At 33.3% G+C, this 48,673-nt stretch carries 46 protein-coding genes; 19 read left to right on the forward strand and 27 right to left on the reverse strand.

Annotation, left to right across the window (positions count from 1 at the left end):
* The 4 genes from VLC96_RS08105 to VLC96_RS08120 all read right to left on the reverse strand — a co-directional run.
* Window positions 1-1,454: ribonucleoside-diphosphate reductase subunit alpha (locus tag VLC96_RS08105; RefSeq protein ID WP_325261988.1), on the reverse strand; the 1,454-nt coding region annotated here is incomplete at its 3' end.
* 279 nt (window positions 1,455-1,733) lie between these two features.
* The gene (locus tag VLC96_RS08110; RefSeq protein ID WP_325261990.1) at window positions 1,734-2,711 is read right to left on the reverse strand and encodes a ribonucleotide-diphosphate reductase subunit beta; all 978 of its coding nucleotides are present in this window, start codon (window positions 2,709-2,711) and stop codon (window positions 1,734-1,736) included.
* 259 nt (window positions 2,712-2,970) lie between these two features.
* A complete protein-coding gene (locus tag VLC96_RS08115; RefSeq protein ID WP_325261992.1) occupies window positions 2,971-3,543 on the reverse strand; it encodes a DUF3109 family protein in 573 nt (190 codons plus the stop codon).
* Window positions 3,544-3,636: 93 nt separating this feature from the next.
* Window positions 3,637-4,449, reverse strand: coding sequence for a DUF4412 domain-containing protein (locus VLC96_RS08120; protein ID WP_325261993.1), 813 nt, complete (start codon window positions 4,447-4,449; stop codon window positions 3,637-3,639).
* 204 nt (window positions 4,450-4,653) lie between these two features.
* On the opposite strand from VLC96_RS08120, the gene VLC96_RS08125 reads away from it, so the two are divergent.
* The 3 genes from VLC96_RS08125 (at window position 4,654) to VLC96_RS08135 (ending at window position 6,163) form a co-directional block, all read left to right on the forward strand.
* Entirely contained in the window at window positions 4,654-5,229 is a 576-nt protein-coding gene (locus tag VLC96_RS08125) for a MarC family protein (RefSeq protein WP_414655566.1), read from the forward strand.
* Between the two features lie 122 nt (window positions 5,230-5,351).
* Window positions 5,352-5,555 carry a hypothetical protein gene (locus VLC96_RS08130; protein WP_325261995.1) on the forward strand — a complete coding sequence of 68 codons (204 nt, stop codon included), beginning with the start codon at window positions 5,352-5,354 and terminating at the stop codon, window positions 5,553-5,555.
* Window positions 5,556-5,557: 2 nt separating this feature from the next.
* Window positions 5,558-6,163, forward strand: coding sequence for an FAD-dependent oxidoreductase (locus VLC96_RS08135; protein WP_325261996.1), 606 nt, complete (start codon window positions 5,558-5,560; stop codon window positions 6,161-6,163).
* A gap of 1 nt (window position 6,164) precedes the next feature.
* Here the strand turns inward: VLC96_RS08135 and VLC96_RS08140 are convergent, their stop codons facing one another.
* The 4 genes from VLC96_RS08140 to VLC96_RS08155 are packed head-to-tail and all read right to left on the reverse strand — an operon-like array spanning window position 6,165 to window position 9,183.
* Window positions 6,165-6,476, reverse strand: a complete 312-nt coding sequence (locus VLC96_RS08140) for a hypothetical protein (RefSeq protein WP_325261998.1) — start codon at window positions 6,474-6,476, stop codon at window positions 6,165-6,167.
* A gap of 42 nt (window positions 6,477-6,518) precedes the next feature.
* Entirely contained in the window at window positions 6,519-8,102 is a 1,584-nt protein-coding gene (locus VLC96_RS08145) for a S41 family peptidase (protein ID WP_325261999.1), read from the reverse strand.
* A gap of 48 nt (window positions 8,103-8,150) precedes the next feature.
* On the reverse strand, window positions 8,151-8,582 hold the full coding sequence (locus VLC96_RS08150) for a deoxycytidylate deaminase (protein WP_325262000.1): 432 nt from the start codon (window positions 8,580-8,582) through the stop codon (window positions 8,151-8,153).
* Between the two features lie 10 nt (window positions 8,583-8,592).
* Entirely contained in the window at window positions 8,593-9,183 is a 591-nt protein-coding gene (locus tag VLC96_RS08155; RefSeq protein WP_325262002.1) for a HupE/UreJ family protein, read from the reverse strand.
* 185 nt (window positions 9,184-9,368) lie between these two features.
* Here VLC96_RS08155 and VLC96_RS08160 point away from each other — a divergent pair, with 185 nt between their 5' ends.
* Complete coding sequence (locus tag VLC96_RS08160; protein ID WP_325262003.1) at window positions 9,369-9,800, forward strand: TerB family tellurite resistance protein; 432 nt, start codon at window positions 9,369-9,371, stop codon at window positions 9,798-9,800.
* Between the two features lie 63 nt (window positions 9,801-9,863).
* Here VLC96_RS08160 and fbp read toward each other — a convergent pair whose 3' ends face one another.
* Entirely contained in the window at window positions 9,864-10,883 is a 1,020-nt protein-coding gene (gene fbp / locus VLC96_RS08165; RefSeq protein ID WP_325262004.1) for a class 1 fructose-bisphosphatase, read from the reverse strand.
* Between the two features lie 171 nt (window positions 10,884-11,054).
* On the opposite strand from fbp, the gene VLC96_RS08170 reads away from it, so the two are divergent.
* From VLC96_RS08170 to VLC96_RS08190, 5 genes are all read left to right on the forward strand, one after another.
* Window positions 11,055-11,537 (forward strand): GNAT family N-acetyltransferase, encoded by a 483-nt coding sequence (locus VLC96_RS08170; protein ID WP_325262005.1) that lies wholly within the window; start codon window positions 11,055-11,057, stop codon window positions 11,535-11,537.
* A gap of 87 nt (window positions 11,538-11,624) precedes the next feature.
* A complete protein-coding gene (locus VLC96_RS08175; protein ID WP_325262006.1) occupies window positions 11,625-12,881 on the forward strand; it encodes an aspartate kinase in 1,257 nt (418 codons plus the stop codon).
* Between the two features lie 195 nt (window positions 12,882-13,076).
* A complete protein-coding gene (locus VLC96_RS08180) occupies window positions 13,077-16,511 on the forward strand; it encodes a DUF8818 domain-containing protein (protein WP_325262007.1) in 3,435 nt (1,144 codons plus the stop codon).
* A 65-nt stretch (window positions 16,512-16,576) separates the two neighbouring features.
* Window positions 16,577-17,101 (forward strand): hypothetical protein, encoded by a 525-nt coding sequence (locus VLC96_RS08185; RefSeq protein ID WP_325262008.1) that lies wholly within the window; start codon window positions 16,577-16,579, stop codon window positions 17,099-17,101.
* A 188-nt stretch (window positions 17,102-17,289) separates the two neighbouring features.
* Window positions 17,290-18,351, forward strand: coding sequence for a glycosyltransferase family protein (locus VLC96_RS08190; protein WP_325262010.1), 1,062 nt, complete (start codon window positions 17,290-17,292; stop codon window positions 18,349-18,351).
* A 128-nt stretch (window positions 18,352-18,479) separates the two neighbouring features.
* Here the strand turns inward: VLC96_RS08190 and phoU are convergent, their stop codons facing one another.
* From phoU to VLC96_RS08230, 8 genes are all read right to left on the reverse strand, one after another.
* A complete protein-coding gene (gene phoU, locus VLC96_RS08195; RefSeq protein ID WP_325262012.1) occupies window positions 18,480-19,154 on the reverse strand; it encodes a phosphate signaling complex protein PhoU in 675 nt (224 codons plus the stop codon).
* Between the two features lie 87 nt (window positions 19,155-19,241).
* The gene (gene pstB / locus VLC96_RS08200) at window positions 19,242-20,000 is read right to left on the reverse strand and encodes a phosphate ABC transporter ATP-binding protein PstB (RefSeq protein ID WP_325262014.1); all 759 of its coding nucleotides are present in this window, start codon (window positions 19,998-20,000) and stop codon (window positions 19,242-19,244) included.
* Between the two features lie 133 nt (window positions 20,001-20,133).
* Window positions 20,134-21,078: a phosphate ABC transporter permease PstA gene (gene pstA, locus VLC96_RS08205; protein ID WP_325262016.1), complete on the reverse strand. Its 945-nt coding sequence runs from the start codon at window positions 21,076-21,078 to the stop codon at window positions 20,134-20,136.
* A gap of 1 nt (window position 21,079) precedes the next feature.
* Entirely contained in the window at window positions 21,080-22,279 is a 1,200-nt protein-coding gene (gene pstC / locus VLC96_RS08210; RefSeq protein ID WP_325262018.1) for a phosphate ABC transporter permease subunit PstC, read from the reverse strand.
* Window positions 22,280-22,356: 77 nt separating this feature from the next.
* Window positions 22,357-23,190 carry a PstS family phosphate ABC transporter substrate-binding protein gene (locus tag VLC96_RS08215; RefSeq protein WP_325262019.1) on the reverse strand — a complete coding sequence of 278 codons (834 nt, stop codon included), beginning with the start codon at window positions 23,188-23,190 and terminating at the stop codon, window positions 22,357-22,359.
* 205 nt (window positions 23,191-23,395) lie between these two features.
* The gene (locus VLC96_RS08220; protein ID WP_325262020.1) at window positions 23,396-24,724 is read right to left on the reverse strand and encodes a porin; all 1,329 of its coding nucleotides are present in this window, start codon (window positions 24,722-24,724) and stop codon (window positions 23,396-23,398) included.
* A 219-nt stretch (window positions 24,725-24,943) separates the two neighbouring features.
* Window positions 24,944-26,023: a sensor histidine kinase gene (locus VLC96_RS08225; protein ID WP_325262021.1), complete on the reverse strand. Its 1,080-nt coding sequence runs from the start codon at window positions 26,021-26,023 to the stop codon at window positions 24,944-24,946.
* A 145-nt stretch (window positions 26,024-26,168) separates the two neighbouring features.
* On the reverse strand, window positions 26,169-26,852 hold the full coding sequence (locus VLC96_RS08230) for a response regulator transcription factor (RefSeq protein ID WP_325262022.1): 684 nt from the start codon (window positions 26,850-26,852) through the stop codon (window positions 26,169-26,171).
* Between the two features lie 238 nt (window positions 26,853-27,090).
* Here VLC96_RS08230 and VLC96_RS08235 point away from each other — a divergent pair, with 238 nt between their 5' ends.
* The 4 genes from VLC96_RS08235 to VLC96_RS08250 all read left to right on the forward strand — a co-directional run bounded on the left by VLC96_RS08235 (window position 27,091) and on the right by VLC96_RS08250 (window position 32,948).
* Complete coding sequence (locus VLC96_RS08235) at window positions 27,091-29,898, forward strand: TonB-dependent receptor (RefSeq protein WP_325262023.1); 2,808 nt, start codon at window positions 27,091-27,093, stop codon at window positions 29,896-29,898.
* 212 nt (window positions 29,899-30,110) lie between these two features.
* On the forward strand, window positions 30,111-31,319 hold the full coding sequence (locus tag VLC96_RS08240; protein ID WP_325262024.1) for a beta-helix domain-containing protein: 1,209 nt from the start codon (window positions 30,111-30,113) through the stop codon (window positions 31,317-31,319).
* A 103-nt stretch (window positions 31,320-31,422) separates the two neighbouring features.
* A complete protein-coding gene (locus tag VLC96_RS08245; RefSeq protein WP_325262026.1) occupies window positions 31,423-31,758 on the forward strand; it encodes a T9SS type A sorting domain-containing protein in 336 nt (111 codons plus the stop codon).
* Between the two features lie 209 nt (window positions 31,759-31,967).
* Window positions 31,968-32,948, forward strand: coding sequence for a LuxE/PaaK family acyltransferase (locus VLC96_RS08250; protein ID WP_325262028.1), 981 nt, complete (start codon window positions 31,968-31,970; stop codon window positions 32,946-32,948).
* 28 nt (window positions 32,949-32,976) lie between these two features.
* On the opposite strand, the gene tyrS is transcribed toward VLC96_RS08250, so the two are convergent.
* A complete protein-coding gene (gene tyrS, locus VLC96_RS08255; protein WP_325262030.1) occupies window positions 32,977-34,275 on the reverse strand; it encodes a tyrosine--tRNA ligase in 1,299 nt (432 codons plus the stop codon).
* 188 nt (window positions 34,276-34,463) lie between these two features.
* Between tyrS and VLC96_RS08260 the strand changes: the two genes are divergently transcribed.
* A complete protein-coding gene (locus tag VLC96_RS08260; protein ID WP_325262032.1) occupies window positions 34,464-35,453 on the forward strand; it encodes an NAD-dependent epimerase/dehydratase family protein in 990 nt (329 codons plus the stop codon).
* A 7-nt stretch (window positions 35,454-35,460) separates the two neighbouring features.
* On the opposite strand, the gene VLC96_RS08265 is transcribed toward VLC96_RS08260, so the two are convergent.
* Genes VLC96_RS08265 through VLC96_RS08275 form a run of 3 tightly spaced genes read right to left on the reverse strand, consistent with a single transcriptional unit; the run spans window position 35,461 to window position 38,105 of the window.
* Window positions 35,461-36,015, reverse strand: a complete 555-nt coding sequence (locus VLC96_RS08265; RefSeq protein WP_325262034.1) for a DUF4296 domain-containing protein — start codon at window positions 36,013-36,015, stop codon at window positions 35,461-35,463.
* A gap of 6 nt (window positions 36,016-36,021) precedes the next feature.
* The gene (locus tag VLC96_RS08270; protein WP_325262035.1) at window positions 36,022-37,368 is read right to left on the reverse strand and encodes a dihydroorotase; all 1,347 of its coding nucleotides are present in this window, start codon (window positions 37,366-37,368) and stop codon (window positions 36,022-36,024) included.
* An 11-nt stretch (window positions 37,369-37,379) separates the two neighbouring features.
* A complete protein-coding gene (locus VLC96_RS08275; protein WP_325262036.1) occupies window positions 37,380-38,105 on the reverse strand; it encodes a polyprenol monophosphomannose synthase in 726 nt (241 codons plus the stop codon).
* 101 nt (window positions 38,106-38,206) lie between these two features.
* Here VLC96_RS08275 and VLC96_RS08280 point away from each other — a divergent pair, with 101 nt between their 5' ends.
* Complete coding sequence (locus VLC96_RS08280) at window positions 38,207-38,878, forward strand: DUF4271 domain-containing protein (RefSeq protein ID WP_325262037.1); 672 nt, start codon at window positions 38,207-38,209, stop codon at window positions 38,876-38,878.
* Window positions 38,879-38,892: 14 nt separating this feature from the next.
* The gene (locus tag VLC96_RS08285) at window positions 38,893-39,642 is read left to right on the forward strand and encodes a uroporphyrinogen-III synthase (protein ID WP_325262038.1); all 750 of its coding nucleotides are present in this window, start codon (window positions 38,893-38,895) and stop codon (window positions 39,640-39,642) included.
* Window positions 39,643-39,896: 254 nt separating this feature from the next.
* On the opposite strand, the gene VLC96_RS08290 is transcribed toward VLC96_RS08285, so the two are convergent.
* The 6 genes from VLC96_RS08290 to leuS form a co-directional block, all read right to left on the reverse strand.
* On the reverse strand, window positions 39,897-40,577 hold the full coding sequence (locus tag VLC96_RS08290) for a zinc metallopeptidase (protein WP_325262039.1): 681 nt from the start codon (window positions 40,575-40,577) through the stop codon (window positions 39,897-39,899).
* Between the two features lie 84 nt (window positions 40,578-40,661).
* Window positions 40,662-40,847 carry a hypothetical protein gene (locus VLC96_RS08295; protein ID WP_325262041.1) on the reverse strand — a complete coding sequence of 62 codons (186 nt, stop codon included), beginning with the start codon at window positions 40,845-40,847 and terminating at the stop codon, window positions 40,662-40,664.
* A 124-nt stretch (window positions 40,848-40,971) separates the two neighbouring features.
* Complete coding sequence (locus tag VLC96_RS08300) at window positions 40,972-41,571, reverse strand: hypothetical protein (RefSeq protein WP_325262043.1); 600 nt, start codon at window positions 41,569-41,571, stop codon at window positions 40,972-40,974.
* The gene (locus tag VLC96_RS08305; protein WP_325262045.1) at window positions 41,561-42,031 is read right to left on the reverse strand and encodes an RNA polymerase sigma factor; all 471 of its coding nucleotides are present in this window, start codon (window positions 42,029-42,031) and stop codon (window positions 41,561-41,563) included. The genes VLC96_RS08300 and VLC96_RS08305 overlap by 11 nt, the downstream gene beginning before the upstream one ends.
* Before the next feature lie 2 nt (window positions 42,032-42,033).
* The gene (locus VLC96_RS08310; protein ID WP_325262046.1) at window positions 42,034-42,882 is read right to left on the reverse strand and encodes an alpha/beta fold hydrolase; all 849 of its coding nucleotides are present in this window, start codon (window positions 42,880-42,882) and stop codon (window positions 42,034-42,036) included.
* A gap of 353 nt (window positions 42,883-43,235) precedes the next feature.
* Complete coding sequence (gene leuS, locus VLC96_RS08315; RefSeq protein WP_325262047.1) at window positions 43,236-46,097, reverse strand: leucine--tRNA ligase; 2,862 nt, start codon at window positions 46,095-46,097, stop codon at window positions 43,236-43,238.
* A gap of 350 nt (window positions 46,098-46,447) precedes the next feature.
* Here leuS and VLC96_RS08320 point away from each other — a divergent pair, with 350 nt between their 5' ends.
* The 3 genes from VLC96_RS08320 to modA all read left to right on the forward strand — a co-directional run.
* On the forward strand, window positions 46,448-46,792 hold the full coding sequence (locus tag VLC96_RS08320) for a winged helix-turn-helix domain-containing protein (protein WP_325262049.1): 345 nt from the start codon (window positions 46,448-46,450) through the stop codon (window positions 46,790-46,792).
* A 35-nt stretch (window positions 46,793-46,827) separates the two neighbouring features.
* On the forward strand, window positions 46,828-48,219 hold the full coding sequence (locus tag VLC96_RS08325) for an alginate export family protein (RefSeq protein ID WP_325262050.1): 1,392 nt from the start codon (window positions 46,828-46,830) through the stop codon (window positions 48,217-48,219).
* 79 nt (window positions 48,220-48,298) lie between these two features.
* Window positions 48,299-48,673: molybdate ABC transporter substrate-binding protein (modA, locus tag VLC96_RS08330; RefSeq protein WP_325262051.1), on the forward strand; the 375-nt coding region annotated here is incomplete at its 3' end.

Consider the following 48,673-nt stretch of genomic DNA (forward strand, 5'->3'; position numbering starts at 1 on the left):
GGATAATAATTTCTGTCGATTACTCTGTTTAGATTACGAGTTACACGTTTGGTTACATCGTATAATAATTGGTGATTGAACGTGCCATTCTCTATAAACATTGGTAAAGAAATAGAAGCCAAGTTACAAACCGCAACCTCATCAGCTGAAGTATATTCTAATATCTCAGTACATAAGTTAGAAGAACGAATGGTACCTAGATTTTTTTGATTTGATTTTCTGTTAGCTGCATCTTTATACAACATGTATGGCGTTCCAGTCTCGATTTGAGATTCTAGAATTTTTTCCCATAATTCACGGGCTTTGATCGTTTTTCTACCTTTTCCTCTAAATTCATAATCGGTGTATAAAGCCTCAAATTCTTCTCCATACACATCATACAAACCTGGACATTCGTTTGGACACATTAAAGTCCAAGTAGAATCTTCCTGAACACGTTTCATGAACAAATCCGAAGTCCACATTGCAAAGAATAAATCTCTGGCACGCATTTCTTCTTTACCAGTATTCTTTTTCAAATCCAAGAATTCGAAGATATCAGCATGCCAAGTTTCGATGTAAATTGCGAAACTTCCTTTTCTTTTTCCTCCACCTTGGTCAACATAACGAGCTGTATCGTTGAACACTCTTAACATTGGAACAATTCCGTTTGAAGTACCATTTGTACCACGAATATAAGAACCTGTTGCACGAATGTTGTGGATAGAAAGTCCTACTCCACCTGCTGATTGCGAAATTTTTGCAGTTTGTTTTAAAGTATCATAAATTCCATCAATACTATCATCCTGCATTGCCAAAAGAAAGCAAGAAGACATCTGAGGTTTTGGTGTTCCAGCGTTGAACAAAGTTGGCGTTGCATGCGTAAAATATTTTTTAGACATTAAATCGTATGTTTCCATAACCGATTTCAAATCGTCTAAGTGAATTCCAACTGCAACACGCATCAACATATGCTGTGGACGCTCTACGATTTTGCCATTTATTTTTAATAAATACGAACGCTCTAATGTTTTAAAACCAAAGTAATCGTAGTTAAAATCTCTGTTGTAAATGATATGGGAATCCAAAAACTCAGCATTATCCATAATCACTTTATGAACCTCAGGAGCCAATAAAGGAGCCTCAAGATTGGTTCTTGGATTGATATAATGATACATTTCATTCATCGTTTCCGAGAATGATTTTTTGGTGTTCGAATGTAAATTTGATATCGCAATACGAGCTGCCAACTGAGCATAATCCGGGTGAGCAATTGTCATAGATGCAGCTGTTTCAGCAGCAAGATTATCCAGTTCAGAGGTCGAAACACCATCATATAGACCTTCAATAACCCGCATAGCTACTTTAACTGGATCTACCAATTCGTTCAAGCCATAACACAACTTTTTAATTCTCTCTGTAATCTTGTCAAACATTACAGGCTCTTTGTGGCCATCTCTTTTTACTACGTACATACTTTTATCAAATTTATTAAATGAATGAAATGTGACTTATGAATAGCAGGAATCCATATGTCATTTTTTACTCAGGGTCAATCCATAACTCACTTCGGTGTTTTGTTTCATTTCATAAATGAAATGAAACAAAACGCCGTCATTAGTCCCGAAAACGGGGTTGAATTAACTTAGTTTTTAGATTTGGGGAATAAAAACTACTTAATTATAATTGTTCTTCTATTTATTTTTGAATTCTGTCAAATACTTAAATGCATTTGAAAATATCAGAATTATATTTTAAAAATCAGCGTCGAAACTAATTTTTTGGGAGTCACCTTCGGAAACTTTAACTCCTGATTTTTGATATTCGGCAACTTTTTTCTCAAAGAAATTAGTTTTACCTTGAAGTGAAATCATATCCATAAAATCAAATGGATTAGCAACATTGTATTCTCTTTCACAACCCAATTCTACCAATAACCTGTCGGCTACGAATTCAAGATATTGAGTCATTAAAGTAGCATTCATTCCGATCAAACTTACAGGAAGCGATTCGGTAATAAATTCTCTTTCGATATCCAAAGCATTAACAATAATACTTCTAATTCTTTCTTTCGGAACTTTATTAACCAAATGATGATTGTGTAAGTGTACAGCAAAATCACAGTGAACACCTTCATCGCGGGAAATCAACTCATTTGAGAATGTTAAACCTGGCATTAATCCACGTTTTTTCAACCAATAAATAGAACAGAACGCACCTGAAAAGAAAATTCCTTCTACAGCTGCAAAAGCAATTAGCCTTTCTGCAAAAGAATCTGATTCGATCCATTTGATAGCCCAATCTGCTTTTTTTCTGATTGCTGGAAAAACATCTAATGCATTAAATAATTCCGATTTTTCGTTTTCGTCTTTTACATAAGTATCAATCAGAAGGGAGTAGGTTTCGCTATGAATATTTTCCATCATAATTTGGAAACCGTAGAAAAACTTCGCTTCAGGATATTGAACTTCGTTTACAAAATTTTCGGCCAAATTTTCATTAACAATTCCATCCGAAGCTGCAAAAAAAGCCAAGATGTGTTTTATAAAATAACGTTCGTCATCATTTAACTTATTATTCCAATCATTTAAGTCCTGAGACAAATCAATTTCTTCAGCAGTCCAAAAACTAGCTTCCATCGTTTTGTATTGTTCCCAAATATCATGATGTTTGATTGGAAAAATAACGAAACGATTTTTGTTTTCCTGTAAAATTGGTTCTATTTTAGACATGGGATTATGATGTTTTTTTTGATTTATTTTAATAAAAATTGTTGCGAAAAAACGAATTACAAAGATTGTGAAATAATGCGGTTATTAAAAGTCAAACTTATTCACAAAAGGTCTTAGTTTTTAACAAAGAAAGAAAAAGACTATCTTTTAATTTAATTATAAACAACTGATTATCAGTTTATTAAAAACTACAAAATAGCGTAAACCCTTATAAAACCAAGAAAATCGAAAAGAAAAAGGAAGAATTTTAAAACTAAGTTTACAAACCTTTTTTTAGGTCATCGGCTACTTTTTCGAGCTCCATATACCAGTCTTCACCAAAGCGACGAATGAGCGCTTCTTTGACAAATTTATAGACAGGAACTTCGAGTTCTTTTCCTAAAGAGCAAGCTGCATCGCAAATGTCCCATTTGTCATAATTAACAGCTGCAAACTCGGTGAAATCTTTTACTCGAATTGGATACAAATGACAAGAAACAGGTTTTTTCCAGTCAATTATTCCCTGATTGTAGGCTTGTTCGATTCCACAAAGAGCAGTCTTCCCATCGAATATTACGTAGGCACAATCTTTATTGTCTATTAAAGGAGTTTCAAGATCTCCATCGGTGCCTTTTACCCAAGTTCCTTGCGCTTCGATAGCTTCAATTCCTTGTTTTCTTAAAAAAGGTTTTACTTTTGGATATATCTCTTCCAGTATTTTTGTTTCATCGATACTCAATGGAGCACCTGCATCGCCATCGACGCAACAAGCCCCATTGCATGCTGATAAATTACAAACAAATTCCTTTTGGAGTATATCCTCCGATACGATGGTTTTTCCTAGTTGAAACATTTTGCAAAGGTAACCAAAGATTCAAGAAATAAAAACGAGCTATTGAACTTAAACTATCAATTAAGACAAATTAACACATTGCAACAATTTTACTTACATAAACTTGTAATCCGATTTATTGAATACATAAGCACTTTTTTCCAAGCTAATGCATTTCATAGTAGTTATTTTGCCTTTGTTTTTTAGATCCTTCATTGTCATATCCATCATTAATGCTTTTTCTCCGGGTTTAAAATAATTAGCGATAACATCCGGCAATTTATTGTTTTTTTGACTTCTATATAGTTCCCCAAAACTTACTTTAGCTTCATTCGTAAAATAAAAAACAATGTCGTATTCAGCATTTGTCGCCTGTACACCTTTGCAGTTGTAACCCAAAAATGTTTTATTCGGCAATGTTTTAAAAGTAAACTTTGACTGTTCTCCATTCTTTTTAGCCATTTCAGCATAATCAGGTAATTTGGAAGCCGAAGCCATTTTCTCTTTACCATTTCCAAAACAGGTCACCGTAATTTTGTTTTTGACATCCATAATCATCAACATATTTTGTCCTTGCCCCTGCGCCATATTGAATCCGAAATATGACACATCTGGCTCCAATAAATAATCAGCATTCATAGCTTTTCCTTCATCAGATTTAATTTCCATAACGTATTTCCAACTAAATGTGTATGAATTTGGTACAGCCGACGCATCCACTTTATTCATACCATAACTTGCCATCGTAACGTCAACAGGCTTCTTTTGTTCGTCGGGATCGCCGATTTGGTTTCCAACTTTTTTTAAGCTTTTATCTAAGGCTTTTTTTTCAGCAGCATTTTGAATTTGTTTCCAAATTTGAGCTTGTGTACTATCGAATGAAAACAATAGAACCAAGAATACTGTAACAAGATATTTTTTTTCCATGGTATAAAGTTTTAAAATTAAAATCAAAATTAATAATTGATTTTCAATTAGTTACATAATTTAACTTTAGATTTAAGGAAGATGGGAGATGCGAATTATGATGAATGGACTGAAAGATAGTGTGTGCTTTAACTATTGAAAAAAAATGTACTTTTGAAAGCACAAATGACACAGTAATTATTCATTAAAAATAAATAAAATATGATGGATTTTAATTTAAAGGAAGTAATAACTGTGGGAATGGTTCTTTTTGCTGTAATTGATATCGTAGGATCTATTCCGATTATAGTAGGATTGAGAGCCAAACATGGACATATCGAATCAGAAAAAGCGTCATTGGTAGCAGGATTAATTATGATTCTTTTTTTATTTATAGGAGAAGAATTTTTAAGTTTAATTGGAATCGATGTCCATTCATTTGCAGTCGCCGGCTCATTTGTCTTGTTTTTTTTGGCTTTAGAAATGATTTTAGGAATTCATCTTTATCGCGATGAAGAAGCAAGTTCGGCTTCTATAGTACCGTTGGCTTTTCCACTGATTGCTGGTGCAGGAACGATGACCACTTTATTATCGCTTCGTTCACAATATCATACCATCAATATTGTTATTGCCATTATTTTAAACATTATCCTGGTTTATATTGTTTTGAAGTCATCAGGGAAAATCGAAAAAATGCTAGGTAAAAACGGACTTGGTGTGATTCGTAAGACTTTTGGAGTAGTACTGTTAGCAATTGCTGTTAAATTATTTGCCGCTAATGTTAAAGGTTTGTTTCTCTAAAAAAAAAAATTATAAATTTACCCCCTTAATATTTTACTATTGTAATAATTAGTTCATGTTTAACCATGTTTTAAAACAAATGTATGATTAAAAAATTACCAGTAAAAACAAAAAACTAACCTATGAAAATTTTTACTAACATCTTAGTACTTTTAGCAGTTGCACTTCTTATTTTTAATATTACGTTAATCGATTTTCACAACCCATTCAAAGGAGATAGCGTTATAGCGATTGTTGGAGTAGTTGCTTCATTTTGCGCTGTCTTAATTTTATTAATTTTTAGAATATCTAAAAAAATTGTTGAAAAAATAAACGATAACGCGTAGTTGTGTTTGACGTATTAATTATAGGCGGAGGAGTTTCAGGGATTTCCTGTGCAATGGTATTGGGCTCTGCCAAAAACAAAGCGTTTGTTACTAATAAGAAAATTGGAATCTTTACGCATCAAAAGACTTCTTCATTACAAGAAGCTCTTTTCAACAATGCTTATGGAATTCCTCCAGGAAAATTAGGTTCGGATTTATTAGTCGAAAGTATTGAGAATTTATCCAACACTTATCCTCATATCACTCAAATCCCTAACGAAAAAGTTTTAAAAATCGAAGGACAATATCCAGAATTCACTATTGTCACCAACAAAAATTCATACAAAACTCAAAACATTGTAATTGGAATTGGCTCTGCCAATACTTTTGCAATCGAAGGTTTGATGCAGTATGTAGAGCCCCACAAAAAAGCTTTACCCGAAAAAAAAAGAATCCAACTTAAAAACATAGACCATAAAGTAACCGATGGTATTTATGTAATAGGAACACTGGCTGGATGGAGAAGTCAATTGGCGATTGCTGCCGGAAGTGGCGCTGCTGTTGCTACAGATTTACTGACCTTGTGGAATGACGGCATTCAAACTCATTCTCACGATAGTATAAGATAGATTATTTTATCGAAATAATTTCTTTTACTTTCATGTGGTTTTCGGTGTCTGTTTTCCAAATTTCTCCTCTTAACGAAACTTCTTCACCTTCTTTGAGCAGTTTATAATTTTGGGGACCGCCGACATTTACGATACTAATCAAAGCAAAATAAATTTCATTTTTATTAGTGTTAACTTTTGCAGTATATCCGTCTTTTCCAAACTCAATAGCTACTACTTTCCCAGAAATTGCATTTTTGTCTTTCATAATGGCACAAGAAACTGCAAAAGCCAAAAGCATAACTGCTAACAAAAATTGAACTGTATTTTTCATATTCGCTTTTCTAAATTACAACGCCACATTCAAATCCATTTCTTATTGTTGTTTTTCTTGTTTGAAAACTGCTTTTATCATAGCATCGTCTTTCAAGATCATTTCGTAATAATACTTATCGCCATACAATTGTCGACCAAATTCGGCATTTATATATCTCTTTACCAAAGTTTTATAATTACTTAAATCAATATCTAATCCATTTTGAGAAAGATACTTCTGAAAAACATTAAAATACAAATCTGTAGCATTGATTTTAGTTTGAAATTCTCCAAAGGTCAATTTTGCAAAAGCATTTCTATTTTTGTCTAATTGTTCAAAAACAAAGTGTCCTACAATTCCAGATTGCAGCAAATACGACACGTTTTGAGTCCCATGTTCCGCTTCTAAGGGCACGAATACATCAGGAACAATTCCGCCACCTCCGTAAACGATTCTTCCTTTTTTGGTCTTGTATTTCAAAGAATCTACCACTTTGATGCTATCCTTTTTATACAATTCACCATGCGAAAAACGCGCATCTGATTCTTTAAAATAGTCCTCATTTCCATGAGAATAAGATTTTTGAATTGATCTTCCGGTTGGTGTATAATATCTGGCAATCGTCAATCGAACAGCTGAACCGTCTTTGAAATCCATTTCACGTTGAACTAATCCTTTGCCAAAAGAACGTCTTCCGATAATGGTACCACGATCGTTATCTTGGATCGCCCCAGCCAAAATCTCGCTAGCCGAAGCACTATTTTCATTAATTAGGATAAATACTCTTCCGCTTTCAAAACTCCCTTTTGCAGTAGCATAGGTTTTTTCTGTTGGCTCTTTAGAACTTTTAGTAAAAACAATCAATGTTTTGTCTTTCAAAAATTCATCGGCAATAGCGATGGCTTCTTCCATATATCCGCCTCCATTATCACGAACATCAACCACTAGTGATTTTACGCCTTGTTTTTTTAAACTAGCTAAAGCCGTTTGAAATTCAGCATAAGTGGTTCCAGCAAAACGATTGATTTTAATATATCCAGTAGTTGCATTTAATAATAAAGCTACATCAACACTTTTCAGCGGAATAACATCACGTTTTACAGAAATCTTGATTTTTTTGTGTTCCGATTTTCGATAAACCGTTAAATCTATTCGAGAACCAACTTCACCTTTTAATGTGGCGAACAAACTATCATTGGGCAATTTTCGCCCAAATAATTTAGTTTTATTTGCAAACAAAATACGGTCACCTGCCTTAATTCCAGCTTTGGCCGAAGGTCCATTTTTTAAAGGAGTTATAACCGCTAACGAGTCCTTGAACATGTAAAAATTAATTCCGATTCCAACAAAATCGCCTTTCATCGTCTCGGCAATTTCGGCCTGCTGACTCGGTGGAATATATATCGAATGAGGATCTAATTTTGCCAAGATATTATTGACTGTTAAACTCACAATAGAATCTGTATTGACATCATCTACATATTCATTTTCGATGAAATCAATTAATTTGTTGAGTTTTTCTTTAGTATTTTGTTTTGCAATAAAAGATTTGGAAGATGGCGCACCAGAGAAACTACCAATAAAAATCCCGAGGGCAAAAATCCCTCCAATAAGTATAGGTAAATATTTATTATCAAATTTCATCTGTAGACACTATTGATTTTAATCGCTAATCTTTATTGTATTTTTTAATTAGTCTTCTAAAACGGGAATATGTTCCACTTCTATACCAGCTTTTATCAAAAATTGAATTCCAGAATCGTCACGATAGCCGTTGTGATACACTACCCTTTTTATTCCAGATTGATGAATTAGTTTACTACATTCTTTACAAGGTGAAAGTGTGATATATAATGTCGCTCCTTCACAAGACTGGGTTGATTTGGCTACTTTTAATATGGCATTAGCCTCGGCATGTAAGACATCCCAACGCGTTAAACCATTTTCGTCTTCACAACAATTTTCAAAACCAGAAGGTGTTCCGTTGTAACCATCAGAAATAATCATTCGATCTTTTACAATAATGGCGCCTACTTGTTTTCTTTTGCAATACGATAACAAACCCCATTCTGTTGCTATTCTAAGATACGCTTTATCGTATTTATTCAATTTAATTTTTTCCATAAAATCTTAATCATTTCCAGATTTCGTTTTCTAAAATCATTGGTAAAACTACTCCAATTATAAATGCTGACATTACCAAAGTCCAATCCCGTTTTGAAAAACGGAAAAAAGTCTGAACAATATATGATAAAATCAAAACTACAATTACAACCGCAATTTGAGCCGCTTCAATTCCTATTGCGAATTCGGTGATTGGCAATAATTTGGAAACATTGCTTCCTCCTAATATCGTTTTAAAATAATTTGAAAAACCTAACCCGTGTATTATTCCAAAGAACAATGTTATTACCGAAACCAAGTTTACACCACCATTTTTACTGGCTTTGCCTGCTGTAAATAAGTTATAAAAAGCAGTTATTAAAATCGTGATTGGAATAAGTAATTCGACCACATTTACTTTAACAGAAATAATTCCGAATACTGACAAAAAAAGTGCTGTTGTATGTCCTAAAGTAAAGATAGTAACTAAAAGTAAAATTCGTTTCCAATCATTAAACGAAAATGGGACAGACAACGCAATTAAAAACAAAACATGATCGTAAGCATGTATATCTAACACATGTTTTAAGCCGATTTGGAAGTAAATTAAAAATTCTGACATTGATAAATTATATTAGATTGATAAGGGCACGTAAACTTACGATTAATTTTGAAAATGGAATATTTGATTAAAAAATCATTAATCAAAAAAAGAAATTTGAAGTCAAATACAAGAAAAAAAAGACTAAAAATAAAATTAATATTAAAAATTAATTAACTTTATATCAAACCTAAAACATTGATATTATGCCTTTTTCAGATTTATTTAATAGCGAAAGCATTCAAAGAGCCAGAGGTCATTTTTCAGCTATTGTACGTGTAGCGCACGCCGGTGGAAACATAACTGAAGAAGAACAAAATTTTTTGGATAAACTGGCACTTACACTTCAAATCTCTAAAGAAGAATACGAAGAGATTTTAAGAGACCCCAACAAACATCCTATCAATGCACCGTACTTATATACAGAAAGACTTGAAGCACTCTATAAGCTCGCCAGACTTGTACATCGTGACCATCAATTGGGAGATTTACAAGAACACCTACTTGTTAAATTTGCATTGGCCTTAGGTTTTACGCCTGGAAATGTAAATTATATAGTTGACAAAGCACTAAAATTAGTGGATTTACAAGTCGACGAGGAAACCTTTTTGGACGAAATGAAAAACATGCATAAATAAAAACAGCTCCCATTTCGAGAGCTGTTTTTGTGAGTGGTTTATTCTTTGGTTTTGTTTGTTGGTTTAATACTTACTTAATTTTGCTTTAAGCATAAATTCTTCGGCTTTTTTTACCATGTTTAAGCTACCGCAAAAGAAAGGAACTCTTTCGTGCAATTCTGTTGGTTGGATTTCCAATATTCGATCAAAACCATCTGATGCTTTTCCTCCCGCTTGCTCTACAATAAAAGCCATCGGATTGCATTCGTACAACAAACGCAGCTTCCCTTTTTTGGCCTTTGAACTTGTTGGATAAATGTAAATTCCACCTTTGATCATATTTCTATGAATATCCGAAACCAAACTTCCGATATATCTGGAAGTGTACGGACGATCTTCTTCTTCAAGCTGACAATATTTGATATAATCTTTTACACCTTGTGGGAAATGAACATAATTCCCTTCGTTGATCGAGTAAATATTTCCATCTTCAGAAAATTTCATGTTTGGATGTGAAAGATAAAAAGTACCAATCGCTGGATTTAGCGTAAATCCGTTTACTCCGTGACCTGTAGTATAAACAAGCATAGTAGATGTTCCGTAGATCACATAACCCGCTGCAACCTGATTAACTCCTGGTTGTAAAAAGTCTTCTAATGTTACTGGAGTTCCGATCGGAGTAATTCTTCTATACACCGAGAAAATAGTCCCTACTGAAACATTTACATCAATATTTGAAGATCCATCTAATGGATCCATCAAAATCACATATTTATTATTATGGCTGCTGTCACTTCCTTCAACGGTAATAAAATCATCATTTTCTTCCGAAGCGATTCCGCAAACAATTTCACGATTGATTAATGTTTGGATAAAAGTCTCATTAGCATATACATCTAATTTTTGTTGGTCTTCTCCCTGAATGTTTTGCTCTCCGGCGGCTCCAACAATATCTACTAATCCTGCTTTGTTTACTTTGTAGCTGACTACTTTGGCAGCCAATCTGATTGAATTGATAATTCTGGATAATTCACCCGATGAATACTGAAAATCAGCTTGTTTTTCAATGATGAATTCTCCTAAAGTTTTGTTTCTTTCTTCCATTTACGAAATCGTTGTAGTTAGTTTGAAGTCACAAATATCGCCTTTTTTGTGATAATGAAAAGAATTTACTAAAGATATTTTACCACTATTGTATATTTGTTCACTATTCCATAATTACTGGTTCATAATTGACCTTTTTTTTAATGGAATTGTAGTTTAATTTACAAATTGATGAAAATACGCAAAGGACAAAAAGAAGACATGGCAGGTGTTTTGGAATTAATTCAAGAACTTGCTGCATTTGAAAAAGAACCCGATGCTGTCTTAATTACAGAGGAAGATCTTATTCGGGACGGGTTTGGCGACAACCCATTATTTTATGTTTTTGTTGCCGAAAAAGAAAATGAAATCGTTGGTATAGCTTTATACTACTACCGTTATTCAACTTGGAAAGGAAAGACAATCCACTTGGAAGATTTAGTGGTAAAAGAAAGTATGCGAGGTACAGGACTAGGTTACGCATTATATTCTGAAGTTATTAAACAGGCTCAAAAAGATAAAGTAAGGAGAATCGAATGGTCTGTTCTTGACTGGAACACAACGGCAATTGATTTTTATGAAAATTCCGGTGCCAAAGTTTTTGACGAATGGCGTGTGGCTCAAATGGACGAAGAAGGAATCAACTATTTTATAGCAAATAAATTAAAAAATTAAAATCCAAAATATAAAATCTGGCCTACAATTTGATTAGTAGGATGGTAAATAAAAATATTTGGAATTAAAAAATTCGAATTAAAAATTATGAGAGTATTCAAATTTGGAGGTGCTTCTGTGAAAGATGCAGCCGGAATCAAAAACGTTTATGACGTTTTACAACAAGTGGGTTATGAAGATGTGTTGGTGATTGTTTCGGCAATGGGAAAAACAACTAATGCTCTTGAAGATGTTATCAAAAATTATTTTGACAAATCACCACAATTAAATTCATCGGTACAAGAAGTAAAAAAATACCACAATCAAATCTTATTGGATTTATTTGAAGATGAAAAAAATGAAGTTTTTACAGCTGTAAATAATCAATTTGCTGATTTAGAATATTTCTTAGCACATAACAAATCGCCAAATTACAACTTTGTTTACGATCAAATCGTAAGCTACGGAGAATTGATTTCGACTACAATTTTGAGTCAATTTATGGCTTTCAAAGGAATCCAAACACAATGGTTGGACGTTAGAAACTTTGTAAAAACAGATTCTACTTACCGCGACGCCGAAGTTGATTGGGATTTGACTCAAAAAAATATTGCTAATAATGTAAAACGCAAAATCCTTAACATCACCCAAGGATTTTTAGGTTCTGACGAAAATAACTTTACTACAACTTTAGGTCGTGAAGGTTCTGATTATACTGCTGCAATTTTTGCGTATTGCCTTAATGCCGAAAGTGTAACGATCTGGAAAGATGTTCCAGGTGTAATGAATGCTGATCCTAGATATTTTGAAAACGCAAGTTTATTGAATCAAATCTCGTATCGTGAAGCTATAGAATTGGCATTTTACGGAGCCTCTGTAATTCACCCAAAAACATTGCAACCATTACAGAAAAAAGAAATTCCATTGTATGTAAAATCTTTTATCAACCCATTGTTAAAAGGGACTGCAGTTTCCAAAGGAGTTGATCTTGAACCATATTTACCATGTTTCATCGTAAAAAGAAACCAATTATTGGTTTCCTTATCTTCAATAGATTTTTCTTTCATCATGGAAGAAAACATCAGCGAAATCTTTGGTTTGTTTCATCAATTCAAACTGAAAGTAAACTTAATCCAGAATTCAGCGATTAGTTTCTCAGTTTGTGTAGAAGATAAATTTGGCAACTTTAATGATCTAAATGCCATTCTTTCTAAAAAATTCAAAGTTGATTTTACCGAAGATGTAACTTTATACACCATCAGACATTTTAGCGAACAAGCTGCTCAAACGGTAGAAGACAATAAAACAGTTTTGTTGAAACAAGTGAGTAGAGAAACGATGCAAATTGTGACTAAAGAGAATTAATTTTTTAATTAGAAAATTAGATAATAAGAAAATGGAAGCTGAGAAATTGGCTTCCATTTTTTTTATGATTAATATCCAAAAGTGAGTTTCCTAAAAGATTCTTATTGACCTGAAGGAAATTATATTTCGTAAATCGTATTTCGTAAATCATAAATTAATAAACACTATTTTTGGCATTTTGGAGTTGTATTGGTTATGCTGAAAAAAGTATTATTTTGGATTGTCGTTTTGTATTTTTCTGGGCTTCAGGCACAAGAGACAGAATCGGCTTTTAGTGCCAAAAAAATAGCTTTTACGACAGATACAATTCATTTGGAATCAGTGAGTATCAATCCGAGTTTTTTCAAAATTTTAGATGCTAAAAACCAAGTCATTGATAGCACTTTATACGAAGTAAATTTCCCTAAAGGCATTATTTTATTCAAAAATCAAAATCTTATTTCAACCGATTCTTTAACGGTTCAATATCAAAAATTACCTGATTTTTTAACCAAAGAATATACCATTTACGACAGTAGCAAGATTATTGATAATGATGCTACCAACCAAAATTTATATCGAATCGATAACCCAACAATTCCCAAAAACATACCCTTTGACGGACTTGTTGCTGTGGGAAGTCTTTCGCGCAGTGTTACTGTTGGGAACAATCAGGACGCTGTAGTGAATTCAAAACTTGACTTTAAAATCACAGGAAAAATATCCGATAAACTCAGCATCCGCGCATCGATTCAAGACACTAATATTCCGGTTCAGGAGGGCAGTTATTCACAGCGACTTAACCAATATGACAACATATTCATGGAACTTTTTACCGATAGCTGGAATATTCGCGCCGGCGATGTATTTATTGGTAACGACTACACTCATTTTCTAACTTTCAATAAAAAAATACAGGGATTATTGGCAACTGTCAATTTTGGAAACGAAGATCACAAAACTACCGTTTTTGCTTCGGGCGGACTTGTCACAGGAAATTATGCCAGCAGTAATTTCAAAGGTCAGGAAGGAAATCAAGGTCCATATAAATTGGTTGGAAAAAATGGAGAACTATATGTTTTGGTAATTATCGGTTCTGAGAGGGTCTATGTCAATGGTGTTTTGTTAAAAAGAGGTCAGGAGAACGACTACATCATTGATTATAATTCGGGAGAAATCATTTTTACTCCTCAATTTCCGATCAATTCAGAAATGAGGATTGTCGTCGAATATCAATATTCCGAGAACAATTATTCCCGATTTATAACGTATGACGGAGGTACTTTTACAGAAAAAAAATGGAGCATTGGCGCGGCATTATATTCAGAAAATGATCTAAAAAACCAACCCGTACAGCAAAATCTTTCAACAGAACAAGCCCAAATTTTGGCAGAAGCTGGAGACAATACCAATTTTATGGTAGCACCGTCGGCAGTTGTTGCAGACTACGATGAGAAAAAGATTCAGTATAAAAAAACTATAGTAGACGCGATTACCTTTTATGAATATTCCACAGATTCAAATGACGAATTGTACAATGTTCAGTTTACTTTGGTCGGCCAAAATAGAGGGAATTATATTTTGACGAATCCCACAAGTGTCGACAGAATATTTGAATATGTTGCACCAATCAACGGAATTCCGCAGGGTAGTTACGAACCAATCGTTCAATTGATGGCACCGATAAAATCGCAAGTAGCTACTTTTTTTGGAAAATACAATCCTTCCGAGAAAACCGCTGTAGGTTTTGAATTGGCCGTGAGCAATAGTGACCAAAATTTATTTTCTTCGATTGACGATAATAACAACCGAGGATTATCCGGCGAAATCAACGCAAAGCAACGATTGTATTCCAACAAATGGAATATCGATGCATTCGCCAATTTTCAGGCAGTACAAGCCAACTTTAAACCTGTAGAACGAATTAATAACATAGAATTTTACCGCGATTGGAATGTTAATTCTTTAAATGCAACTGGTGATCAGAGTTTATTGGGAACGGGTTTTAATTTTAGTTTAGCACCAAAAAAAGATTCATCAACTGTAGCCAATGTTACTTATACTTTTGAAAAACTAAATCTTTCTAATACGTATTCGGGTGTAAAAAACAATCTCAACGCCAATTTTGAACGCAAAAACTGGAGCTTTAGAAATAATGGCAGTTATTTAAAAAGTGACGATTTAGAAAATAAAACCACTTTTTTGAGAAACCTTTCGCAAATACGTTACAACCATAAAACAAATTGGGTTGGAAGCACCATTCATTTTGAAGATAATCAGGAAAAAAACAAAATTACTCAGCAATTTTCTCTACTGAGCCAACGCTTTTCGGAATTCGGAATATTTGCTGGTCATGGCGATAGCACCAAAGTATATGTTCAATTGGGTTATGCAAGAAGAATAAATGACAGTGTTCAAAACGGATTGTTGCAAAGAGTCAACACCTCGAATAGTTATAATTTTCAATCCAAATTATTACAGACAGAAACCCGGGATATTTCGATATTTGTCAATTACAGACAATTGAATTATACCGATCCAAACTTGAAAGACACACCATCTCTCAACTCAAGAATCACCTATAATGATCAATTTTTTAACAAATTAGTTCAAAGCAATACCCGCTACGAAACCAATTCGGGAACAATGCCATTTCAGGATTATACTTATGTTGAAGTTCCTGCTGGACAAGGAAAGTACACCTGGAATGATTACAATGGAAATGGAATAAAAGATTTAGAAGAATTTGAAATTGCCCCTTTTTCAGATTTGGCGACTTATACCCGAATATTTTTACCAAATCAATTTTATATCAAAACCAATCAAAACCGATTCTCGCAATCCTTTATTATCAACCCAATCATTTGGCAAAACAATCAATCATTTAAAAAGCTACTCTCCTATTTTTACATGCAAACTTCGTTTATTATGGATCGAAAGGTCAAAAATGATGGTGGCAATTTGGAACTAAATCCTTTTCAATCGCCTAATGAAGATGTTTTAGGGCTTATCAAAACTTTTAGTAATAGTTTGTTTTATAATCGAGGAAAAAGGAATCATTCGGTCACTTATACTTTTACGAAGAACCAAACACAGAACTTATTATCAATAGGTACCTCCAAAAACAATAATAGTTTTCATCAACTGGAATACCAACACTTATTTCAGAAAAGCTGGCTTTTTGATTTACTGGCAAAAACCATTCAAAACACCACAGAATCACAGACATTTGCCGAAAAAAATTATATTATTGAAGGGTATCAGTTGTTCCCGAAAATTAGTTATCTGTTTTCCAAGAATGTGACTTTGGACCTGTTTTATGAATATTTGAACAAAGAAAACCAAATTGGAAGTTTGGATGTTTTAAAACAAAACCGTTTTGGAACCGCTTTTATTTACACTGGTACATCCAAATTCAATGTTAATAGTGAAATTTCATTATACCATAATGATTTCGTTGGTGATGAATATTCCTCAGCAGGTTACCAAATGCTTGAAGGACTGCAAAAAGGACAAAATATTACCTGGAGAACTTTGTTTCAAGTAAACCTTACAAAGTTTTTGGATTTGAATTTTATTTATCAAGGTCGAAAAAGCGAAACCAGCGATGCTATTCATACTGGAAGCGTAGAATTAAGAGCTTATTTTTAGCAATTTAGCATTATAATTTTAAAAAAAAATCAGTAAATTTAAAACTAATTTAAAATTTAACAGCTATGAAAAAATTATTGTTCTTAAGTTTCTTCTTTATTGTTTCGAATACTTTTTACGCCCAAACCACCAAAAGTAAAGAAGAATCAACTGTTGAAAAAACAACGAAAAATACCAAAAAAACAGCTGATAAAGCAGCCAAAGAATCAAAAACAACCGTAGACAAAGCTGCTAAAGAAACTAAAAAAGATGTAAATAAAGCAGCCAAAGATTCCAAAGCTACAGTAGACAAAGCTGCTAAGGAAACTAAAAAAGGTGCCAATAACGTAGCCAAAGAATCCAAAGCTACAGTAGACAAAGCTGCTAAAGAAACTAAAAAAGGTGCCGATAACGTAGCGAAAGATTCCAAAAAAGCCGTAGCCAAAGCTGATAAAGCGGTTGAAAAAAGCGCAGACAAAGCCAAAAAAGAAGCTGTGAAAACTGCAGATAAAGTAACTGGAACCTATAACGGAAAAAAATTATATACCGGTCCTCAAGGTGGTCAATACTACATTAATTCAAACGGAAATAAAACTTATATAAAAAAATAAAATTGATTTCAATACATTAAAGGCTCATCGATATTGGTGAGCTTTTTTTATTTACATACTTTTGAAAAATGAAAAACTTCGAAAAGTCCTTATTTTTCTAATTAAATAATCTTTTAGTAATACATTGCAAACATTCAAAAATACCCCTTCAAGTATCTTTAGCCTTACAAATATATAGTAAGAAGCACATGAATTTGAACTCTGAAAACAAGACCATTTTAGTAGCTCCATTAAATTGGGGACTTGGTCATGCTACCCGCTGCATTCCAATTATTAAAGCATTACAGGAAAATAATTTCACGCCCATAATTGCTTCTGATGGGATTGCTCTTGAATTACTCCGCAAAGAATTCCCTTATTTAAAAACCCTTGAATTACCTTCCTATCATATCGAATATGCTAAAAATGGCAAGAACTTTAAATGGAAACTAATTAAAAACTTGCCCCGAATGATCGAAGCCATAAAAGAAGAAAAAAAAATGGTGAAAAAATGGGTCAAAAAATACGATATCGGCGGAATCATTTCTGATAATCGATTGGGTGTTTTTCATAAAAAAATACCATCTGTTTTCATCACCCATCAATTGAATGTGATGACTGGAAACACAACCTGGCTTACCAGTAAAATACATCAGCATATTATAAAAAAATACACTGCCTGCTGGATTCCTGATGTAAACTCAAAACTAAATCTCAGTGGAAAATTAGGACACATAGAAAAAATTTCGATGCCCGTTAGCTATTTAGGCCCTCTGAGCCGGATGCGCAAAATGGCGTTGCCTATAAAGTACAACCTGATGATTATTTTATCTGGTCCAGAACCTCAACGTGGATTACTTGAAAAGCATCTTTCAGAAGAAATAAAACGCTATGACGGCAAAGTTATTTTTATAAAAGGAGTCATCGAGACGGTGCAAAAAAAGGAACAGATAGGAAATGTAACTTATTATAATTTCATGAAAACCCGCCAACTGGAACATACTTTTAACGAAAGCGAAAAAGTGCTTTGCAGATCTGGCTATACCACAATTATGGATTTGGTCAAATTGAATAAAAAAGCTTTTTTTATCCCAACTCCCGGACAATACGAACAGATTTATCTCGCCGAAAAACTACAGGAAGAAGGTCTTGTGCCATTTACACATCAGAATAAATTTAAAATTGAAGATATTTCGAAAATTGAGCAATATAACGGACTACCTCTATTAGACAACGCAGTGAATTGGGAAGAATTGTTTAAGATTTTTTAAAAATAATTTCTATAAAAAAAATTTCCAAAATTGTCATCCTGATGAAGGAAGGGTCTCCAATAAGGCTTTAGTCCTTATTCCAAATTAGCTAAATGTTTTTGGGGAAATATAGAATTTGACTTCTATTCTCATGGCAAAATATCATCCAACTTATCGTGTTTGATAATTTTGGCATTGACCATGAAATAAACATATTCCGCAATATTGGTACAATGTTCAGATATGCGTTCCAAATGTTTTAAGACAATTACCAAATTTGTACCGGAAACTACCGCTTTGGAGTTGACTTTCATCTCATTGATAATATCATGAATAGCATCTTCACATTTGTTTCGAATGTCTTTATTCAAAATCAGTATTTCCCCAATTGTACTTCCTTCGCGAGTTACAAAACAATTGTTAGTTTTTACTGTGATCAATTCAACCAATTTAGAAATATCAGCGATATTAAACTTTAGAATCAAATCGTGCTTTTCTTTAATATTTTTAGCTTTTTTTACAATGCTGATTGATAAATCGCCTATTCTCTCAATCTCATTGCTAATTTGCATTGCCGACATAATAAAACGCAAATCGGAAGCAACAGGCTGTTCTAATGCAAAAATACGTTGACAAATTTCATCAATTTTGACATCTAATTTATCAATCTTATTTTCGGTTTTTTTAATGATTTTAGGCTCTAAGGCTTCTGGCTCCTGCAAAAGTATTTTTACAGCCTCAATAACCTGGCCTTCAGCCAATGACCCAATTTTTTCAATAACTCCTTTTAATTTATCTAATTCTATTTCGAAATGTGTTCTCATATTTAAAGTTTAAAGTTTAAAGTTTAAAAATTTAAAGTCGAATCAACAAAAAGCAATTCAACGATAAACATCTATACGATTAAACAATTATCCAAATCTTCCTGTAATATAATCCTCAGTTTGTTTTTGCGAAGGATTAGTAAAAATGGCATTTGTTTTTCCCATTTCTATTAAACTTCCCATATAAAAGAAAGCAGTATGATCACTTGTTCTTGCTGCTTGTTGCATATTGTGAGTAACAATAATGATAGTATATTGCTCTTTTAATTGATGTATTAACTCTTCAATTTTGGAAGTAGAAATTGGATCTAAAGCACTCGCAGGTTCATCCATCAAAATAATATCTGGGTTCACCGCCAAAGTTCTGCCAATACACAAACGCTGTTGCTGCCCTCCCGAAAGTCCAAGAGCAGAATCATCCAAACGGTCTTTAAGTTCATCCCAAATAGCCGCTTGACGCAACGACTTTTCTACAATTTCATCTAATCGTGATTTATCGTTGATACCATTAATTCTGGGACCATACGCGATATTTTCATAAATGGATTTTGGAAAAGGATTCGATTTTTGAAAAACCATTCCAATTTTTTTTCTAATATTAACTACATCGACATTTTTGTCGTAAATATCAATACCTTCAACCAACATATTTCCTGTTATAGAAACATTCGGAATCAAATCATTCATTCTATTGATACACCTCAAAAAAGTCGATTTACCACAACCCGAAGGCCCAATCAAAGCAGTCACTTTATTGGCTGGAATATCCATTGTGATTTCATTCAACGCTTTTTTTTCACCGTAATGCAACGATAAGTCGTTTACTTTTATTTTTATTTCTTTCATTCTTTTTGGTTAAGTATGGTTTGGTTTTTAGTGATTAGTGATTGACTTTAAAAGTAAAAAATCGATATTTACATTTATTTGTTGTGTTCCTTAATTACCAAAAACTAAGGACTTATCACTAAGAACTAAGGACTTATTTTGCTTTTCTTCTTATTCTAGATCTAATAATTACCGCTACTATATTCAAGGACAATGTCAAAATCAGCAATACCAAAGTTGTAGCAAACTGTATCGGCATCGTTTTCTCCACATCCGAAGATTGGGTCGACATAATGTAAATATGATACCCCAAATTCATAAACTGATCGCTCAAAGAACCTGGAAGTGTTGCCAAATAATAAGCAGCTCCGGTAAATAAAATTGGGGCAACCTCACCAGCACCTCTGCTTACGGCAAGAATAGTTCCCGTCATAATTCCTGATATAGATTCTGGCAGAATTATTTTCCAGATCGTTTGCCATTTTGTTGCGCCAAGTGCCAGACTTGCTTCTCTTAGTTCGCGAGGAATTGTTTTTAATGCTTCTTCAACAGAAACAATAATCACAGGTAAAGTCAATAACGACATGGTTAAACTTGCCCAAAGAATATTAGGTTGTCCCCATCGTAATTGCCCATCGTTGAGAACGGTGTCAGCCCCTGCCCCTATAAACTGTATAAAAAAACCCAATCCAAAAAGTCCAAAAATGATAGAAGGTACAACTGCCAAAGTACGAACAGAGAATCGTACTGCTGCTGCAAATTTGGAACTTTCATGAGCATATTCTGTTAGATAAAGTGCTGTAATAGTTCCAAAAGGTACCGCAGCAATAGACATTACGATTACCAAAATAAAAGTTCCGATTAAAGCAGGAAAAATTCCGCCTTCGGTCATTCCATTTGTTGGAAAAGAAGAAATAAAATCCCATGAAAATTTAGTTCTCCCTTGATAAATAATAATTCCTAGAATAACAAAAAGGATTGCAATAATAAGGATTACCGCCAATTTAGTAAGTCCAATGAAAAATTTACCTTTGGCCTCCGAGTTATTTTTTTTGCTTGAAAAAAAATGATTCTCTGTTTGATTCAAAACTGCTTCCATATTATTTACCTTGGAATTTTTTCAATAATTTGCCTTTTATATAAAACTCGGCTATTGCATTTAAAGCAAACGAGAATACAAAAAGTAATGACCCTATAAAAAACAACACGCTGTAATGGGTTTCGCCAAAAACGGTTTCGGCCATTTCCGAACCAATGGTCGCTGCAAAAGTTCGTACACTTTCAAAAGGGTTAGCAGATGTTAAAGCCGCATTTCCAGTTGCCATAAGTGCAATCATTGTTTCGCCAAAAACTCTTCCAATACCTAATAATAATGCTGCAAAAATTCCCGGCGTTGCCGCTGGTAAAATCACAAAAAAAGCAGTTTGCCATTTGCTACCGCCCAACGCCAAACTCGCTTCACTATAAGTTTTGGGAACCGCTGACAAAGCATCTTCCGAAATGGTATAAATAATTGGAATTGCGGACAAAGCCATAGCAACACCACCAATAAAAGCGTTCAATCTAGACTCATATCCAAAAATATCCTGAAAAAAACTGGCCAAAACCATCAAAGCAAAAAAACCAATAACTACAGACGGAAAAGCTGCCAGCATTTCGATAATAGGCTTAATAATTTCCTTCACGCGTTTTGATGCAAAACAAGAAGTGTATAATGCAGCTAAAACTGCCAAAGGACCCGCAATGAGCATAGCAATAATGGTTACTTTTAAAGTACCAATTAACAATGCTAACAATCCAAATCTTGGATTATCAGACACTGGAACCCACTCTGAACTAAAAAATGTACTCCACGTTTTATCTGCCCCTTGTTGATTTGGCGGAGCTACTTTTGTGTTTTCATCAGTTGATGGAACTGTTAAGTCTTCTGTTGGAGTATCTCCATAAGATTCAGGCTTCAAATCCTCATTGGACGCAGATTCTGACCCATAAGTTTCTGGCTTTAACTCTTCGGTAGTTGCGCCGTATGTTTCTGGTTTTAGCTCTTCGGAAGTTCCAGTGCCATAGGTTTCAGGTTTTTCTGTGGTTTGAACTTCTGTTATTGTTTTCGAGTCTGTTTTAGAAGTAAACAACGGAATTGATTCTTTAAAAACAAAAATGAAAATTAAAAAGATCGTTGCTATCGATAAAAAAGCAACTGAAGCAATGATTTTTTCAGCAAGAAACTCAGAGAGTCTGAATTGCTTTTTTAAACTTTCCTTAGTAAAAGTATTGGTTAATGGAGGGATTTGAGAATTCATTTAATTTATTTAGGAATTCGAACTGTATAAAAAAAACATCCCTCATTTCGATATAAAAACAAGGGATATTTTATCTATTATTTTAAAGGATAATACCCAACGTCGGCAATAAGGCTTTGACCTTCCGGACTCAAAACCCAATCAACAAAAGCTTTAGTTTCGCCTGTTGGTTTCGATTTTAGGTACATATACAAGTACCTCGAAATTGGATATGTTTTGTTTTTTATGGTTGTTGCAGTTGGCAAAACGCCTTTGGTTTTGGCATCTTTTTTAACCGCACAGTCTTTAACGCCTTCGGCATAAGCTGCACCACCATAACCGATGCTGTATTTGTCTTTCTTTACAGCATTTACAATTGCTGCAGTTCCTGGCAAAGTTTGACAAGTTCTGGAGAAATCGGTTTTTACGACATGTTCTTTGAAAAACTCAAATGTTCCTGAACTGCTTTCTCTTCCATACAATTGAATTTTGGCATCAGCACCACCAACTTGTTTCCAATTGGTAATTTTTCCTGAAAAAATATCGCCTATTTGCTGTATTGTCAATTCTGAAACGCTATTTCCTTTGTTTAAAAAAACAGATAAGCCATCTTTTGCACAAGCAATTTCGATTCCGTTTTTATTATATTTTGCTTTAATTTTTTCTAATTCCGCTGGCTTAATTGGACGACTTGAATTGGCAATATCAGTAGAACCATTGATTAATGCGGCCAAACCAACACCTGATCCTCCACCAGTAACCTGAATGGTTGTTCCAGGATTTTTTTTCATATATACCTCAGCCCATTTTTGAGATAAAATAACCATGGTATCAGAGCCTTTGATTGTTATTTTATTCAAAGTAGTAAACGAATATCCAATAGTCATTGCTATGGCTAAGAGAATTAGGTATTTTAATTTAGTTTTATTCATTGTTTAAATGTGTTTTAATTTAAACAAAAATACTACTAACATATTAAGGCTGTGTTAAGTAAATATTATTCAATCTTTACCATTTGTGTTTTTAGGAAATAATTTAGTAACAATAAAAGTAAAAAGTAAAATTGTAAAAAAGGCTATTTCACAACTGCGAAATAGCCTTTTTTTAAACAAGATCTTATCGTTTTTTTATACTAATCTAAAAATTAATCTGTGCTTGCAAACGCAACAAATTTCCTTGTTGTCTATTGTTTGGGAGTTCACTATCCTCAAAAGTTCTGTCGGCAACAACCCATTCAGCCACTAGTTCAAAAGCTTTAATTGGTTGCCATTCCAGACCAAATTCATAATCTCTTACAATATAACTTCTGGCATCCTTTTCATATTTTTTCCCACCGTCATAATATTGGAACTTGGCAAAAGGATAGAGAAAATGATGTTTTTCTAATGAAATGTCCCATTTGTAATTCAACGTTATGTAACCGCCATTCAAATCAGAAACTTCAACAGCATTGGTAAGCTTGTCATAACGAGGTCCTTTGCCGATATTATACTCTGTTTGAATTCCAAATGGTTTTGGATACAATACAAAAGTAGCGCCAACTCTTTGGTCAGTCACATATTGCTTGTCAAAATTGGTGATTACGCCATTAGAAATTTCACTTGTAAAAGCCCATTTACCAGTATATGCCTGTATTCCAGGTTCTATTATTTGGTTTCCGATAACAAATGGATAGGTTACTCTGGCAACGACATGCAAATTTCTATTGGTTTCAGGTTTGTTTACATTGGCACCATTATAAGCTCCAAAAGCAAACACTCCATAATCTCCGGAACCTTTGTAGCCATCTTTTACGAGCATTGCGAAGCGTTCTCTGATTTCACTTGGAGCCCAGTAAAAAAACACTCCTAAATCTCTTTCGTTTGGTATTGCGCTATTAAGAGCATCATTACGATCTAAAGTCAAACGGTTTTGGCTTGATTGCAAATTTTCAAAACCAAAAGGCACTTTACTTTGTCCGACTCTTACTCTATATTCTCTTTTTTTATCAAATGAAATATCTGCGTAAGCATCTCTAAGTTGCGCAAAATTATTAACTCCAGATGAAGGCGAGCTGGCGAAATCAGGTTGAATGTAAATAAAAACATTAGGATGGATTTGCCCCGAAAAGACCAAACGCGCACGTCTTATGAAAAAACCATTATTGGATTTAGCATCAGGCTCTGTAGAAGTAGTTCCCCAAGATTTGTCACATTGCTCACAAGATACTTTATCATTGGTAGAAAATAATCCATTGTATCGAACTTGGATATAACCTCGCAATGAAATTCTCCTGTACCACGCCTCCTTTTCTTTTTCTTCTTTTTCCTGAGCTACCTTATCGCTTTCAAGTTGTTTTGCTTTATTAGCGGTGTTTATCGAATCCATGATACGAACCACTTCTTTTTTGATTTCGTCTTTGTTGCCAATTTGCGCATTAGCGACAAACGACATGGTTAATAAACCTGCAAATAAAATTTTTTTCATTTTTACTATATGATTAATTTTTTTGCAAAGGTGAAGCCGTTATGTTAAGATAACGTTAACACAATGTTATTTACAAAACAATTTAATGTTATGAGGTGTTTTTTGTTGTAGATGAAATTTTTATTTTTTTAAAAAAAACACTTTATTCACTTAGCAATCAAACAAATATAACTATTTTTTAAATCTGTTTATCAATATTACTAAATGTTTAATTGCAATCTATTTTAGGCCATATTGATCAGTTATGAAAGTTTTTTCAAGTGTAAATGAAAATTCAGAACCTACTCCGAATTCGCTTTCAACATAAATTTTCTCTTTATGTGCTTCGATAATATGTTTTACGATAGAAAGTCCCAAACCTGATCCTCCTTCGGTGCGGGAACCACTTTTGTCAACTCTGTAAAAACGTTCGAAAATACGTGGTACATTTTGCGCTTCTATACCTTCTCCGTTATCAGAAATGCGTACCAATACTTTTTTATTGGTTAAATTAACAATCGAAACTTCAGTCAGACCACCATCTTTTCCATATTTTATGGAGTTGACCAGTAAATTTTCAACCACTTGCTGAATCTTATCTTTATCACCATTTACAAAAATGGGTTTAATATTCTCGTTTTCAAACGCCAGAGTGATATTGTTTTTATCAGCTTTCATCTCTAATAAATCAAAAACATTCTGAATAAGTTTGACAATATCAAATTTTGTAAACTCAAGATTCAAATCACCCGATTCTAATTTGGTAATCATATCCAAATCTTCGACAATATAAATTAAGCGTTCAACTCCTTTTTCGGCACGTTTTAGGTATTTTTTTCTGATGGTTTTATCGTCCATTGCGCCATCAAGGAGTGTCGACAAATAGCCCTGAACGGTAAACAACGGTGTTTTGAGTTCATGAGAAACATTTCCTAAAAACTCTCTTCGGTATTCCTCGCGTATTTGCAGCATTTCAATTTCCAACTTTTTATCGGTAGCAAATTTCTTTACCTCTCGAGTCAAAGTTTCCATATCTGTATTGATTGGCTTATTGATAAATGTACTGGATTCTAACAGCGAAACATCATCATAAATCTTTTTGACTCTTCGATATATAAAGCGTTCTACACGATATTGCAAAACAAAAAACGCAAACACATAAACACAAAAAAGACTAATAAATCCCGAGAATAATACAATATTGAACGGTGCTTTATATAACGATGAAGCAAGCATCATACTAAGTCCTGCCACAAACATACTGATATACAAGGCCGATTTTAGAGCAAACTTGTAACTTTTTTTGAAATTGATTTTCATGGTTGATCTTTAAAGTTGCTGAGTTGCTAAGATTCTAAGGTTCAAAGTTTTTAAAAGCACTCACTAATATTTAGAAATTTAAAAAAAAATAGTTGCTGAGGCTCTTAGGAACTCAGCAACTTAGAATCTTGGAAACTTAAAAAATTTAAATTTCAAATTTATATCCTACTCCTTTTATGGTTTTAAAAAGGTCATCACCGATTTTTTCGCGAAGTTTTCTAATGTGAACATCAATAGTTCGTCCACCTACAACAACATCATTACCCCAAACTTTATCCAGAATTTCTTCTCTCTTAAAAACTTTTCCAGGTTTGGATGCTAAAAGATAAAACAATTCGAACTCTTTTCTTGGTAAAGCAATTTCAAAAGTATCTTTAATGATTTTATATTCTTCACGGTTAATTTCGATTCCGCCAACATTTAGAGTTTCGCTATTTTGGTCTTGCTCTTTTAGTCTTCTCAATAAAGCTTTCACCTTACTGACCAATAATTTTGGTTTTATTGGTTTAGTAATATAATCATCAGCGCCAGCATCAAAACCGGCGACTTGAGAATAATCTTCATTTCTTGCAGTAAGGAAAGTGATGATTGTATTATTTAACTCAGGAATTTTTCTAATATTTTCGCAAGCTTCCATACCGTCCATTTCTGGCATCATAACATCCATTATAATGAGACTTGGCAATTCTTTTCTAGCTTTTTCGATAGCATCTTTACCATTTACAGCGGTAACAATTTGATAACCCTCTTGTGCTAAATTATAACCTACAATTTCTAAAACATCTGGTTCATCATCGACCAGAAGAATTTTGGTGTTTTTCTTCTTCATATTAATAGCAAAAATCTTAAGTTTTTCTATTGTATAAATCTTATTAAAGATACAATAACTTTTAATTGCAGTGTAAAAGTAACAATAAACAATTATTAACAATATCAAAACTGAGGACTTAACCTTAATTTAATATGTTAACAATTTCATAATAATTTTGATATTCATTCATAACGGGAAGTTAACACAAAGACTAGAATCCTGCCATTTATTTGCAGAAAAATAAAAACAACTAAAAATGAAATTAAAATTTCTATTCTTTACATTATTCATTTGTGCAATTAGTTTTTCACAAAACAAAGGAACTATCACAGGTGTTTTATTAGACAAAGATTCGAACAATCAGCCATTACCTTTTGCTAATGTTTTGATTAAAGGTACAAAAATAGGTGTTAACACAGATATAGAAGGAAAATATACACTTACAGTTGAACCAGGAACTTATACAATTAAATTCAGCTTTGTAGGATACGAATCTGTAGAAGCTCCGGTTACTGTTGCGGCTAATCAAACCGTAACCTTAAATAATTCGATAGGATCTGGCAGTTACAAATTAAAAGATGTAGTAGTTAAATCTACTGGCGGCGGGAGAGAAAAAGAAACCGCTTTATTATTAGAACAAAAACAAGCCGTTGTCATCAAACAAAGTATTGGGGCACAGGAAATGTCACGTAAAGGCGTAAGCGATGTTGAGGAAGGTTTAACTAAAATCACCGGAATCACTAAAGTAGGTTCTCGAGGATTATTTGTACGTGGATTAGAAGATCGTTACAATAATTTATTGATTAATGATTTGGCTGCTCCTACTAACAACCCGTTTTCAAAAATTGTTCCTTTGGATTTGTTTCCAACGAATATTGTTGGAGTAATTGACGTATACAAAACATTCAACCCAAATATTTATGGCGATTTTGCTGGTGGAACTTTCAATATTCAAACTTCTAAAGTCACCAAAAGCATTACTAAACTGAATCTTGGTTTTGGTTATACAACAGGAAACAGTCTTAGCGATTTCTTGCTGGCCCAAGATGCTGAAACTACAAAAGGTTTTTGGGGTTTTAATGGAAGCGAAAGAGCTCTTCCTGGCTTTCTTGGAGATACAGGTTCGCGTCAAACTTTTACAACAGATCAAGCATTAAACTCAATAAGTAATGACAAAGGTTTTAGTGTAAAAGAAAACAAAAGCCCTCTGAACACAAGTATTAATCTTTTGCATAGTGAAAAATTTAATTTGAACAATAATCAAAATTTCTCCTATTTACTTTCTATAAATTATGACAATAATTTTTCTGTAAGAGAAGGAGTTGATAGAACGATAGATTTACAAACTTCTGGTTCAAAATATGTTAATAATTTCATCAGCACTGATTATCGTTTTAAAACCACAAACTCAGCATTGGTTGGATTAAATTATGGAAATGATAGACTTAAATTATCTTTCAATACCATGTACATCAGAACCACTCTAAACTCTATTAAAGATCAATTTGGTCAATCCGGCGGAACTGCAGAGCAACACACGCTTATTCGCACCAATCAATTGGATAAAAGTGACTATTTGAATGGTCAATTATTTGGCGATTATGCATTAACAAAAGATAAAAATCAGACCATTAAAGCTGGTGCTTCATTTGCAGTAACAAAATATGAGCAACCTGATAGAAAATTTTTCACAGGGGTTAAGCAAAATGACGATGTAATCAGTACTTCATATGGAGGAAATAATTTCTTGCGCCAGTATTTAACTATTGATGGAAATTCATTTTACTCAGCTATGGTAGAGTATAATTTAAAATTCGGTAATAACGACAAGCAAAACAAACTTACTGTTGGTTATAATGGTAATGGAAATATGATGGAATCATCTTATCGTTTTGTTGCCAGTGCTGGTAACGGCTTTTCATCAAACATAAATAATATTGACGATCAAATTACTAGTGACATTTTAGCAAATAAAGTGGTTTTTAGCGAAAGCTCGAATGCGACCTACAAAGTTAAACTTGATGAAATGGTTAATGCAGGTTATGCTAACTTATTTTTGAAATTTGGAGAAAAATTTGAACTTAATGGAGGTCTTCGATTTGAAAATGCCACTAAAGAGACACATTATAGACCTTTAGGTTCTTTTGACGCTCCTTTTAAAATATTGAAATATGACAACACTTATTTTTTACCTTCTTTAAACCTAAAATATTTGTTGACGGAAACAGCTAACTTCCGTTTTGCCGCAAGTAAGACCTATACTCGTCCAGTTATCATGGAAGCTTTCCCAATATCATACATAAATGCCGATGGAACTTCTACTCAAGGAAATTCAATTTTGAAAAATAGCGATAATTACAATGCCGATTTAAAATATGAATTATTCCCAACAGCAAAAGAAATGTTTGCCATTGGATTATTTGGAAAACACATTATAAACCCAATCGAAAAAACATTTATTTCGAATGCCACAACTGGAACAGTTACCACCTTTTTGAATTCTGACAGCGCAAATTTATTTGGTGCAGAAGCTGAATTAATTTTAAGTTTAGAACGAATTTCAGAAAATTTATCAAGCTTTTCATGGGGATTGAATGCTACTTTAATGTCATCAAAAGTTACTGTAAGTCCAACATTTGAATCGATTGATGAAGATGGAATTATTACTGTAAAGCCTTCGATAGAAACGCATCAATCAAGATCATTACAAGGTGCATCAGATTGGTTAGTAAATTCAGATTTGAAATATGAATTTAATCTAAGCAAAGATTGGACTAATACAATGTCATTAGTATATGGTGTTTTTGGAAAAAGAATTTTTGCAGTAGGTACAAATGGTCAAGATCATACATACGAATTACCTGTTCAACAACTGGATTTTGTGTGGGGAAGCAAAGTATCTGATCATTTTGATGTAAAATTCACTGCAGACAACTTGCTAAATCCATTACGAAAACTTGAATTCGGAAATGATGGAACTATAAAAGTTGCCGAACAATCACTACTAGCAAATAGTTACAAAAAAGGAATTGGATTCTCATTAAAACTTGGATATACTTTTTAAAAAACATTAAAAACATTAAACCCAAAAGCTCCGTTTTCGGAGCTTTTTTTATACAAACTACTCAAAAACAGCTATTTAATACAAAATTAATTTGCTTAACATTCTCTTGACATTAATATTATTTTTTGATAACTGTAATGTAATATTAGCATAACTCTTGAGGGTAATTTAGCTCATACATTTGTCAAAAATAAAATCAAATAAAACAAACTATGAAAACAAAATTTTTAGCTTTAGCACTTGTAACAGGGTTATTTTTAAATTCTTGCTCAAGTAGCGATGACCCAACACCAACCCCAGTTGTTACACCAGCTACAGGTGAAATTACAGGTCCAATTACTAAAGACATAACTTACGCTTACGGAAACTATACTTTAAAAGGAATTGTAAAAATCAATGAAGGTGTAACCGTAACTTTTGAAGCAGGATCAATAATCACGATTGATAAAGCTACTGGAGACAACGCCTTAGTTGTGTTGAAAGGTGGAAAATTAATCACAAAAGGAACTGCTGACAAACCAGTTGTATTTACAGAAAAATCAAAACTTCCAGGATCTTGGGGTGGAATCATTATGTACGGTGATGCTCCAGTAAATGTTGCTGGTGCAAAATCTAGTTCGACATCAGAAGATGGAAATAATATTTCTTACGGAGGAACAAATCCTACTCATAATGGTGGATCATTAGTATATACAAGAGTAGAATATGCTGGTTCAAAATTAGCTGATGGTCAGAAAGAAAATAATGGTTTCACTTTTTACTCAGTAGGTTCAGGAACAACTTTAGATCACTTGGTATCTTACAAAGGTGCTGATGATGGATATGAATTCTTTGGAGGAACTGTGAGTATGACAAACGCAATTTCTTATGGTAACTATGATGATGCTTTTGACTGGCAAGATGGATGGCAAGGTACTGCCAATACAAACTGGTATGCTTATCAAACTGGAAAAGGAAATTACGGTATGGAAATTGAAGCATCTGCAAATGACAATGCTTATGGACCAAAAGTTTCTAATATTACCTTAAGAAGAGAAGCTGGAAATGTACCTGAAGCTGGTGACAATCAAGTTGATGCTTTCCAATTCAAGAGAGAAGGTAATGGTGAATATAGCAATATCATTATAGATGGTTACGGAAATTACACTACAACTGGAACACCTGCAGTAACTTACTTCGGTAGTGCAGTAAGTATCCTTGATGTAGCTACTAATGACCACCAAGTAAAAACATCAAAAATTAAACTATTAAACGTAAAAATCTCAAATACTACTAACATATTACCAATAGGAGCTACTGCTGATATTGTTGTAGCTTTTCCAACAGGTACTTTTGTTCAAAGTAATACCGCTACAGGTGCTTCATTAACAGCTGGTGCATGGTGTACAGTTGACGGAGTAAACTTGCTTACAAAACTGTAAAGAGCTACTACTTAGTTAAAAAAAAATTAAAAACATCCTAAAAATCAGGATGTTTTTTTTTTATAATTATTTTTATTTACCTTTATATCACAAAACAAAGCTGATGGCAAAAAACTACTTTTATATTATACTCTTAGCGGCATTCTTTTTTACTTCGGGAGCAAAAGCTCAAGATAGTAAGCAGCCAAAAATACAAGATGACATTTCAATTGAAGGGTTAAATTTGTATCCAAATCCTGTGACCGCTGGCAAAGTCTATATTTCTTCAAAAAAAGAATTAGACAAGGAAATTATTATTTTTGATGTGCTCGGGAAAAAAGTATTGCAAACCATAATTAGCGACAAAGAATTAAATGTCTCTAATCTTTCACCTGGAGTTTACATCATAAAAATAAAAGAAGAAGAATCAACTAGCAGCAGAAAATTAATAATACGATAATTCTTCTTAATAAAAAGTCACAAAAAGTTCCAATAATCATTGGAACTTTTTTTATATCAAAACAATATACGATTTCATATATCAAATTAGAAAGTGTGGCTTATAAAGCTCATATCTGATATTCTTAGGTTTTTGCACTAATTGCCATTGAAATTGATTTTGAAATTGATTTTGTCATCGAATCACTATCTTTGCCACAAAAAAAGAAGTTGATTACAGCCAGCGATATATTTGCCATTTCGAGTCAGAAGCAATTTGAAAAAATAGCTTTAAAAATTTTTCGTTACCAATATGAAAACAATTTGGTTTACCAAGAATTTTGCGATTTATTAAAAACCAATCCGCAGAAAGTAAAGTCACTGCATCAAATTCCTTTTTTACCTATTCAATTTTTTAAGAGCCATAATGTGGTTTCAAATAACGATCCAATTGAAACTACTTTTACCAGTAGCGGTACTACAGGAGTCATTACTAGTAAACATTTGATTACTGATGTTTCTATTTACGAAGAAAGCTATCGCAAAGGGTTTTCACAATTCTATGGTAATATTGAAGATTATGTAGTCTTGGCTTTACTTCCTTCTTATCTGGAAAGAGAAGGCTCATCTTTAATTCATATGGTGGAAGATTTAATTCAGCTAACCAATAATAGCGATAGTGGTTTTTACCTACACAATCATGAGGAATTAATTAAAAAATTAGTTGAATTAGATGAAGCTGGACAAAATGTAATTTTGATTGGAGTTACCTATGCTTTATTGGATTTAATTGAAAAAAGGACTTTCAATCTTCAGAATACCATTATCATGGAAACGGGCGGAATGAAAGGCAGACGCAAAGAGATGATTCGCGAAGAATTGCACGAACAACTTTGCAACGGATTTGGCGTTTCAGCCATTCATTCAGAATACGGAATGACCGAACTACTTTCTCAGGCTTATTCATTAGGAAACGGCATATTTGAATGCCCTTCGTGGATGCAAATACACATTCGCGACACCGAAGATGCATTAACATACATAAATGATGGTAAAACTGGTGGAATTAACGTAATTGATTTAGCCAACATCAATTCCTGTTCATTTATTGCCACACAAGATTTAGGCAAAAAATATCCCAATACCACTTTCGAAGTATTGGGACGTTTTGATAATTCAGATATTCGAGGTTGTAACTTAATGGTGATTTAATTCTTAAACAAATTAAATCTGTAAAACCTTAGACTACTCTAATCACAAAATAATTTTTCTTTCCGCTTTGTAACAATACAAATTGATTGTTAATCAAATCTTTGGCAGAAAGCACAAACGTTTCATTTATTTTTTCTCTGTTTACAGAAATTGAATTTGCTGTTAATGCACGTCTAGCCTCCCCATTCGATTTAAAGAAACCCGTTTTTTCATTTAAAACAGAAACGATATCCAGACCTACTTCAATGTCTGATTTCGCGATTTCAGCTTGAGGAACACCATCAAAAACTTCTAAGAAAGTTGCCGAATCCAATTTCTTTAAATCTTCAGCATTGGAGTTTCCAAACAAAATATTCGATGCTTGAATTGCTTTTTCTAATTCTTCTTTTGAATGTACAAAAACAGTAATCTCTTCAGCTAGTTTCTTTTGTAACACTCTTAAATGTGGCGCTACTTTATGCTCTTCGATTAATGCTTCAATAGTCTGTTGATCTAAAAAAGTAAAGATTTTAATGTATTTTTCAGCATCAACATCAGTTGTATTCAACCAAAATTGGTAAAATTTATATACTGAAGTTTTATCAGCTGTTAACCACACATTACCACCTTCAGATTTTCCGAATTTAGAACCATCGGCTTTCGTGATTAACGGACAAGTCATTGCAAAAGCTTTGGCCTCTTCGCCTACATTCATTCTACGAACTAACTCAGTTCCAGTGGTGATATTCCCCCATTGGTCTGAACCTCCCATTTGCAATAGACAATTGTATTCTTTATGCAAATGATAGAAATCGTAACCTTGAATCAATTGGTATGTAAACTCTGTGAATGACATTCCTTCGCCTTCTCCTGACAATCTTTTCTTCACGGAATCTTTGGCCATCATATAATTTACAGTGATTCTTTTACCCACATCACGAGCAAAATTGATGAATGACAAATCTTTCATCCAGTCGTAATTATTCACCAAAACTGGCGCATTTACAGCAGTATCATTAAAGTCTAAAAAGCGAGACAATACGCCTTTTATTCCTTCAACATTTTTATTCAAGGTAACTTCATCCAACAAGTTTCTCTCATCAGATTTTCCAGATGGATCTCCGATCATTCCTGTCGCACCACCAACTAGAGCGATTGGTTTGTGTCCAAAGTTTTTAAGATGAACTAATAAAATTATCGGAACCAAACTACCAATATGCAAAGAATCTGATGTAGGATCAAATCCAATGTAAGTAGTAGTCATTTCTTTTAAAAGTTGTTCTTCGGTTCCAGGCATGATATCGTGCACTAAACCACGCCATTGTAATTCGGAAATTATATTTTTCATTTCTAATATTCAATTTTGGGCAAAGATAGTGATTCAATTATGAATTATAAATTATGAATTATGAATTGAGACAACAAAACTCAACTTATCAAACTTAAACTTATCAAACTTAAAAGCTTAAAAACTTTAAACAAAAAAACTTAGAAACTTAGAAACTTAGAAACTTTAAACTTATTACATTTGTAAATATGGTATTAGTAACAGGAGGAACAGGTTTAGTCGGCGCGCATCTCTTAATTCATTTAGCGGATAAAAGAGAAGAAATTCGGGCTATTTATAGAAACGAAGAAAATGTCCAAAAAACTAAATCTTTATTTTCGTTATACAAAAAAGACGCCCTGTTCGAAACCATCCAGTGGGTTGAGGCCGATATTCTTGATATCCCATGTTTAGAAAAGGCTTTTGAAGGAATTGACGAAGTTTATCATTGTGCTGCGATGATTTCTTTTGATCCAAATGACGAAGATCTTATCCGAAAAACTAATATTGAGGGTACTGCTAATATTGTCAATTTTTGCCTGAATAATAATGTCCATAAACTTTGCCATGTGAGTTCGATCGCCGCTCTTGGCGACTTGGCGGCTCACGAAACGATCATCACCGAAGAAACCGAATGGAATCCCGAAAAACTTCATAGCGATTATGCCATTTCAAAATATGGCGCAGAAATGGAAATTTGGCGCGGACAACAAGAAGGCCTAAATGTAGTAATTGTAAATCCAGGTGTTATAATCGGTCCGGGATTTTGGGATCAGGGAAGTGGTGAACTTTTTACAAAAGTTAAAAACGGATTGCCATTTTATACCAAAGGTTCAACTGGTTTTGTTGCTGTTGCAGATTTAGTAGCTATTATGTACCAACTAATGAAAAGCACTATCGCTGGAGAACGATTTACTGTAATTGCCCAAAATATTGTTTTTCATGATTTTTTGAATTCGATTGCTGATGCTTTAAAAGTCAAAAGGCCAAGCTATCATGCGACGCCTTTTATGATAAACACATTATCAAAGTTGGATTGGTTCTACTCTACTGTCTTTAGACAAAAAAGACAACTCAGCAAATCATCTGCTAAATCATCTTATACCACAGATTTATATTCTAATGAAAAAATAAAAAACGCCTTGAATATTACATTCCAAGACGTTCCTGATTACATAAAAAGAATTACAGCTTTATAAATTTCGATTATTTTTTAGCCTTTAAACTCTTTTTGATTTTTGATTCATTAATAGAATCACTTTTCTTTTTGGCTTTTAACTCTTTGGCTTTTTTAACTTTATCCAATGAATCTTTCTCCTTTTTAATTTTTAATTCTTTAGCTTTCTGAACTTTTTTTATTGAATCCTGAATTTTTTTTGCTTTAGCTTTTCTTATTGCGGCTTCTTTTTGATCAGCTTTTTTATTAATTAAATCTACAGCGTCTTTCTCTTTTTTCAGGCGATCGTTTATATGATCAAACATTTTTTTGTATTCTCTGTAATCAGCTGCATAATAGGCGTTGCTTTGTGCCAACTGAGTACTATCAATATTGTATTTTTTAAAAATGTACGTCTTTGGATCAATACCATTCGGATTTAATGAATTTGGATTTTGATATTTTATCGCCTCAAGGATTGACATGTCATAAAAAATATTTTCCATAACCTGTTGATCAATTAAATTATCTGGTTTTTCAACCAGATCCTTATTGCAACTTAAAAACAAGCAAACCAATCCAATAATAAATATGATTTTTTTCATCAGCAATTAATTTTCACGATCAAATAACAATCTCTGACCTGCGCGAATATCTTTTACTTTGAAACCAGAATAAACCAGTTTACCATTTACAAAAGTATGTGTAATTCTTGATTTGAAAGTAAAGCCCTCAAAAGGAGACCAACCACATTTTGAAAGTATATTTTCTTTTTTCACACCCCAAGGCAAACCGGAATTAATAATTACCAAATCGGCAAAATAACCTTCTTTGATAAAGCCTCTTTTTTCAATTTTGAAAATTTTGGCAGGGTTATGGCACATTTTTTCGACGATTTTCTCAATACTTATTTTCCCTTGATGATATGCTTCAAACATTGCTACAAGTGAATGTTGCACAAGTGGACCACCAGAAGGTGCTTGTAAATATTTTTGTTTTTTCTCTTCCAGAGTATGTGGAGCATGATCAGTAGCAACTACATCAATACGCCCATCGTTAAGAGCTTCCCACAACGCTTTTCTGTCATTGGCTGTTTTTACAGCTGGATTCCATTTGATAAAATTACCTTTGGTTTCGTAATCATCATTAGTAAACCACAAATGATGTACGCAAACTTCGGCAGTAATCTTTTTTTCTTCCAACGGAATTTTATTGGTAAACAATTCCATTTCTTTGGCAGTAGAAAGGTGAAAAACATGTAGTCTTGCTCCTGTTTTCTTAGCCAAAGCAACAGCTTTGGAAGAAGATAAATAACAGGCTTCTTCACTACGAATAAGATGATGAGCCGTTACTGGAACATCTTCACCATATTCTTCTTTATATTTTTCTAAATTATTTTTGATAGTCTGCTCGTCCTCACAATGAACGGCAATCAACATATTGGTACATGAAAATATTTTTTCTAAAACTGCTTCGTCATCTACCAACATGTTTCCGGTAGAAGAACCCAAAAATATCTTGATACCAGCTACATTTTTTGGATTTGTTTTCAAAACTTCTTCCAAATTGTCATTAGTAGCACCCATCATAAAAGAAAAATTGGCGTATGATTTCTCGGCAGCAATTTGGTATTTCTCTTCAAGAATTTCCTGTGTAACAGCGTTTGGAACCGTATTAGGCTGTTCGATATAAGAAGTTATCCCACCAGCAACAGCCGCTCTAGATTCCGATTCAATATCACCTTTATGAGTAAGTCCAGGTTCTCTAAAATGCACCTGATCATCAATAACCCCGGGAATAAGATAATTTCCTTCGGCATCAATAATCATACAATCTGAAGTTTTTAGACTAATATTCTCCGAAATTTCAACAATCAGATCATTTTCAACAAGTAGATCACCTTCAAAAATAACACCTTCATTTACTATTTTAGCATTTTTAATTAAATATCTATTCATAGCATTCTCTTTTACAAACTGTTAAATATTTTCTTTAAACGCAATAATATTACACCAAATACAGCCTCAACAATTATGGTCTTACTCATTTTGGATTGTCCTTTCGTTCTATCCGTAAAAATAATAGGAACTTCTGAAATAGCCAATTTTTTACAGTATGTACGGTATTTCATTTCAATTTGAAAAGCATAACCAACAAATCTAATTTTATCCAAGTTTATCGATTCGAGTACAACTTTTTTATAACACACAAAACCTGCAGTCGCATCATGTATTTTCATCCCGGTAATCATTCGCACATACACTGAAGCAAAATACGACATTAAAACACGGCTTAATGGCCAGTTCACAACATTTACGCCAGTTACATAACGTGAACCAATAGCTAAATCTGCATCCCCAAAATGACAGGCATCATATAATTTTTCCAAATCATTTGGGTTGTGTGAAAAATCTGCATCCATTTCAAAAATAAATTCGTAATTATTTTTCAATGCCCATTTAAAACCATGCACATACGCTGTACCTAGTCCTGATTTTTTTGTTCTATTTTCTAAAAATAGTCTCCCTTTATATTCTTCCTGAAGCATAACTACCTTTTCAGCAGTACGATCTGGAGAATTATCATCAATAACAAGAACATGGAAAGGTTTGCGTAAAGAGAGTACTGCCCTGATAATGCTTTCAATGTTTTCAATTTCGTTATAGGTAGGAATTATAACAATGCAATTGTTCATATTTTGGTTAATTTCGTTGCAAAAGTAACCTTTTTATGCCATTTGATTATTATAAATTTATAATAAATAATGTTATAAAAATTACTAATTTTGCCCTAATTATGACAGACCATGTACTTCATCCTAGAATAACAGACACAAGCGATTGGGTAACTATCGTTTTTATTTTGACGTTAGGTATTATTGCTACAACCAAATCACTTTACGAAAATCGTTTTGAAGATTTCACCAAATTGATTTTCTCTGACAAATACGCACGAATTTACAGAGACAGTAGCCATTTGATGGGTGTGTTTTCTATTTCATTGTTTTTTGTTCAGATAATTTCCTTTTCGTTTTTTATTCAAATTTTACTAAGCCGTTTTGGTTACGGAGAGAAAACAGATTGGGTATTATTTATCCAAATTTTCACTTTTGTTATCTATTTTATTTTGTCAAAGTTTTTGATTGAAAAAATCATCGCGACTACATTTCAGATAGAAGAATTAGTCGAACAATTTAATTTACAAAAGGTCACCTATCGAACATATGTTGGCTTATTGTTACTGCCAGTGGACATCATTTTGTTCTATTATGATTCCATTTTAAAAAACATACCACTGATTGTTCTGTATAGTATTTTAGCGCTGAACGTATTGCTTTATTTGTTCTCAATAAAAAACTACAGAAAAGAAATTTTCAGTAAGTTGTTTTATTTTATTTTGTATCTTTGCACTCTTGAAATAGCACCCTATTATTTTATGTATTATTGGTTTACAAAAGATAGTGTTTAGAAATTATTAAATATATGAAAGTCAAAACAATTTTGGTCTCCCAACCAGAACCTAAAGTGGAAAATTCCCCATACTTTGAGTTGCAACAAAAACATAAAGTAAAAGTTGATTTCAGACCTTTTATACACGTAGAAGGAGTAAGCGCTAAAGAAATTAGACTTCAAAAAATCGATCTAAACAACTATACTGCTATTATATTAACAAGTAAAAATGGTGTAGATCATTTTTTTAGAGTAGCGGAAGAAATGCGTTACAAAGTTCCTGAAGGTTTAAAATACTTTTGTCAATCTGAAGCGATTGCATTTTACTTGCAAAAATATGTTGTTTATCGAAAACGCAAAATTTACGTTGGACCAAAAGATTTTGCCGATTTATCGCCTTTAATCAAAAAATATAAAGACGAAAAATTCTTATTACCAGCATCAGATCAATTAAATGCTGATATTCCTGTAACATTAAACACTTTAAAAGTTGACTGGACACCAGCTATTTTTTACAGAACAGTTATGAGTGATTTATCAGACTTGGCTGATGTTTATTATGATGTTCTGGCTTTCTTTAGCCCAACAGGAATTAAATCTTTATATAAAAATTTCCCTGATTTTGAACAAAATAATACCCGAATAGCCGTTTTTGGAAGTACTACTCAAAAAGAAGCTCTCGATCACGGATTACGTGTAGACATTATGGCTCCAACACCTGGAACGCCATCAATGACTATGGCACTAGAAAAATACATTGCCGAAGTCAATAAAGCAAAATAACAACAACGCTAAGAATACTTTTAAATCCAAATTCCAATAATTTCAATTGGGATTTGGATTTTTTATTTTTAAATCATTTCTGCTATTTGATTACAAAACATGCCTGAATTGAGATTATAATTAGAAAATCCGTCAATTAGGAAATTTGATAATTACGTCTAAAACACCCATAAAAAAACCGAAAGAGTCATTTATTATGAGCTTCCGGTTTTTTTTTTTTTTAATCTAATTGACTAATTTTCTAATTATTTATTTTACCTCCTATTATTATAAATTGAAATGTAATACAGCAAAGTAGCAATCGAACCCAAAGCAGCTACTACATACGTTCTTGCCGCCCATGTTAAAGCGTCTTTAGCACCAGCTTGTTCTTCTCGGGTTAACATTCTTTTATTTTCAAGCCAAGCCAAAGCCCTGTTACTGGCGTCATATTCTACAGGCAAAGTCACAATCGAAAATAAAGTGGTTGCCGCAAATATGATAATTCCAATCAATAATAATTGTGGAAAAGTACGAATCATTAAGATTCCTGCTAACAAAATCCATTGCATATAATTTGAAGCTACATTCACAATTGGCACCAACTGAGAACGCATTGTTAACCATTGATAACCAACAGCATGTTGTACCGCATGACCACATTCGTGCGCAGCAACTGCAGCAGCAGCAGCGTTTCTTTGATTATAAACTGCTTCACTCAGATTTACCGTTTTATCAACTGGATTGTAATGATCCGTTAATTGTCCCGGAGTTGAAATCACTCTTACATCACGGATTCCGTTATCAGCAAGCATTTTTTCGGCAATTTCGGCGCCGGACATTCCGTTTTGCAAATGCAGTTTTGAGTAAAACTCAAATTTATTTTTTAGTGTAGAACTTACTAACCAACTTGCAAGCATGATTCCACCCGCAAGTATTAAATAACTCATTCCCATATTTTTTGTTTTTAATGTTTCTTGTTTTAAAAGAAGCATCAAAATCTGAACCAAATTATAATTGTGTCATTTTGGCATTACAAATTACTTACAAATTGTTATAAAGGCTATCAATTCTGCACCTTCATAATAAGTGAAAGAGACATTTATAACCTCATACCCTTCAACGGACTTGGCATCCAAAAAAACTTCAACTTCTTTTGCCAATTCATCTTTCATACCTGTGAAACCGGCTTTTTTATTTAAAATATGAACTTCGTGTTTTTTCATTTTTTATACTTTTAAATTAAACATGACAGAAAAACTAACTGCAAATTACACAAATCATCACAAACTGATTTAACAAAAAATCCAAGGCTCATAGAGCTTGGATTTTATATATTTTAAAAACGAATTACAAATCTTCTTCTAATTGGTGATTTATTGTCTCAAATTTTTCGATCAGAATATTGACTTTTTTTTCTTCTTTTCTGATGTATCTTGGCCTAAAATAAAACCATGAAAATCCAAACCATAACAATACCAAACCATAACTAAATACAGCCCAAAATTGCGTCATTTGAGATGTATACTCATACATGTACAGACCCAATCCGGTTCCGAGAATTAAAAAATACAAACTCAATATTGTTGATTGCAGAAATTTTTGCTTTGTCTTTATTTCAATTAATTTTTGCAAATATTCAGAATTGGTTTTAGTGCTATCTATTTTTTTAAAAGCAGCAAATAATCTATTATAAACGAACAAATACATCGCCATTGCGATAATAATTAAAACAATTCCGATTTTAGTAGAGATAAATTCAGGTTTGAAATAAAACCAAATAAAAAGAATAAACAATGCTGTTGTAACAAGGTGAAGATTTGTCAATATCAATTTTCTCATACTTAGTTTTTTGAAAGTATTTAATTTAGAAAGTAAATCATTCATATCAGGCTGATTTACGGATTGCTGTTTCCATAAATCTTTGAAATCTATATTGTTATTTTCCATTTTCTTTAAATTTATGAGTCAGCTTTTCTTTAATCCTATGAATTTTTACTCTGATATTAGCTTCAGAAAGCCCGACTATTTTTGCTATTTCTGCTTGCTTAATATCTTCAAGTTCCAATGAAATAATGATACGTTCGATTTCAGGTAATTCGGCAATACATTTGTACAAAAACTGAATTTGAGGCTCTAATGAATATTGCTTTTCTTCGGTGATATGTGCTGGCAATTCTGATTTAGGGAAACGTTTCTCTTTCTCAATTTGCTTTAGACAATTATTAGAGGCGATTCTAAAAATCCACGTTCCAATACTCGATTCATTTCTAAAAGTGTCTAATTTTTGCCAGACAATTATAAACGTTTCCTGTGCCAAGTCCTGAGCGACATCATAATCATTAACAAAACCCATGCAGAGCCTGAAAATTCTATCCCAATATGATTTATAAATATTTTCAAACTCCATTCTTAACTTTTTATAAAATTATTAAGCTGCGTTTGGTACCATTCTTTATCATCATACATAATAAAGTGTAAACCTTTGTTAGCATATTGAAAATTCGCTGTTTTCAAGTTTTTATATTGATTTTCAATGGTAGGTTTTAAATTGGCAAAATAAGATTCCAATAAGATTAATGAAGGACATTTTATCGTTGCAATTTTATCTCTCAAATCAGTATTAGAAAAATCGCAATACATTTGAGCAAAAGTATTTCTATCAGATTTCAGGCTCCAGTCGACAACCATGTCTAGCTTTGAAGTATCAGCCAAAAGTTTCGGCATGTTTGATTTTTGCATTTGAAAAAATTGATCACCAGACATAGCTGTTATTTGATTTACCATTGCAGAGCAATCATTGTTTTCTTTTGATTTAAAAGAAGGATCCATTAATGCCGATAAACTCGGTAAAGCATCCACAACTACTATTTTACTGATTAAGTCCGGATAATCAGCAGCAATTGCAAGTGCCAAACCTCCTCCCATACTATGTCCTATTAAAATCGGTTTTTCAATTTTATTTGCTTGAATATAATCAGCGATTTCTGTTTCCCAACTTTTGAACGATGCGTTTGGCTGAGATTTCACTCCAGCAAAACCTGCCATTGTCAAAGTGTAGCAAGTAAAATCTTTTTCAAAATTAGCTTTGGTTTCATTCCAAACTTCACCCGAAGATGCGAACCCAGGAATAAAAATTATAGACTGTTTTCCTTTTCCAGACTTTACAACCTCAAACGGATATGATTTTGTTTTTGCAAACACATTTAAACATAATGCCGAAAACAATAATACGATAACTAAGATGATATACTTTTTCATTTTTTAATAGTTTTAAATTGTTAATTAATCGGATCCTACGTTTGGATACTGTAAGAATCAAAATGTTACAGATCGCAAAATATTTTTTTTCAATTAATTGACAAACAAAACATTAATCGCTTACAAACACTTGTTTTCGGATTAAAAATTAAATCTAAAAAAATAATTTGGAATTGATATTGTGCCATGGATTAAAATGACTCAATGATTTAAATCTGTTGGAATTATTTTAAGCTGTGGCGGATTTATTTTTTCTAAATAAAAAATCCAAACCTCAACAATTGTTGAAATTTGGATTTTAAAAATTATTAATATTTGATCTAGAAATTTGATTGTTTCATAGACAACATTATTTATCCGACCAAATTGATGATTTTACCCGGAACTATAATCACTTTATTTGGTGTTTTTCCGTCTAATTGTTTTTGTGTTCTTTCGTCTTTCATAACAATTTCTTCAATTTGCGCTGCGGTTAAATCCAAAGGCAATTTGATAGTGAAACGCATTTTCCCGTTGAAAGAAACTGGATATTCTTTTTCAGATTCTACTAAATGTTTTTCATCAAAAACTGGGAATGGAACTCTTGCAATAGAATCATCATGTCCTAATAACGACCATAATTCCTCAGCAATATGTGGCGCATAAGGCGAAATCACAATTGCCAATGGCTCCAGAATAGCACGAGAATGACAATTTTGAGTTGACAATTCATTCACACAAATCATAAACTGCGAAACCGAAGTATTAAAAGAGAAACCTTCGATATCTTCCGCTACTTTTTTAATGGTTTTGTGTAATGATTTTAAGTTGTCTTTGGTTGGTTCGTCGTTGTTTACGATTAAACCATTTTCGTCAAAATACAAACGGCACAGTTTTTTTAAGAAACCAAAAACTCCCGAAATACCAGCCGTGTTCCAAGGTTTTGCTTGTTCCAATGGGCCTAAAAACATTTCATACAAACGCAAAGTATCTGCACCATATTCAGCGCAAATATCATCAGGAGTAACAACATTATATTTCGATTTCGACATTTTTTCAACCTCGCGACCTACAATGTATTTTCCGTTATCGTCTAAAATGAATTCCGCATCCTTATAATCTTCTCTCCAAGCTTTGAATTTTTCAATATCTAATTCATCTGAAGCATTTACAAAATGGACATCAGAGTGAATCGGTTGAACGCTCTCACCATTGATTTTATTTTTAGAAATAAACGAATTTGTTCCTTCAATTCTATAAACAAACGCACTCGTTCCCAAAATCATTCCCTGATTAATCAGTTTTTTGAATGGCTCTTCGGTTGGTGCAAAACCTTTGTCTTTTAAAAATTTATTCCAAAAACGAGAATACAATAAGTGACCTGTTGCGTGCTCGCTTCCACCAATGTATAGATCTACACTTTCCCAATATTTCAATGCTTCTTTGCTGGCAAATTCGCTATCATTTTTGGCATCCATATAACGCATCCAATACCATGAACTTCCCGCCCAACCCGGCATGGTGTTCAACTCAAGAGGAAATATTTTTACGTTATCTATTAACTGCGTACTGACAACTGCATTCTGCAAACTGTCCCAAGCCCAAACTGCCGCGTTTCCTAAAGGAGGTAAACCGTCTTCGGTTGGTAAATATTTCTCTACTTCTGGCAAAATGATAGGCAAATGCTGCTCATCAATCATTTGTGGTAAACCATTCACATAATACACTGGGAAAGGTTCCCCCCAATATCTTTGGCGGGAGAAAACCGCATCACGCAAACGGTAATTGGTTTTTCCTTTTCCTTGATTTATTTTTTCTAACTCTTCAATTACTTTTTGAGTTCCTTTTTTATAATCCAATCCGTTTAAGAAATCCGAATCCACTAATTGAAACCCTTCTTTCGCTCCAAAAGCGGCCTCTGAAATATCTTTATCAAAAATATTCTTGATAGCCGGCATCCCTTTCTGTCCTTTGAAGAAATTAGCAAAAGCATAATCACGCTCGTCACCACAAGGAACCGCCATGACTGCTCCTGTTCCGTAACCCGCCAGAACATAATCTCCAATCCAAACTGGAATTGCTTCCTTGGTAAACGGATGTTCTGCATAAGCGCCGGTAAATACTCCCGAAATGGTTTTTACATCAGCCATACGCTCACGTTCAGAACGTTTTGCGGTTTTTTCGATATAGGCTTCAACTTCTGCTTTTTGTTCCGGAGTTGTAATTTGGGCCACCAATTCATGTTCTGGTGCCAAAGTCATAAAAGTCACTCCAAAGATAGTGTCAGGTCTTGTTGTAAAAACTGATATACTGCTTTCTGAATTCTTTAATCTGAATTCTACCGAAGCTCCAACCGATTTTCCAATCCAGTTTCTTTGAGATTCTTTTATAGATTCGCTCCAATCAACATCATTCAAACCGTCAAGTAAACGCTCTGCATAAGCAGAAATTCGCATACTCCATTGGGTCATTTTTTTTCGAATAACTGGATATCCTCCACGTTCCGAAACACCGTTTACAATTTCATCATTTGCCAAAACCGTTCCCAATCCCGGACACCAGTTTACTTCTGTTTCTGCCAAATAAGTTAATCGGTATTGCAAAAGAATTTTTTCCTGCTCTTCTTTAGAATAAGATTTCCATTCGGCAGCTGTAAAAATAGAAACGTTATCATCACAAACGGCTTCAATCACAGCATTCCCTTGTTCTTCAAAAACTACAACAAGCTCTGAAATATCAAAAGCTTTACCTTGTTTTTTGCAATACCAGGAATTAAATAACTGAATAAAAATCCACTGCGTATATTTGTAATAATCAGGATTTGAAGTTCTCACTTCACGATCCCAATCAAATGAAAACCCAATTTTGTCCAATTGCTTTCTGTAACCCGCAATTTTGTTTCCTTCCTTGTCAACACCGCCGTCAATATTTACGCGTGTAGTGTCTTCCGGACGTTGCCCTGTCTGAATTGCATACTGTTCAGCCGGTAATCCAAAACTGTCGTAACCCATCGGGTGCAAAACATTAAAACCTTGGTGTCTTTTAAAACGCGAATACACATCCGAAGCAATATAACCCAGCGGATGCCCCACGTGCAATCCCGCCCCAGATGGGTAAGGAAACATGTCTAAAACATAATATTTTGGTTTATCTGAATTGTTTTCGGCTGCAAAAGTTTTGTTGTCTGCCCAATATTTTTGCCATTTGGACTCTATTTCGTTTGGATTGTATTTCATTTTTTAAGTTACTAAGTAGCTAAGAAACTGAGTTTCTAAGTTTTTGTTCAAATATTAAGTTTGCAAATTTACATTTATTGTATGGGCTTTGAAAATAATTTGTTGATCACTTTAGCATTAATTATTTGGGCGTGACCCTTCGTAAAAACTACGGGTCGGGCTGTCCGTTCCCGCTTTTTTCTTTTTCAATTACCTCGGTTTGCACCTCAGCAATTGAAAAAGAAAAAGAGCTCCACTTCCATCCCTCACGCAGCTTCAGGGTTTTAAATATAAAATTTGTAAAAAAATTCAACAATTAAGCACGTAAAAATACTTATGTTTACAGTATGTTTTAAAAAACACACCTGATTATGTCAACAAAAAAATATAAAATTGAAGTGCGCATATGGATTGAGGAATCCGAAGGTCCTTTCTTGGGCATTGGCAAAATCTGGCTTTTAGAGAATATCCAAAAAACAGGTTCTATCACCAATGCCGCCAAAGAAATGAAAATGGCCTATCGCCAAGCCTGGCAATTAGTTCAGGAAATGAACCAGCGTGCCGAAACTCCCTTGGTCGAAAAACTATTAGGCGGAAAAGGTGGCGGTGGCGCCCGTTTAACCGAAGCTGGCAAAAATGCAATCGCTACATTTTATGAAATTGAAAAACGCATCAACGATTTTACACAACAAGAATTTCAAAATATAAACTTTTAGACTTAACCAACTTCAAAAGAACTTTATTCTAACTTATGAAACCAAAAAATCATTTATTATACTTTACCATTACGTTCTTACTTTTTCTTTTTTGCGAAAATTTATCAGCCCAAATCGATAGTAACATCACCAATTTATTAGTCCAAAAAAAAATCATTACACAACGTGAAGCCGATTCATTATTAGTCATAGAAAGTTTTAATAAAAAAGTCAATTCAGAAAACAAAATATTCACCGTTGGATTAGAGTTTAGACCAAGAGGCGAATACCGAGACGGTTACCGACAATTACCGAACGACACCACCAAACCGGCATTTTTTGCTTCACAACGAAGCCGTTTAAACATCAGTTATGAGCAACCAAAATTTAAATTTCTTACCTCAATCCAAGACATTCGCGTTTGGGGACAATACGGACAAGCTTCGGTAACGGGATCTTTGAATGTTTATGAAGCTTTCGCCGAAGTTGAAATTGTAAATAACTTCTCGGCTAGATTAGGTCGCCAAAAAATAGAACTGGACAACGGGAGATTATTCTCGGCAGCCAATTGGAGCCAAACCGGACGCGCCCATGACGGAATTGACTTGATTTATAAAAACAATAAAATCGAAACAGAATTGTTTACTGCTTTCAGTCAAAGTTCAGAACGTATTTTTGAGACTTCGTATTCACCTACCACTTTCAACAATTACAAAATGTTAAACTTGCATTATTTAAAAGCCGAACTAAATCAAAATTTCACTTTAACAACCATAAACGCAGCTGACAGTTTTGAAAGTAAAACCAATTCACAGACATTATACACAAGAGGAACTTCGGGAGGACGATTGGAATTTGAAAAAAACGATTGGTATTTAACTCTAGCGGCCTATTACCAATATGGGCAATTGCAATCTGGTGCAAAAATTTCAGCTTATTACTTTCAACCCGAAATTCAATACAAACTAAAAAAATGGACGACACGTTTGGGTGCCGAAATTATGAGTGGAGACGATGCCACACAGCCTTCGGAACTATCTAAATCTTTTGTGCCTTTGTATGGCGTGGCTTGGAAATTTATGGGAAATATGGATTATTTTACCACTTTTCCAAAAGATGTAAAAAATGGTGGTTTGATAAATCCATATTTATTTTTCAATTATGATTGGAATAAAAATCTTTCTATACGTTCTGATTTTCATTTATTTTACTTAGAAAATAAAATTTTAGATTCTCAAAAAAATGTTGTTGATCCGTATTTAGGATACGAAAACGATTTGATCTTGAGATACAAATACAATACTTTTACGAGCATTGATTTAGGTTTTTCGTATTTATTTGCAGATAAAAACATGGAAGTTTTAAAAGGAGGAAATAGCAATTCGACCCCACTTTGGAGTTATGTAATGATTACCTTTAAACCCGAATTATTTAGTTCTAAAAAATAGTCAATAGCCACATATCACAATGATTATTAAAGATTTATCTTGAAACCCAATTTTATCTATGGTAAAAAAAGCGTCACTCATGAAAACTAAGACAAAACTACTTTCATTATTTCTAATCCTTTTTGTTACAAACTCTATTTTCAGTCAACAAAAAGCCACCATTGTTGTTGCCGCGAATTTGAAGATCGCAATGGATTCCATTGAAAAAGTGTATCAAACAAAATATCCAAACGATGTGATTCAGATTACTTACGGAGCTTCCGGGAAATTTTATGAGCAAATCTCGAATGGAGCACCTTTTGATTTATTTTTCTCTGCTGATATGAATTATGCCAACTTACTAAAAAATAAAGGCTTTGCAGTTTCTCCAATAAAACGATATGCAATAGGAAGATTAGCAATTTGGAGCAAAAAAATTGATCCAAATACAGCAAAAATGAATTCACTTTTAGAT

Origin of the sequence: Flavobacterium sp. (assembly GCF_035456085.1) — a bacterium.
Classification (GTDB): Bacteria; Bacteroidota; Bacteroidia; order Flavobacteriales; family Flavobacteriaceae; genus Flavobacterium.

Excerpts from the sequence above, each read along its gene's own strand:
- VLC96_RS08270 (WP_325262035.1), bottom strand. The coding sequence starts at position 37,368 with ATGAATAGATATTTAATTAAAAATGCTAAAATAGTAAATGAAGGTGTT.
- VLC96_RS08220 (WP_325262020.1), bottom strand. The coding sequence starts at position 24,724 with ATGAAAAAAATTTTATTTGCAGGTTTATTAACCATGTCGTTTGTCGCT.
- VLC96_RS08325 (WP_325262050.1), top strand. The coding sequence starts at position 46,828 with ATGAAACCAAAAAATCATTTATTATACTTTACCATTACGTTCTTACTT.
- leuS (WP_325262047.1), bottom strand. The coding sequence starts at position 46,097 with ATGAAATACAATCCAAACGAAATAGAGTCCAAATGGCAAAAATATTGG.
- VLC96_RS08190 (WP_325262010.1), top strand. The coding sequence starts at position 17,290 with ATGAATTTGAACTCTGAAAACAAGACCATTTTAGTAGCTCCATTAAAT.
- VLC96_RS08130 (WP_325261995.1), top strand. The coding sequence starts at position 5,352 with ATGAAAATTTTTACTAACATCTTAGTACTTTTAGCAGTTGCACTTCTT.
- VLC96_RS08115 (WP_325261992.1), bottom strand. The coding sequence starts at position 3,543 with ATGTTTCAACTAGGAAAAACCATCGTATCGGAGGATATACTCCAAAAG.
- VLC96_RS08140 (WP_325261998.1), bottom strand. The coding sequence starts at position 6,476 with ATGAAAAATACAGTTCAATTTTTGTTAGCAGTTATGCTTTTGGCTTTT.
- pstC (WP_325262018.1), bottom strand. The coding sequence starts at position 22,279 with ATGAATTCTCAAATCCCTCCATTAACCAATACTTTTACTAAGGAAAGT.
- VLC96_RS08145 (WP_325261999.1), bottom strand. The coding sequence starts at position 8,102 with ATGAAATTTGATAATAAATATTTACCTATACTTATTGGAGGGATTTTT.
- VLC96_RS08180 (WP_325262007.1), top strand. The coding sequence starts at position 13,077 with ATGCTGAAAAAAGTATTATTTTGGATTGTCGTTTTGTATTTTTCTGGG.
- VLC96_RS08160 (WP_325262003.1), top strand. The coding sequence starts at position 9,369 with ATGCCTTTTTCAGATTTATTTAATAGCGAAAGCATTCAAAGAGCCAGA.
- phoU (WP_325262012.1), bottom strand. The coding sequence starts at position 19,154 with ATGAGAACACATTTCGAAATAGAATTAGATAAATTAAAAGGAGTTATT.
- VLC96_RS08110 (WP_325261990.1), bottom strand. The coding sequence starts at position 2,711 with ATGTCTAAAATAGAACCAATTTTACAGGAAAACAAAAATCGTTTCGTT.
- VLC96_RS08125 (WP_414655566.1), top strand. The coding sequence starts at position 4,654 with ATGGATTTTAATTTAAAGGAAGTAATAACTGTGGGAATGGTTCTTTTT.
- tyrS (WP_325262030.1), bottom strand. The coding sequence starts at position 34,275 with ATGAAAAATATAATTTCCGAATTACAATGGCGTGGTTTAGTGCACGAT.
- VLC96_RS08295 (WP_325262041.1), bottom strand. The coding sequence starts at position 40,847 with ATGAAAAAACACGAAGTTCATATTTTAAATAAAAAAGCCGGTTTCACA.
- pstA (WP_325262016.1), bottom strand. The coding sequence starts at position 21,078 with ATGGAAGCAGTTTTGAATCAAACAGAGAATCATTTTTTTTCAAGCAAA.
- VLC96_RS08275 (WP_325262036.1), bottom strand. The coding sequence starts at position 38,105 with ATGAACAATTGCATTGTTATAATTCCTACCTATAACGAAATTGAAAAC.
- VLC96_RS08290 (WP_325262039.1), bottom strand. The coding sequence starts at position 40,577 with ATGGGAATGAGTTATTTAATACTTGCGGGTGGAATCATGCTTGCAAGT.
- VLC96_RS08305 (WP_325262045.1), bottom strand. The coding sequence starts at position 42,031 with ATGGAGTTTGAAAATATTTATAAATCATATTGGGATAGAATTTTCAGG.
- VLC96_RS08120 (WP_325261993.1), bottom strand. The coding sequence starts at position 4,449 with ATGGAAAAAAAATATCTTGTTACAGTATTCTTGGTTCTATTGTTTTCA.
- VLC96_RS08155 (WP_325262002.1), bottom strand. The coding sequence starts at position 9,183 with ATGTCAGAATTTTTAATTTACTTCCAAATCGGCTTAAAACATGTGTTA.
- fbp (WP_325262004.1), bottom strand. The coding sequence starts at position 10,883 with ATGGAAGAAAGAAACAAAACTTTAGGAGAATTCATCATTGAAAAACAA.
- VLC96_RS08150 (WP_325262000.1), bottom strand. The coding sequence starts at position 8,582 with ATGGAAAAAATTAAATTGAATAAATACGATAAAGCGTATCTTAGAATA.
- VLC96_RS08320 (WP_325262049.1), top strand. The coding sequence starts at position 46,448 with ATGTCAACAAAAAAATATAAAATTGAAGTGCGCATATGGATTGAGGAA.
- VLC96_RS08175 (WP_325262006.1), top strand. The coding sequence starts at position 11,625 with ATGAGAGTATTCAAATTTGGAGGTGCTTCTGTGAAAGATGCAGCCGGA.
- VLC96_RS08235 (WP_325262023.1), top strand. The coding sequence starts at position 27,091 with ATGAAATTAAAATTTCTATTCTTTACATTATTCATTTGTGCAATTAGT.
- VLC96_RS08230 (WP_325262022.1), bottom strand. The coding sequence starts at position 26,852 with ATGAAGAAGAAAAACACCAAAATTCTTCTGGTCGATGATGAACCAGAT.
- VLC96_RS08245 (WP_325262026.1), top strand. The coding sequence starts at position 31,423 with ATGGCAAAAAACTACTTTTATATTATACTCTTAGCGGCATTCTTTTTT.
- VLC96_RS08240 (WP_325262024.1), top strand. The coding sequence starts at position 30,111 with ATGAAAACAAAATTTTTAGCTTTAGCACTTGTAACAGGGTTATTTTTA.
- VLC96_RS08185 (WP_325262008.1), top strand. The coding sequence starts at position 16,577 with ATGAAAAAATTATTGTTCTTAAGTTTCTTCTTTATTGTTTCGAATACT.
- pstB (WP_325262014.1), bottom strand. The coding sequence starts at position 20,000 with ATGAAAGAAATAAAAATAAAAGTAAACGACTTATCGTTGCATTACGGT.
- VLC96_RS08300 (WP_325262043.1), bottom strand. The coding sequence starts at position 41,571 with ATGGAAAATAACAATATAGATTTCAAAGATTTATGGAAACAGCAATCC.
- VLC96_RS08310 (WP_325262046.1), bottom strand. The coding sequence starts at position 42,882 with ATGAAAAAGTATATCATCTTAGTTATCGTATTATTGTTTTCGGCATTA.
- VLC96_RS08170 (WP_325262005.1), top strand. The coding sequence starts at position 11,055 with ATGAAAATACGCAAAGGACAAAAAGAAGACATGGCAGGTGTTTTGGAA.
- VLC96_RS08285 (WP_325262038.1), top strand. The coding sequence starts at position 38,893 with ATGAAAGTCAAAACAATTTTGGTCTCCCAACCAGAACCTAAAGTGGAA.
- VLC96_RS08280 (WP_325262037.1), top strand. The coding sequence starts at position 38,207 with ATGACAGACCATGTACTTCATCCTAGAATAACAGACACAAGCGATTGG.
- VLC96_RS08225 (WP_325262021.1), bottom strand. The coding sequence starts at position 26,023 with ATGAAAATCAATTTCAAAAAAAGTTACAAGTTTGCTCTAAAATCGGCC.
- VLC96_RS08260 (WP_325262032.1), top strand. The coding sequence starts at position 34,464 with ATGGTATTAGTAACAGGAGGAACAGGTTTAGTCGGCGCGCATCTCTTA.
- VLC96_RS08215 (WP_325262019.1), bottom strand. The coding sequence starts at position 23,190 with ATGAATAAAACTAAATTAAAATACCTAATTCTCTTAGCCATAGCAATG.
- VLC96_RS08265 (WP_325262034.1), bottom strand. The coding sequence starts at position 36,015 with ATGAAAAAAATCATATTTATTATTGGATTGGTTTGCTTGTTTTTAAGT.